52 protein-coding genes, 1 tRNA gene and 3 pseudogenes (2 of these 56 cut by a window edge) are annotated in these 56306 nt (G+C 57.0%); 24 read left to right on the forward strand and 32 right to left on the reverse strand.

Annotation, left to right across the window (positions count from 1 at the left end):
* A protein-coding gene (locus ACQ4MY_RS04910; RefSeq protein ID WP_440094068.1) for an FUSC family protein crosses the window boundary here: on the forward strand, positions 1 to 97 show its 3' end. The gene continues 944 nt to the left of window position 1, outside the view; the window shows 97 of its 1041 coding nt (coding positions 945-1041); its start codon lies off the left edge, out of view; the stop codon is at positions 95 to 97.
* An 83-nt stretch (positions 98 to 180) separates the two neighbouring features.
* Positions 181 to 2082, forward strand: a complete 1902-nt coding sequence (locus tag ACQ4MY_RS04915) for an acyltransferase family protein (protein ID WP_440094070.1) — start codon at positions 181 to 183, stop codon at positions 2080 to 2082.
* Here the strand turns inward: ACQ4MY_RS04915 and ACQ4MY_RS04920 are convergent.
* A complete protein-coding gene (locus ACQ4MY_RS04920) occupies positions 2079 to 2978 on the reverse strand; it encodes a DMT family transporter (RefSeq protein ID WP_440094071.1) in 900 nt (299 codons plus the stop codon). The two genes, ACQ4MY_RS04915 and ACQ4MY_RS04920, sit on opposite strands and share 4 nt — an antisense overlap.
* Before the next feature lie 149 nt (positions 2979 to 3127).
* Here ACQ4MY_RS04920 and ACQ4MY_RS04925 point away from each other — a divergent pair, with 149 nt between their 5' ends.
* Both ACQ4MY_RS04925 and ACQ4MY_RS04930 read left to right on the forward strand, forming a co-directional pair.
* Positions 3128 to 3565 (forward strand): Lrp/AsnC family transcriptional regulator, encoded by a 438-nt coding sequence (locus ACQ4MY_RS04925; RefSeq protein ID WP_008081511.1) that lies wholly within the window; start codon positions 3128 to 3130, stop codon positions 3563 to 3565.
* Between the two features lie 58 nt (positions 3566 to 3623).
* Positions 3624 to 3950, forward strand: a complete 327-nt coding sequence (locus ACQ4MY_RS04930; protein WP_158834006.1) for a YceK/YidQ family lipoprotein — start codon at positions 3624 to 3626, stop codon at positions 3948 to 3950.
* A gap of 71 nt (positions 3951 to 4021) precedes the next feature.
* Here the strand turns inward: ACQ4MY_RS04930 and ACQ4MY_RS04935 are convergent, their stop codons facing one another.
* A complete protein-coding gene (locus tag ACQ4MY_RS04935; protein ID WP_008081508.1) occupies positions 4022 to 4693 on the reverse strand; it encodes a Bax inhibitor-1/YccA family protein in 672 nt (223 codons plus the stop codon).
* A gap of 122 nt (positions 4694 to 4815) precedes the next feature.
* Between ACQ4MY_RS04935 and ACQ4MY_RS04940 the strand changes: the two genes are divergently transcribed.
* Positions 4816 to 4903 (forward strand) — tRNA-Ser (locus ACQ4MY_RS04940).
* Positions 4904 to 5227: 324 nt separating this feature from the next.
* Positions 5228 to 5482: a hypothetical protein gene (locus ACQ4MY_RS04945; protein WP_440094074.1), complete on the forward strand. Its 255-nt coding sequence runs from the start codon at positions 5228 to 5230 to the stop codon at positions 5480 to 5482.
* A gap of 198 nt (positions 5483 to 5680) precedes the next feature.
* Here the strand turns inward: ACQ4MY_RS04945 and ACQ4MY_RS04950 are convergent, their stop codons facing one another.
* Positions 5681 to 6142 (reverse strand): hypothetical protein, encoded by a 462-nt coding sequence (locus ACQ4MY_RS04950; RefSeq protein WP_440094076.1) that lies wholly within the window; start codon positions 6140 to 6142, stop codon positions 5681 to 5683.
* A gap of 422 nt (positions 6143 to 6564) precedes the next feature.
* On the opposite strand from ACQ4MY_RS04950, the gene ACQ4MY_RS04955 reads away from it, so the two are divergent.
* Positions 6565 to 7809 carry a hypothetical protein gene (locus tag ACQ4MY_RS04955; RefSeq protein WP_440094077.1) on the forward strand — a complete coding sequence of 415 codons (1245 nt, stop codon included), beginning with the start codon at positions 6565 to 6567 and terminating at the stop codon, positions 7807 to 7809.
* Between the two features lie 335 nt (positions 7810 to 8144).
* On the opposite strand, the gene ACQ4MY_RS04960 is transcribed toward ACQ4MY_RS04955, so the two are convergent.
* The 5 genes and pseudogenes from ACQ4MY_RS04960 to ACQ4MY_RS04980 all read right to left on the reverse strand — a co-directional run.
* Positions 8145 to 8390, reverse strand: coding sequence for a hypothetical protein (locus ACQ4MY_RS04960; protein WP_440094078.1), 246 nt, complete (start codon positions 8388 to 8390; stop codon positions 8145 to 8147).
* Positions 8387 to 8593 carry a hypothetical protein gene (locus tag ACQ4MY_RS04965; RefSeq protein ID WP_440094080.1) on the reverse strand — a complete coding sequence of 69 codons (207 nt, stop codon included), beginning with the start codon at positions 8591 to 8593 and terminating at the stop codon, positions 8387 to 8389. The genes ACQ4MY_RS04960 and ACQ4MY_RS04965 overlap by 4 nt, the downstream gene beginning before the upstream one ends.
* Before the next feature lie 382 nt (positions 8594 to 8975).
* Positions 8976 to 9239, reverse strand: coding sequence for a PAAR domain-containing protein (locus tag ACQ4MY_RS04970; protein WP_440094082.1), 264 nt, complete (start codon positions 9237 to 9239; stop codon positions 8976 to 8978).
* Between the two features lie 78 nt (positions 9240 to 9317).
* On the reverse strand, positions 9318 to 9686 hold the full coding sequence (locus tag ACQ4MY_RS04975) for a hypothetical protein (RefSeq protein WP_440094084.1): 369 nt from the start codon (positions 9684 to 9686) through the stop codon (positions 9318 to 9320).
* A pseudogene (locus ACQ4MY_RS04980) lies at positions 9687 to 10940 on the reverse strand (RHS repeat-associated core domain-containing protein); the annotation flags it as partial. It lies immediately after the preceding gene.
* Between ACQ4MY_RS04980 and ACQ4MY_RS04985 the strand changes: the two are divergent.
* Positions 10920 to 11348, forward strand: a pseudogene (locus ACQ4MY_RS04985) (DDE-type integrase/transposase/recombinase); the annotation flags it as partial. The pseudogenes ACQ4MY_RS04980 and ACQ4MY_RS04985 sit on opposite strands and share 21 nt — an antisense overlap.
* Before the next feature lie 28 nt (positions 11349 to 11376).
* Here the strand turns inward: ACQ4MY_RS04985 and ACQ4MY_RS04990 are convergent.
* A complete protein-coding gene (locus tag ACQ4MY_RS04990; protein ID WP_440094086.1) occupies positions 11377 to 13503 on the reverse strand; it encodes a TonB-dependent siderophore receptor in 2127 nt (708 codons plus the stop codon).
* Between the two features lie 287 nt (positions 13504 to 13790).
* Between ACQ4MY_RS04990 and ACQ4MY_RS04995 the strand changes: the two genes are divergently transcribed.
* Together ACQ4MY_RS04995 and ACQ4MY_RS05000 are read left to right on the forward strand one after the other, a co-directional pair.
* Positions 13791 to 14948: a response regulator gene (locus ACQ4MY_RS04995; RefSeq protein ID WP_440094088.1), complete on the forward strand. Its 1158-nt coding sequence runs from the start codon at positions 13791 to 13793 to the stop codon at positions 14946 to 14948.
* A gap of 43 nt (positions 14949 to 14991) precedes the next feature.
* On the forward strand, positions 14992 to 19371 hold the full coding sequence (locus ACQ4MY_RS05000; protein WP_440094090.1) for a response regulator: 4380 nt from the start codon (positions 14992 to 14994) through the stop codon (positions 19369 to 19371).
* Between the two features lie 168 nt (positions 19372 to 19539).
* Here ACQ4MY_RS05000 and ACQ4MY_RS05005 read toward each other — a convergent pair whose 3' ends face one another.
* Both ACQ4MY_RS05005 and ACQ4MY_RS05010 read right to left on the reverse strand, forming a co-directional pair.
* Entirely contained in the window at positions 19540 to 19905 is a 366-nt protein-coding gene (locus ACQ4MY_RS05005; protein ID WP_440094091.1) for a DUF6124 family protein, read from the reverse strand.
* 179 nt (positions 19906 to 20084) lie between these two features.
* On the reverse strand, positions 20085 to 20450 hold the full coding sequence (locus tag ACQ4MY_RS05010) for a DUF6124 family protein (protein ID WP_008080779.1): 366 nt from the start codon (positions 20448 to 20450) through the stop codon (positions 20085 to 20087).
* Positions 20451 to 21049: 599 nt separating this feature from the next.
* Between ACQ4MY_RS05010 and ACQ4MY_RS05015 the strand changes: the two genes are divergently transcribed.
* Together ACQ4MY_RS05015 and ACQ4MY_RS05020 are read left to right on the forward strand one after the other, a co-directional pair.
* On the forward strand, positions 21050 to 22042 hold the full coding sequence (locus tag ACQ4MY_RS05015) for a hypothetical protein (protein ID WP_440094093.1): 993 nt from the start codon (positions 21050 to 21052) through the stop codon (positions 22040 to 22042).
* A gap of 288 nt (positions 22043 to 22330) precedes the next feature.
* Entirely contained in the window at positions 22331 to 24730 is a 2400-nt protein-coding gene (locus tag ACQ4MY_RS05020) for a DUF4238 domain-containing protein (protein WP_440094095.1), read from the forward strand.
* Between the two features lie 110 nt (positions 24731 to 24840).
* On the opposite strand, the gene ACQ4MY_RS05025 is transcribed toward ACQ4MY_RS05020, so the two are convergent.
* Entirely contained in the window at positions 24841 to 25371 is a 531-nt protein-coding gene (locus ACQ4MY_RS05025) for a glyoxalase superfamily protein (protein WP_008080772.1), read from the reverse strand.
* A gap of 268 nt (positions 25372 to 25639) precedes the next feature.
* On the reverse strand, positions 25640 to 26101 hold the full coding sequence (locus ACQ4MY_RS05030) for an anti-virulence regulator CigR family protein (RefSeq protein ID WP_440094097.1): 462 nt from the start codon (positions 26099 to 26101) through the stop codon (positions 25640 to 25642).
* A 189-nt stretch (positions 26102 to 26290) separates the two neighbouring features.
* Between ACQ4MY_RS05030 and ACQ4MY_RS05035 the strand changes: the two genes are divergently transcribed.
* From ACQ4MY_RS05035 to ACQ4MY_RS05045, 3 genes and pseudogenes are all read left to right on the forward strand, one after another.
* The gene (locus ACQ4MY_RS05035; RefSeq protein WP_440094099.1) at positions 26291 to 26893 is read left to right on the forward strand and encodes a hypothetical protein; all 603 of its coding nucleotides are present in this window, start codon (positions 26291 to 26293) and stop codon (positions 26891 to 26893) included.
* Between the two features lie 54 nt (positions 26894 to 26947).
* Positions 26948 to 27155 (forward strand): annotated as a pseudogene (locus ACQ4MY_RS05040) (hypothetical protein); the annotation flags it as partial.
* Positions 27070 to 27870, forward strand: coding sequence for a hypothetical protein (locus ACQ4MY_RS05045; RefSeq protein ID WP_440094101.1), 801 nt, complete (start codon positions 27070 to 27072; stop codon positions 27868 to 27870). The pseudogene ACQ4MY_RS05040 and the gene ACQ4MY_RS05045, both read left to right, overlap by 86 nt.
* Before the next feature lie 118 nt (positions 27871 to 27988).
* On the opposite strand, the gene ACQ4MY_RS05050 is transcribed toward ACQ4MY_RS05045, so the two are convergent.
* From ACQ4MY_RS05050 to ACQ4MY_RS05075, 6 genes are all read right to left on the reverse strand, one after another.
* Positions 27989 to 30379, reverse strand: coding sequence for a TonB-dependent siderophore receptor (locus ACQ4MY_RS05050; protein WP_440094103.1), 2391 nt, complete (start codon positions 30377 to 30379; stop codon positions 27989 to 27991).
* 121 nt (positions 30380 to 30500) lie between these two features.
* Positions 30501 to 31481 carry a FecR domain-containing protein gene (locus ACQ4MY_RS05055; protein ID WP_440094105.1) on the reverse strand — a complete coding sequence of 327 codons (981 nt, stop codon included), beginning with the start codon at positions 31479 to 31481 and terminating at the stop codon, positions 30501 to 30503.
* On the reverse strand, positions 31468 to 31983 hold the full coding sequence (locus tag ACQ4MY_RS05060; protein WP_158829841.1) for a sigma-70 family RNA polymerase sigma factor: 516 nt from the start codon (positions 31981 to 31983) through the stop codon (positions 31468 to 31470). The genes ACQ4MY_RS05055 and ACQ4MY_RS05060 overlap by 14 nt, the downstream gene beginning before the upstream one ends.
* A gap of 268 nt (positions 31984 to 32251) precedes the next feature.
* A complete protein-coding gene (locus tag ACQ4MY_RS05065; protein WP_440094106.1) occupies positions 32252 to 33202 on the reverse strand; it encodes a LysR substrate-binding domain-containing protein in 951 nt (316 codons plus the stop codon).
* A gap of 154 nt (positions 33203 to 33356) precedes the next feature.
* Positions 33357 to 34487 carry an alkene reductase gene (locus ACQ4MY_RS05070; RefSeq protein ID WP_440094107.1) on the reverse strand — a complete coding sequence of 377 codons (1131 nt, stop codon included), beginning with the start codon at positions 34485 to 34487 and terminating at the stop codon, positions 33357 to 33359.
* Positions 34488 to 34771: 284 nt separating this feature from the next.
* Positions 34772 to 35971 (reverse strand): MFS transporter, encoded by a 1200-nt coding sequence (locus tag ACQ4MY_RS05075; RefSeq protein WP_440094109.1) that lies wholly within the window; start codon positions 35969 to 35971, stop codon positions 34772 to 34774.
* A gap of 232 nt (positions 35972 to 36203) precedes the next feature.
* Here ACQ4MY_RS05075 and ACQ4MY_RS05080 point away from each other — a divergent pair, with 232 nt between their 5' ends.
* The 6 genes from ACQ4MY_RS05080 to ACQ4MY_RS05105 all read left to right on the forward strand — a co-directional run bounded on the left by ACQ4MY_RS05080 (position 36204) and on the right by ACQ4MY_RS05105 (position 43518).
* Positions 36204 to 37136, forward strand: a complete 933-nt coding sequence (locus tag ACQ4MY_RS05080) for an AraC family transcriptional regulator N-terminal domain-containing protein (RefSeq protein ID WP_440094111.1) — start codon at positions 36204 to 36206, stop codon at positions 37134 to 37136.
* Positions 37137 to 37224: 88 nt separating this feature from the next.
* Complete coding sequence (locus ACQ4MY_RS05085) at positions 37225 to 37680, forward strand: (2Fe-2S)-binding protein (protein WP_440094113.1); 456 nt, start codon at positions 37225 to 37227, stop codon at positions 37678 to 37680.
* Positions 37680 to 39932, forward strand: coding sequence for a molybdopterin cofactor-binding domain-containing protein (locus tag ACQ4MY_RS05090; RefSeq protein WP_440094115.1), 2253 nt, complete (start codon positions 37680 to 37682; stop codon positions 39930 to 39932). Before ACQ4MY_RS05085 ends, ACQ4MY_RS05090 begins: the two co-directional genes overlap by 1 nt.
* 17 nt (positions 39933 to 39949) lie before the next feature.
* Positions 39950 to 41302: a c-type cytochrome gene (locus ACQ4MY_RS05095; RefSeq protein WP_440094116.1), complete on the forward strand. Its 1353-nt coding sequence runs from the start codon at positions 39950 to 39952 to the stop codon at positions 41300 to 41302.
* 11 nt (positions 41303 to 41313) lie between these two features.
* Entirely contained in the window at positions 41314 to 42330 is a 1017-nt protein-coding gene (locus ACQ4MY_RS05100) for an XdhC family protein (RefSeq protein ID WP_440094118.1), read from the forward strand.
* A 228-nt stretch (positions 42331 to 42558) separates the two neighbouring features.
* On the forward strand, positions 42559 to 43518 hold the full coding sequence (locus ACQ4MY_RS05105) for an EamA family transporter (protein ID WP_008080737.1): 960 nt from the start codon (positions 42559 to 42561) through the stop codon (positions 43516 to 43518).
* Between the two features lie 93 nt (positions 43519 to 43611).
* On the opposite strand, the gene ACQ4MY_RS05110 is transcribed toward ACQ4MY_RS05105, so the two are convergent.
* The 3 genes from ACQ4MY_RS05110 to galB are packed head-to-tail and all read right to left on the reverse strand — an operon-like array spanning position 43612 to position 46150.
* Positions 43612 to 44700: a 4-oxalomesaconate tautomerase gene (locus ACQ4MY_RS05110; RefSeq protein WP_440094121.1), complete on the reverse strand. Its 1089-nt coding sequence runs from the start codon at positions 44698 to 44700 to the stop codon at positions 43612 to 43614.
* Positions 44701 to 44702: 2 nt separating this feature from the next.
* Entirely contained in the window at positions 44703 to 45419 is a 717-nt protein-coding gene (locus tag ACQ4MY_RS05115) for a 4-carboxy-4-hydroxy-2-oxoadipate aldolase/oxaloacetate decarboxylase (RefSeq protein WP_440094123.1), read from the reverse strand.
* Complete coding sequence (gene galB / locus ACQ4MY_RS05120; protein WP_008080733.1) at positions 45416 to 46150, reverse strand: 4-oxalmesaconate hydratase; 735 nt, start codon at positions 46148 to 46150, stop codon at positions 45416 to 45418. The genes ACQ4MY_RS05115 and galB overlap by 4 nt, the downstream gene beginning before the upstream one ends.
* A 156-nt stretch (positions 46151 to 46306) precedes the next feature.
* On the opposite strand from galB, the gene ACQ4MY_RS05125 reads away from it, so the two are divergent.
* The gene (locus ACQ4MY_RS05125; RefSeq protein ID WP_440094125.1) at positions 46307 to 47542 is read left to right on the forward strand and encodes a LysR family transcriptional regulator; all 1236 of its coding nucleotides are present in this window, start codon (positions 46307 to 46309) and stop codon (positions 47540 to 47542) included.
* Here ACQ4MY_RS05125 and ACQ4MY_RS05130 read toward each other — a convergent pair.
* The 6 genes from ACQ4MY_RS05130 to ACQ4MY_RS05155 all read right to left on the reverse strand — a co-directional run bounded on the left by ACQ4MY_RS05130 (position 47517) and on the right by ACQ4MY_RS05155 (position 53188).
* Positions 47517 to 48764 carry an OprD family porin gene (locus ACQ4MY_RS05130; protein ID WP_440094126.1) on the reverse strand — a complete coding sequence of 416 codons (1248 nt, stop codon included), beginning with the start codon at positions 48762 to 48764 and terminating at the stop codon, positions 47517 to 47519. The genes ACQ4MY_RS05125 and ACQ4MY_RS05130 overlap by 26 nt on opposite strands.
* A gap of 123 nt (positions 48765 to 48887) precedes the next feature.
* Positions 48888 to 50150, reverse strand: a complete 1263-nt coding sequence (locus ACQ4MY_RS05135; protein WP_008080729.1) for a gallate dioxygenase — start codon at positions 50148 to 50150, stop codon at positions 48888 to 48890.
* A gap of 24 nt (positions 50151 to 50174) precedes the next feature.
* The gene (locus ACQ4MY_RS05140) at positions 50175 to 51512 is read right to left on the reverse strand and encodes an MFS transporter (protein ID WP_440094128.1); all 1338 of its coding nucleotides are present in this window, start codon (positions 51510 to 51512) and stop codon (positions 50175 to 50177) included.
* 371 nt (positions 51513 to 51883) lie between these two features.
* Positions 51884 to 52519, reverse strand: a complete 636-nt coding sequence (locus ACQ4MY_RS05145) for a DUF2625 domain-containing protein (RefSeq protein WP_440094130.1) — start codon at positions 52517 to 52519, stop codon at positions 51884 to 51886.
* A gap of 197 nt (positions 52520 to 52716) precedes the next feature.
* Positions 52717 to 52869, reverse strand: a complete 153-nt coding sequence (locus tag ACQ4MY_RS05150) for a hypothetical protein (RefSeq protein ID WP_158829799.1) — start codon at positions 52867 to 52869, stop codon at positions 52717 to 52719.
* A gap of 73 nt (positions 52870 to 52942) precedes the next feature.
* Positions 52943 to 53188: a hypothetical protein gene (locus ACQ4MY_RS05155; protein WP_440094132.1), complete on the reverse strand. Its 246-nt coding sequence runs from the start codon at positions 53186 to 53188 to the stop codon at positions 52943 to 52945.
* 233 nt (positions 53189 to 53421) lie between these two features.
* Between ACQ4MY_RS05155 and ACQ4MY_RS05160 the strand changes: the two genes are divergently transcribed.
* Positions 53422 to 53973 carry a hypothetical protein gene (locus ACQ4MY_RS05160; RefSeq protein WP_440094133.1) on the forward strand — a complete coding sequence of 184 codons (552 nt, stop codon included), beginning with the start codon at positions 53422 to 53424 and terminating at the stop codon, positions 53971 to 53973.
* Between the two features lie 141 nt (positions 53974 to 54114).
* On the opposite strand, the gene ACQ4MY_RS05165 is transcribed toward ACQ4MY_RS05160, so the two are convergent.
* Positions 54115 to 54300, reverse strand: a complete 186-nt coding sequence (locus tag ACQ4MY_RS05165) for a YceK/YidQ family lipoprotein (RefSeq protein ID WP_238552702.1) — start codon at positions 54298 to 54300, stop codon at positions 54115 to 54117.
* Positions 54301 to 54392: 92 nt separating this feature from the next.
* Positions 54393 to 54938: an NADAR family protein gene (locus ACQ4MY_RS05170; protein WP_440094135.1), complete on the reverse strand. Its 546-nt coding sequence runs from the start codon at positions 54936 to 54938 to the stop codon at positions 54393 to 54395.
* Between the two features lie 45 nt (positions 54939 to 54983).
* On the opposite strand from ACQ4MY_RS05170, the gene ACQ4MY_RS05175 reads away from it, so the two are divergent.
* Positions 54984 to 55193, forward strand: a complete 210-nt coding sequence (locus tag ACQ4MY_RS05175) for a hypothetical protein (protein ID WP_158829791.1) — start codon at positions 54984 to 54986, stop codon at positions 55191 to 55193.
* Positions 55194 to 55208: 15 nt separating this feature from the next.
* On the opposite strand, the gene ACQ4MY_RS05180 is transcribed toward ACQ4MY_RS05175, so the two are convergent.
* Both ACQ4MY_RS05180 and ACQ4MY_RS05185 read right to left on the reverse strand, forming a co-directional pair.
* A complete protein-coding gene (locus ACQ4MY_RS05180) occupies positions 55209 to 55442 on the reverse strand; it encodes a YceK/YidQ family lipoprotein (protein WP_158829789.1) in 234 nt (77 codons plus the stop codon).
* Positions 55443 to 55577: 135 nt separating this feature from the next.
* On the reverse strand, positions 55578 to 56306 hold the 3' portion of the coding sequence (locus tag ACQ4MY_RS05185) for a transcriptional regulator GcvA (protein ID WP_440094138.1). It continues 159 nt past the right edge of the window; only the last 729 of its 888 coding nucleotides appear in the window; the start codon falls outside the window, past its right edge — the gene reads right to left on this strand; it ends in the stop codon at positions 55578 to 55580.

Here is a 56306-nt window from a genome sequence, read left to right on the forward strand (position 1 = left end):
GCTGGATGGCTACCGACTGTTGACGCGACAACTGGCCGCCAACATCGGCGAAATGCGCCAACGCCTGGCGAAAACCGCCCCGCACTGGAACATCTGAGCCACTCGGCATAATTTCCATGTAACAACGCCGACATGATCACTACAATGCGCCATCGCAACGTCAGTGACATGGATGCACATATGCAGTTCAGGAAGAATATCAATGCGTTACGGGCACTGGCCGTTCTCTCGGTGGTGCTCTTTCACTTCAAGATCCAGGGTTTTGACGGCGGGTTTGCCGGCGTCGACGTGTTTTTCGTGATTTCCGGATTTCTGATGACCGGAATCATCTACACAGACCTGCAACAACAGAAATTCTCCCTCCTCGGGTTCTACGCCTCCCGAGCCCGGCGGATCATTCCGGCGCTGCTGACGTTGTGCGTGGCACTGCTGATCTTCGGTTACGTGTACCTGCCGCTGGATGATTTCCGCGAGTCGATCCGCGCGATCAAAAGCAGCCTGTTGTTCAGCTCCAATTTCCTGTTTGCCAAAGACGGCAATTATTTCGACGCGCCCTTGCACGAGAACTGGCTGCTGCACACGTGGTCGCTGTCGGTGGAGTGGCAGTTCTACATGCTCTATCCCGTGCTGATCATGGGGCTCTACAAATACCTGGGCGCAGAAAAAACCAGACGTGCGCTGCTCGTGCTGGCATTGATTTCGTTCGGGGCGTCGGTGGTGTTGTCGCAGACAAAGCCGATTTTTGCCTTTTACATGCTGCCGACGCGTGCCTGGGAAATGATCGCTGGAGGCCTGGTCTTCCTGTTTCCGCTGCGTCTCAGCCAGCGCAACGGTTCACTCTGCGAAGGCCTGGGCCTGGTCGCCATCTTCATCAGCGTGCTGTGCTTTTCCGAAGATGATCTCTGGCCGGGTTACCTGGCGCTGTTGCCCGTACTGGGGACGATGCTGGTGATCTACGGCAACACCCAGTCGCTGTTCAGTCGCAGCAGAGTCTTGCAGTTTATCGGCAGCATCTCCTACTCCGTTTACCTCTGGCACTGGCCGCTGGTGGTGCTGTTGTACCTGTGTGGTCTGTTGAGCAGTTGGCCGCATGTGCTGGGGGCGATCGCTTGTTCATTGCTGTTGGGTGCCCTGTCTTTCTACTGTGTCGAATCGAAGGTCAAGAAGGTTTCGACAGCCCCGCGAACGCTGTTCAAATTTGCCTCACTGACGGTCGGGGTCATTGCCGTGGCGGCGATGACGTCATCGCTGGTCAAGCAATATCCAGGCGCGCGATTGGCGTTTGTCGACCTCGGTCAACCGCAGTACACCAGCAAGTTGTACCCGCAGGAATGCTACCCGAACGCCTACGCGGCGGCGGACTGCAAACTGGGCACGGGTGAAGTCTCGGTGATTTTGTTCGGCGACAGTCATGCGCAATCGACTGCCGCCGCCGTACAGATAGACAACCCGCAAGCCGCCCTGTCGTGGTCCCGCGGCGGCTGCCCGCCCCTGCAGAACTTCGAGATGCGCGACAAGCCTCTGCAAAGCCAGTGCCTTGCGTTCAATCACGAAAAGCTTGAAGTGCTGAAACACTCATACCAGGGGGTGCCGGTGGTGCTGTTCAGTCGGGCGGCGCTGTATGCCGATCCAGGCAGAAACAACAGCTACCGCATTCGCTTTCCCGAGCAAGTGGCGCCCGGCGAATCGGCTTTTGTCGATGCCTATGTGGCCGAATACAGCAAAACCGTGTGCGAGATTGCGCAAAACCACCCGGTTTACATCGTCAGGCCGATCCCGGAAATGCCTTTCAGTGTTTACAAAGGCTTGAATCTCAATCAGCGTTTGTTTCAGCAGGCGTCCGACATTTCCGTCCCGCTGGTCGACTATCAAAAACGCAACAGAATCGCCAATTTCACCATTGAAGCCGCCGCCAGGCAGTGCAACGCAACAGTGATCGATCCAACGCCTTACCTGTGCCCGAACGGCAACTGCATGGGCTCGCGGGACGGCGTGCCGTTGTATTTCGACGACAACCATCTGGTCGATGCTGGCAATCAGCAACTCAAAGGCGTGTTCAAAGAACTGATCAAGTCCATTTAAGGCCGCGCGACGACACTCGCGCTCGACTTGAAGCCCCAGCCCTGTTGCATGCCCGCAGCCGCCAGCAGTATCGCCACCACGCCGAGCCATTGCAGTGGCTGCAGGTGGTGGCCGAACGCGAACCAGTCAACGAAGATCGCGGCGATCGGGTAGATGAAAGACAGCGCGCCGGTCAGCGCCGTCGGCAATTTCTGAATCGCGCCGTACAGCAGCACATACATCAGGCCGGTGTGTACGATGCCCAAAGTGATCAGGCTGGCCCAGGCGCTCGGCGCCTGCGGCAACGCGCTGACCTGCGCGAACGGTGCCAGCAGCAACACCCCGGTGCACACTTGAATCAGCGCGATCAGGTGTGGCGGCGTGCCCGTCAGGCGCTTGATGATCAGTGCCGCGATCGCATAGAGCAAGGCTGCGCCCAACGCCAGAGCAATGCCCAACAAATAGTCGCTGCCGCTCTCGCCCTGCGTGCCATGAGCGCTGACAATCGCCAGCATTCCGGCAAAAGAAATCCCTAGCCAGAACAACTTTTGCAGGGTGATTTTTTCGCCAAGCAACAGCGCCGCCAATCCGACCAACATGAACGGCTGCACGTTGTACACCGCCGTACCAATGGCAATCGAGGCCCGCGAATACGAGGCAAACAGCAGCAGCCAGTTGCCGACGATGGCTACGCCGCTGAGTATGGCGAGCAGAAAGGTAGTACGGGTCAGAATGCCCGGACGCAAAAAGCCGAATGCCGCGCAGATCAGTAACAGAGTCGCGGCGCCGAATACGCAGCGCCAGAACACCACGTCGAGTACGGGTTGCCCGGACACCAGCACGAACCAGCCGATCGTTCCGGAGATCAGCATGGCAGCGGTCATCTCCAACGAGCCGCGACGGGTGGATTTGTCCATCATTAATCTCCTGAGCATTAGGCGAAAGCATGGCAAAAGTATGCCAAGCCGAGACGGCACCGCTCCAGCGCAAAAAGCAGGCTAAACTCGCCATCTGCCTTTTTTATCGTGGGTAGTTTTGCTCATTTGCCTAATCCAGGAGTTTCCCCATGACCGACGATATTGATCAGATCCTCATCAGCGCATTGATGGAGGATTCGCGGCGCTCGCTCAAGGCGCTGGCGCACATCAGCGGGTTGTCGTCGCCCAGCGTGGCCGAGCGTCTGCGGCGCCTGGAGGAACGTGGTGTGCTCAAGGGCTACACCGTCGAGATCGACCCGAAATGCTTTGGCTACCAGTTGCAGGCAATCGTGCGCGTGCGGCCACTGCCGGGGCAATTGCAAGAGGTGGAGCGGCAGATCATGTCCATCCCCGAATTCACCGAGTGCGACAAGGTCACCGGTGAGGACTGCTTTATCGCCCGCTTGCACGTGCGCTCGATGGAGCAACTGGACACCCTCCTCGACCGCTTGAACACCTTGGCGGAAACCAATACCGCGATCGTCAAGAAGACCCCCGTCAAGCGCCGACTGCCACCGATGGCTTAAGTGCTATTTCTGCACGTTCAGCGTAGATTGAGTTTTTTCCGGCGAAGGATTGGCGGCGATGAGAATTCAGTTAATGGTGCTGGCAGCGTTGATGCTGGTGGGTTGTGGCACGGTTCAGACGGTCGTGCGCAGCGATCAGGCGGCAGCGGATGGCTTGAAGAAGCAGAAATCCTATTGCGGCGCAGTCCCTCGGATCTACAGCGGTGTCATGTACGATTTTTGCAGCCTGCATGCGCCTTTGGGCGAGGGCAAGGACGCAAACGACTACAACACGGCTGTCCCAGGATTATTGGTTGACGCGGTGGTGTCCGGAGCACTCGATACCCTGCTGCTGCCCTATACCCTGTATCGGCAAAGTACCGACGGCAGCATCGTCATCAACTAATCCCCCTGTGCTTTCCTGCAGCCGAAAAAAAACCCGCCTAAGCGGGTTTTTTGTTGCTTCACAGGCTGCGATCAGTCGTCGCGGCTCATGATGCCGAAGATCTGCAACAAGCTGATGAACAGGTTGTAGATCGATACATACAGGCTGATGGTCGCCATGATGTAGTTACGCTCGCCGCCGTGAATGATGGCGCTGGTCTGGAACAGGATGCACACCGACGAGAACAGCACGAAACCTGCGCTGATCGCCAGTTGCAGGCCGCTGATCTGGAAGAAGAAGCTTGCCAGCGTTGCACCCAGCAGGACGAAGAAACCGGCGGTGATGAAACCACCGAGGAAGCTCATGTCCTTGCGAGTGATCAGCACGTAAGCCGACAGACCACCGAACACCAGCGCCGTCATCGCGAACGCCGAACTGACAACTTCAGCGCCGCCCTGCATGCCCAGGTAACGGTTGAGGATCGGGCCGAGCAGGAAACCCATGAAACCGGTCAGCGCAAACGCGGATACCAGGCCCCACGCGGAATCACGGAGTTTGTTGGTGAGGAAGAACAGCCCGTAGAAGCCGATCAGCACCACGAAAATATTCGGGTAGCCAACACGCATCTGCTGAGCGACGAAAGCCATCACACCGCTGAATGCGAGGGTCAGCGCCAGTAGGCCGTAAGTGTTGCGCAGGACGCGGCTAACCTCTAGCTGCTCAGCCTGCACGCTGTTATTAACTGCGTAATCCTGTTCGCGCATGGCGACACTCCTGTTGGTTTGAAACGTTCAGTCGCAAAGATCATAACAGACGCTCTGTAACAAGCCATGCAGAGAGTTTGACAGTGTGTTTCATTCAGGTATTATGGCGCCCGCAACGCAACGGAGGTGTGGCCGAGTGGTTTAAGGCAACGGTCTTGAAAACCGTCGACTGTAACAGGTCCATGAGTTCGAATCCCATCGCCTCCGCCATATTTGGTACCGACAAAGCCCTGATTATTCAGGGCTTTGTCGTTTCTGACATTCAAGAATTTTGCTCCTCTCTCTATGGATCGTTTCCGCATCTTTTCGGGCATTTCCGCAACCCTATCCTTTCCACATCACTGGATGGACCTCGACACTCAGGTATGGGGCAACCTTCAACAGGCTGCTTCCGGCCAAGAGCAGCCGCCCACGCATGGCCTTTTCCAGCCCAAAACGATAATAATCGGAGGGGAGACGGCCTATTGAAAATTGCCGACATGGCTGAATCCGTCTCTTCTTCAGCATTCCATTATCGAAATCAGAGTAAGACTCATGGGCGCGCCCATCATTATCGGCAACAGCTATGACCTCTGGGTCAGCAACAGCATGAAAGATACTTTTTGCGATGTACTAACCGCTGTCGCGGCCTTGGAAGGCCATGATGTGAAGGCCATATATGAGGAGGCACCAGGTGTGGCCGGCACCTATGGTGTTCCAGGCGTGGGTATCCTTCTCGACGAGTTCTATCTCTATCTTGGCGGATTTTCCGGGGTTCGACGCCACCTCGATGTTTGCGAGTACGACTAGACGAAGTCAGAGAATCTTGCAGACTGTCGCCAGTTGCTGCAGAACGCATGGCACACCTATTGGCATGGGCCGCATACCATATGGATGGCAACCCGATACCTGTAGGCTGCTCTTTCTATGAAAGCTGGCCTCCTGGCGTAGCTGAAACAAGGTAATACCCGCCTGCTTTCAGCCAGAAGGGGAAGTTCGGTTCCTGCGTTAACCCCCAAATGAAAGCGGTCCGCAATACATCAGGGTGTTGCACATAACCATCTGGGCGACCATGAATCCCAAGGCAGTTCCCAGAAAGCCAATGCCCGCGACGATCCATGGCAAACTTGCTTTCACGCGGTATCTCAACAGCCAGGCCGACGCTGATGCACCCACCAACATGCCGGGCATTGAGAACAGATGCCCGAGCCCAAACAACCCTTCGGGGTGGTCGAGGCTGGCGATGATGTTCATGTAGATCAACAGTGTGGCCACCGCCGCGGCTGTCGTACCAGTCAGAAACAGGGCAGGCGTTCGAAAAATCGAGCCCAGTACGAACACGGCTGCGGGGACTGCAACAAGGTAACCACTGCCTGAATACAGCGGGTTCGCACCTATACTGGCGTAAAGGAGAACCGGAGTGATTAACAGGATGGAATAGGCTAGATCATCTCTGCGGCCAACTGTCATCCCAATCCTCGCTTTCAGTATCGTGCTTGGTGGAATAGCGTAGCTGACGCAAACATTCTTGCTTGGAGGCTCCGTTTTGGGCCGATTACGGCCCTCACGACAGGCAGAGATCGGCGAGTAGCGGACATTAGCAAGCCGCTGAGCCCGCACCCGCCACAGTCACTTGGGTGGTGTCAGTCCCGAGGCGTTTGAGCGCGCCTCATTATGGGGTTGGAAAATGTCTACTGGAGCGGGGGTAGTCCAGTTTACCTTTGGCAGATCTGATAGATCTGATAGATCTGATAGATCTGATAGATCTGATAGATCAAACCACTATGCTGGACTAAGCTCGGTTTCATAAGTAGTCATGGGCTAATCGGCTTGTATTTTGACGGCACCCAACTAGCATGGTGCTGAAATACCATCATCACAGCAGGGACGCTATGAAATACACCAAGCTGACCGCAGCAATCTCCATCGCAGGGGCTTGCGCCCTCTCCTCATCAACTGGAATGGCTTTTGAAATAAACCCATGTCTACGTGTGCTGGTCTACAGCTCGAATTATTTAGATCAAGCACCGATAAGAGCCTGGAATCAGTGCAAGAAAGCGGACTTAGTTGCAGGGTTTGCCAATGGCAAATACTCGAAGGGCACGGTCCATGAGCACATGACAAATTTTGCTATTGACGAATACCGCGGTGCAAATTTTGAAGGCTTCCTAAGCCGCAATAAACAGACGGACGACTCCAAACCAAGGCAACTAATTTTTGAATACATGAAAGACCCAGAGTGGAATAAGCCACCAAGCTCGTATCCTCACAAGACCCTTGCCATCATATATGGCAGTTGGTGGAATGATGACCCGTTGATGTACACCTGGGGTGAAAGCAAAGACTTCAGAGATGGACTGTGGAATCTGAGTGGCCAGTTCAAACCGGAATCTAAAAAGTACGCTGGGGGCCGTGAAGGCTGCGAAGTTGAAGGGAAGAATCACCTTGGCTGGAACTCTCACTATGGCAATCTTCAGTACCTCCACTTCATGTCTAGCCAAATGCCCGGCGATGCTAGTGATGAGGCCCAACTAGAAGAGACCACAAGGTTGGCTCTCGCCTGGATTAGGTTTGCTTATGACGTGGCAACGGGGGATACGCCCGTTGACTCCCCACTCACACCGCAAATCGAAGCAAGCCTGGGACTACCGTCAATCGCTTTAAATCAATGTGTTGAGCAAAAAAACGTAAAGATTCGGACGCTATTTGCCCGATCTGGCGTTCCTCTCGATGAACGAAATAAGCGCACCCATGATGTGGCGCTGGGCAGTATATTTCACATCTTCCAAGACTCTTTCTCCCCAGCTCACACCTGCCGGAAAGAGGAAGTTGTTGAAGGGCGTCATTATGCGGTCCTTACCCAGGCCTATAATTATCGAGTGCAGGCCAAGGATAAGCATGGTGGTGACGAGCACAGCTTCAACGATAAATATCCTGGCTGGCTTCTGACCTATGCCAGAAACGGGGATCACGTGTATTCCAATGATCCCATAGCTGTTGGAGCCTGGATGCTAAGCGCAGTAGACGCCAAGACCCCCTGGAATACTGTGGAAAAGCATCTTCGCGAGACCATTTTCAAAAAGCAGTCTGCCGGTGTTAACGACCAATCTCCTTGCATAGGGAAACGTGCCCTATGAAACTCCTATCCTTAACAAACCCATGCGCCCTGAAGCCTGCCTAGAACACTGAATTGTCCAGGAGTCCCTAGGTGCTTTCATGCCTAATTGTGAGTCCGCTGTTGGCCGATAGTTGCCGCTTTTGACCGACCGCTATCGGCCAAGGCAGACACTGGCAATTAACCGCTTTTGGCCGATTCCCGCCCGCTGTGAACGGTAGAGAACCGACAAAATTAACGAGCCAGTTATGCCTGCGAAACCAGTGCGATTCATAATGTCGACTTTAGACCAGTAAATGGATATCACTTTTACTGAGCTACCTCGGTTGTGGCAGCCAGCGCTTAGGCCTTTTATGGTCAGGCCCCTCCCTTGAGGGCTACTTTCGTAGCAAGCTTTTCAAACGCCTGACTGAAATCGCCAATCCTGTTGATCATCTCAAAAAACCACTCAAAAGACTCTTGCACGAAATCTTCATCCGAAACTCTGTCAGGATACATGACGCAAAATAAAGCTCTTACAGCAGCGTCCTCGTTATCTTCAATGTCGACATCGCGCCCTTTCGCTTCCAGAAAATCCCAGCATTTAACTCTGGCGGCATTCAACTCCTTTTCATTCCCCCCCCTTCAAACCAGTATTTGTGCGCAGCTGCAAACGCGCTTTTGACAATTGGGGACACTTCTTCGTCCTGAAGAACCAAACCTACGCCCGCGCACATAAACTTCATCATGTTCCGAGCCGCTTCGGCTTCAGCCTTACTTTTACTCAACTGCTCTGAAAAATGAACGATTTGCTCATGACTAATCATGGTGGACTCCAAGTGTTGTGAGTACGGAGCTACAGGAGCGACCCGCCTTTTTAGCGGTTCCATGCCCCTTGCCCGAGGTACCAATATTGACGGCTCCGCTTGTACCGCCCGCGGGATCCATTCCCGCGTCATAGGATCGGCTCAGGCACTCGATTTCTGCACACTTGCCATGCCATGGCTCACGTTGATCCTTCGGCACAGCCTTTAGGGCTTTCCTAACCTTGGGATGAACTAGATTAGACCGCACCAATTCAACAACGGACTGGCCCCGGCGCGGGCCGAGAAAAAACTTAACGTCGTGTCCGGGATTAGTTGACCACTACAGAGCGAACTCTGTTTCACCGTCAACGGCTTCATTCAGGGCGTACAAATCCTCTAAGCTTCAGCCGACAACCGCCCCTTTAGGACCACTCGCAATCAGTGCAGCCCCACAAGCGGTTTTCATGCCGTCCAGCGCAATTGGCGTGCCATCTACGGTATAGACCCTGCTGCCCTCGGCGATTGGAAAAATTCCTTTGCACAGAGGGCAACTTACCTTGTGACCCATCCCAGCTATAGGTTTGCCGTTTAGGTCGGTCTGGGAGAATGCTTCAAGAACTTTGCCACCGTGAGTTGTGGAGTCGCCCAGCCGGATAACATCTTTCATGGAGCAACTCTCTTAAACGGTGCATTAGTACTCAACGGCATTTAGTGACCGTGCTAATTTAAATATTTCTGTGAGCCATCAAGAACCAATATACTTGTAATACACCATCAGCTCCCCATTAACCTCGGAAACCTCGAGGTGTAGGATAGCTTCACCGGGTGCACCATCAGCAAAAAGAACGCATTCTAACCCGAGTGCTTTTTCATTAGTTTCATATACATCAATGTAAGGGCGACCTTGCTTGCTTGAATCAAAAGCTTTTTCTTCAGGTGCGATGGATATACTGGTGGCTTTATCGAAAAATTCATCGATACACTCATAAATTTCATCAGCAACCGCGCTAGATATTCCAAAATTTTGCTCAAGCGTAGAGGAGTCACGGCGATTGATGGCCTCTACAAGCGATTTGGTCTTGGCATAAGCTTGGTGATTAGTGGGTGTACTCATTTATCGACTCCGTCTCTTGGAAGGTGTTGCGGTGTTGGTACCCGCGTTGGCCTTAATTCCGGTGAAATAGCCACGAGCCTGTAGTGTCGCGCACTTCGCTGCCTTCGGACTCAGTCCCGCGGCACGGAGCGACTTGAAAGCTACGACAGTTTCACTTCCTAGCAGGCCGGCAGTTGATGCCTTATCTTGGGCTCGATTAGCATTATAGTGCGGAGTTCCCCGAGTGGTTCCGTCTGGGTTTCTTCCTTGAAGGCTTATCGCTGGCGCATCATTGTATTTATAACCTGAAATTCCATTCATCGACGCATCCTGATAGATGTGGTGGGAGTCTTGGAGCCCCCCTATTTTTCGAAGATCACCATGACGACCTGTCACCACACCTTCAGCTTCAAGTACTTTATTACATTCACATGGGCATGTTGCACTCAAACCAAGACTATCGACCCAACCCGTCGGATTTGGTGCATAAGCATAAAGATTTAGCCCTCCCATGTAACCGATCGGGTCTTTGCTAATGAAACGACCAACTCCTGGATCATAGTACCGATGCCGGTTGTAATGCAGCCCCGTCTCATGATCGTGATATTGACCCTGAAACCGTATCGGGTTCATCACATCATGCTGCCGCGCCCACTCCGAGCGCTGCTCTGTCACCTGCCCCCACGCCTTGTACTGCGCGGTCCAGGCCACATTGCCTTGTGAATCGGTCAGCTCCTGCGGCGTCCCCAGGTGATCACATTGGTACCAGGCCAACGCATCAAACGGTAATGCCGTTGCCTTGTGATTCCACACTGGATCTTCATCAAGGCTGTATTCACCGCTGTAATCCGGCAGCCCAATCAGATCAATTGGCGCATGCCGTAAAGCCTGTGCAACTGGGACAAAAGTCCCCGGTTCGAAGACGTAGTGCACTGTGCGACCCGGTTCGCCATCGCTCTGCGCCGGACTGCTTTCAAAGGCGAGGGTATCGCCATCCCAACCGTACAAGGTAAAGCCGCAGCCGAGTTCGCGTTATTTGCGCGCGTGTTCGTTTCTGTTCCAGAGGGAACCTGCTTCTGGACGCTGTTTGTAGTGCGCGCGCGAGTTTTTGTGCAGGCGGCGTCCCAGTGCGTCGTAGGCGAAATCTACGCCGAGGCGGGGGTCTTCGAAATGCACCAGTCGATCAAACAGGTCCCAACGCAGGTCGCTACGTTGGCCGTTGTGCCAGCGCTGGATCTGGTTGCCGCGCTCGTCGTAGTCGTAGTGCGTGCCGGCCGAGTGGTGAGTTGGGCGCTGTCGAACAAGCCGGATGCGGACCTGGTCATCAACGCGTTGGACATGGCCTACGAACAGCGTGGCAGGCCTCAAGGGCTTCAGTTTCACTCGGATCAGGGCTCGCAAAATGGCAGCCGCCAGTTTCGCCAACGGCTCTGGCGTTACCGCATGCGCCAACATGAGCCGTCGTGGAAACTGCTGGGATAATGCGCCGATGGAGCATGTGTTACGCAGCTTGAAAACTGAATGGATACCGAACGTGGGCTACATCACAGCTCAAGAAGCGAATCGCGACATCAGCCATTACCTGATGCATCGGTACAACTGGATTAGACCGCATCAGTTCAATAATGAGCTGGCCCCGGCTCAGGCCGAGGAAAAATTAACGTCGTGTCCGGGATTAGTTGACCACTACAGCGTTCACCAACACTCCAGGCTACAAGCTATAGGAAATACCAACCTGCACTGTCCGCGGCGCCCCCGGATAGGCGTAGACGTTACCGAATGCGCCCTCTTCATAGTCACGATCAAAGAGGTTTTTCACGTCAAGATTGAGCCGCACCTTGTCATTGATCTTGTAGAAGCTGAGCAGGTCGACAACGGTGTAGCTGCCCATCGAAAACGCCGTGTTGGCAGTTTGTCCGGCGCGCTCGTCGACGTACTTGAGCCCGGTGCCCAAGCCTAGCCCTTTGAGGGTGCCGTCCTGGAACTCATACATATTCAGCAGGCTGAAGCTGTTTTTCGGGATATTCATCAGTCGCGTGCCAGAGCGCAGTACGTTGTCTTTGGTCACTTCGGCATCGACATAGGCGTAGCCGCCAATCACGCGCCATTCGGGCGTCAGGTTGCCGGCAACGTTGACGTCGAAACCACGGCTGCGCACCTCACCGGCCGCAACGCTGAAGGTTGAATCAACAGGGTCGGTGGTCAACACGTTGCGCTTTTCGATTTGATAGACCGCCGCGTCGACACTCAACTGCTGATCCAGCGCTTCCCACTTGATCCCCATTTCGTAGGACTTGCCTTTCTCCGGCTCGAACCCACCGCCCTGGCGGCTGGCGCCGGTGTTCGGCTTGAAGGAGCGAGCGGTGTCAGCATAAACCGCCAATGTGTCGGTCAAGTCGTAGGTGACGCCGATGCGCGGTGTCACCGCGTTGTCACTCGCCTGCCAACTCTTGGCGCCGGGCACGTAGGTTTCGTAGTCATGTTCGAAGCGTTCGAAACGCGCTCCGGCCAGCACTTTCAGTTTGTCGGTCAACGCCACCTGATCCTGCACAAACGCGGCATACGTCTTGAGGTTTTCCTTGTCGTGAGTCGGCGTGCGGGTGAGTGCCGGACGCGGCTGGCCGTACACCGGGTCGAAGATGTCGATCGGATACGCACCGACGGCTCCGCTGGAGCGTTGAATGATCGACTTGTAGTCGTAATCCTCATACTCGATGCCGGTAAGCAAGGTGTGCTGCAAACCTGCGGTATCGAAATGCCCGGTCAGATTGAGCTGGGTATCCTTGTCGGTCCACTCCAGCTTGCGATAGTTGAAATTGCGCCCCAGGGTGCGACCGTCAGCGGCAATACCGTTGGCCTCGATGGCGTTGCCCTTGAGCGATCCGTCGAGCCACTGAAAACCGCCGCCCAGCGTCCAGTCGTCGTTGAGCATGTGCTCGAAACGCAGTTGCGCCATGTTGTTGTCGTTATGCAGTTTGCCTGCGTCTTTTTCGCCAAAAAAACTGTCGCGCGAGGCGGTACCTGTCTGTTTCGCGTAGCGGGTAACGCCTCGATCCAGAGGCGCGTTGTTGCGCATGAAATCGCCTTCGAAAACCAGCTTGGTCGCATCGGTTGCCTGCCAGGTGAGCACCGGCGCGATGCCGTAGCGCTCGGTTTCGACGTGATCGCGAAAGGTGTCGCCGCCCTCGCCCACTACGTTCAGCCGATAGGCCAGACGCCCTTCCTCGTCGAGCGGACCGGAAGCGTCCAGCGTGCCGCGCTTCATGCCCTGATCGTTGAGCTGGCTACCCAGGGTGACGGTGCGCTCGGGCAACGGCTGTTTGGACACCACGTTGAAGGTACCGCCAGGATCACCCCGACCGTAAAGCATGGTGGCCGGGCCGCGCAGCACTTCGAGGCGTTCAATGGTGTTGGCATCCGGCATGTTCGGATAGCCGCGGTTGATCGGAAAACCGTTGCGATAAAACTCGCCGGTGGTGAAGCCACGCACGGTAAATGTGGTCAGGCCCTGACCACCAAAATTGTTCGCCCGCCCAACGCCCCCGGCGTAATCAAGCGCGTCCTGCAAACGGGTGGCGCCCAGATCCTCGACCGCGTCTTTCGAAACCACACTGATCGATTGCGGGGTTTCGTGGATCGACGTGTCGGTGCGTGTGGCACTGGCTGAGCGAGTCGCCCGATAACCCTGCACCGGGCCGTCCGCCCTTTCGTAATTCGCAGTACCGATAACATCGGTTGCGTCCAACTCCAGCGTTGAGGGAGATCCCTCCGTTTGTTCAGCCCAAGAGGCAGGCGACAACACTTGCAGCACACAAATGGAAAGCAGGGTACGACGCATGAAGAGAGAAACCTTTACGAATAGGCCAATACAGGGAGTAAATCCGCCAAAAACTCCCGCGCATGCTATACAAACCCATTCGCAATTAACACAAATTCCCATTAACGCCTGAATGGCCATTAAGCAGGAACGCTTTTGGCCAGTAACAGACATTCGATTTAGTGCCTGTTCGAACCGACCTTACAGATCTCCACCTAGCGATTGCAGCTTTTCTAGCTACGCTTGCCAGCAAGAGATTGGTGCACTTACGCCCACTCTTTAATCGTCTGGCAAGGGAGCCAACAAACATGGATAGCACTCAGGGCGTTTATCCATCAGCGACCGTTCTGGTGGTCGACGACACCCCCGACAACCTGATGTTGATCGCTGAGTTGCTGAAGGACAAATATCGGGTCAAGGCCGCCAACAGTGGCGAGAAAGCCTTGCGCCTTCTACAGGCCGACCCCCTTCCCGACCTGATCCTGCTGGACATCATGATGCCGGGGCTGTCCGGTTATGACGTTGCCGAGCAGCTCAAACTTGATGCCCGCATTCGCCATATACCGATCATTTTCCTGACCTCCATGACCGCCACGGAGGACGAGATTCGCGGCTTGAGCCTCGGTGCTGCGGATTACATCACCAAGCCGATCATCCCCCCGGTGCTCATGGCCAGGGTCGAGACGCAGATCAAGCTCAAGGCCGTTGCCGATTTCCTGCGCAATCAGAACGATTTTCTGGAGCAGGAAGTGCAACGGCGTACCCGCGAGGTGATCGCCATCCAGGATGTCACGATCCACGCGATGGCCTCGCTGGCCGAAACCCGTGACAACGAAACCGGCAACCACATTCGCCGCACCCAGCACTACATCAAACGGCTGGCTGAACTGTTGCGCAATCACCCGCGCTTCCGGCACTTCCTTGACGACGAGACCATCAAGCTGCTCTTCAAATCGGCACCGCTGCACGATATCGGCAAGATTGGCATTCCCGATCGTATCCTGCTCAAACCGGGACGGCTGACCCCGGAAGAATTCGAGGTCATGAAGACCCACACCACATTGGGGCGCGACGCCATCCAGCACGCGGAGGATCAATTAGGCATAAACGTCGACTTCCTTCATTTGGCCAAGGAAATTGCCTACGGCCATCAGGAAAAGTGGGATGGCAGTGGCTATCCGCAAGGCGTGGCCACCGACGACATCCCGATCAGCGCGAGGTTGATGGCCGTGGCAGATGTCTACGATGCGTTGATCAGCCGCCGCGTGTACAAGCCCGGCATGCCCCATGAGCAGGCAGTGAAAATCATCCGCGAAGGCCGGGGCTCGCATTTTGATCCGGACATCTGTGACGTGTTTCTCGCCAATGCCGAGCAGTTTCGCGCAATTGCCGAGCAATTCGCCGACAGCGACCAGGACATGGCCAGGCAGTTAGCCCTGCTTGAGCAGATTGCCGACCGGCCCTGAGCCCCGCGCATCCGTTTGCACATCCCGTTGAAAGAGGCCGTTTATGAACAGACTGTTCGAGATGCTCGAGCGCCTGTCTCTGCGCAGTAAATTGATCATCGGCTTCGCTGCGCTGCTGATATTGATCCTGATATTGGGCGTGCAAAGCCTGCGCACCCAGTATTCGCTCAAAAATGAAATGCAGCAGTTGTACCAACAGGATCTGGTGGGTATCCAGCATGTGCAGGAAGTTCGGGTGCAGTTGCCGCATCTGTTGCTCGCCATGCAACGTGCAATCGCAACCAACAATGCGGACATTCGAATCAGCGCCAGAGCCCAGATGGATGTCGCCCAACAGCGACTCCACGAAGCGCTGGAGCAGGTTCGCCCGACACTGCGCCGACAGAGCAGCATCAGCAGCCTGGTGGAATTCGAAGTGTTATTGCAGCGTCTGCAAAAAGATGGCGATGAAGCACTGGAATTGGCCGGCAAAGGCTCTCTGGGGCAGGCGTTGATGTTGCTCAACAGTAAGGACTTTCTTGCGCTGGAACAGGGCGGCGACGGGCTGCTCACCCAAATCGAAAGGAACAAGGAAGCCGACATCCACGATACAGCGAAGAACCTGGCTGAGTACGCAGAGCGCAGTACTACGATCACGTACATCTTGCTGCTGGGTGGTTCGGCACTGGCCTTGCTGTTGACCTGGCTGGTCAGTTATTCCATTCGCGTGCCGCTGAATCGCGTACGTGTGGCCGTGGACGAATTGGCGTCGGGCAAGCTCGACGGCCAGATCCCGCACACCGACCTGCGCAACGAAACCGGCGATCTGGCGCGGGCCATTGCCACGCTGCAGGTGGAGGCTTGTCAGCTTGAGCGCCAACGCTGGGTGAAAGCTCACGCCTCGCTCCTGCAAGTCGATCTGCAACAGGCCGAGACGCCGCAACAATTGGCCCAGGCTTTTTTCAGCCGCATCGCGCCCCGTCTGGGCATGTGCCAGGGGGCGCTTTACGTGCTTTATGAGGGCGCGTCGCGCCTGCAATTAGTCGGCGGTTATGCGGTGGACAGTGAGCACCCGTTGCCCGCCGAGCTTGAACTCGGTGAAGGGTTGCTTGGCCAGTGCGCGCTGGATCGCCAACCCCGTCAGCTTGAGGATCTGCCCGAATCGTTCTGGCATGTGCGCGCGCAGTTGGGCGCAACTGCCGCCAGCCATCTGCTGGTGCAGCCCGTGCTGCGTGGCGAACGCCTGCTCGGGGTTATGGAAATGGCCGGTTTTCGCCAACTGGAAGAGAACCAAGCGCTGCTGCTGCAAGAAGTTCTGCCCAGGCTGGCCGGTGCCATGGCCATTATGGAACGCAGTGAGGCAGCCCAGGCGCTGCTCTTGGAAACTCGCCGCCAGGCAGACGAAATGGGCGCGCAAGCCTTGCAACTGGAACATCAGGCCAGCGAGCTGGAGGCCCAGCAGGTCGCACTGCGCGCCACCGAGGCCTGGTACCGCGGCATCATCGAGGCGGCACCGGATGGCATGCTGGTGTTGGGAGCCGACGGCCGCATCCTGATGACCAACCCGCAAATGGACACTTTGTTTGGCTACTCACCGGGCGAGCTGATTGGCGCCAGCATTGAGCGTCTGGTACCGCAGGCTGCCCGCGAGCGGCATGTCAAGTTACGCGACGGGTTCATTGCCAGCGGCGGAACCCGGCAAATGGGCGGCGATCTGGACGATCTGAGCGGCGTGCGCAAAGACGGCAGCCTGTTCTCCGTGGAAATCGGCCTTTCCCACTTGCCCCGTCTGGAGGGTCGTGGCGTCTGCGTGTGCGCCTCGGTGCGCGATGTCAGTGAGCGCAGGGCAATGGAGGCCAGGCTGCGCACTGCCAGCGATCGCCTGAACCTGGCACAGGAGTCCGGTGACATCGGTTTGTTCGACGTCGATCTGGTCAGCGGCACAAACTATTGGACTCCCCAACTCGAAACCCTGTTTGGTCTGGAGCCTGGCGGCTTCGGTGGCACGCTGGCGCACTGGCAGGCGCTGGTGCATCCCGACGATTTGGCGCGGGTCAGTAGTACGTTTGAGAGCGCCGTGCAGAGTGATAATGATCGCGTCGAATTCGACTTTCGCATCGTGCGCAAAAACGATGGGCAGGTGCGCACGTTCCGCTCGCTCAACCGTTTTTCCCGCACGGCGGACGGCAAGCCTTTGCGCGCAACCGGCATCAACATCGACGTCACGGCACTGGCAGAGGCCAGGGCCACGGCCGAAGAGGCGACTCAGGCCAAGAGCGAGTTTCTCGCCAACATGAGCCATGAGATCCGCACGCCGATGAACGCCATCATCGGCATGAGCCACTTGGCGCTGCGCACCGAACTGGATAATCGTCAGCGCAACTACATAGAAAAGGTGCACCGCTCGGCGGAGAATCTGCTGGGGATCATCAACGACATCCTCGATTTTTCCAAGATCGAGGCCGGCCGGATGAGCCTCGAACAGGTGCCTTTCCGCCTGGAAGACGTGCTCGACAGCTTCGCCGCCATGATTGGCCTGAAGACCGAGGACAAGGGTCTGGAGTTGTTGTTTCAGATCCCGCCCGACTTGCCCACAGCCCTGCTCGGCGATCCCCTGCGGCTGGGGCAAGTGCTGATCAACCTCGGCAACAACGCGGCCAAGTTCACCGAGCACGGCGACATCGTGGTCGGCGTGGAAGCAATTGGCACGCTCACGGACAGCGTGCAGCTGCATTTCTGGGTGCGCGACACCGGCATCGGCATGACTGTCGAACAGTGTTCACGCCTGTTCCAGTCGTTCAGTCAGGCGGACACTTCGATCACCCGCAAATATGGCGGCACCGGTTTGGGATTGTCTATTTCCAGGAAACTGGTGGAGCTGATGGCCGGCCGAATCTGGGTCGAGAGCGAGCCGGGAGTCGGCTCCACGTTCCACTTCCAGGTACAACTCGGCGTACAGCAAAATGTTCTGCCACCTCGTATGTTCAAGGCTGGCGAGCTGTCAGGCATGCGTGTTCTTGTCGTGGATGACAACGCCAGTGCCCGTGAAATCCTCTCGGGCATGGCGCGCAGCTTTGGCCTGGAAGTGGACGTCGCACAGAGCGGTAGTCTGGCGCTGCACATGTTGGCCGACGCCGAGCATAAGGTGCTGCCTTACGATCTGGTCTTGATGGACTGGCGCATGCCGGGCATGGATGGCATGGAAGCCGTGAGCAAAATGCAGTCCGCCAGTCTGATGCGCACCCCATCGGTCATCATGATCACCGCTTTTGGCCGCGAAGAAGCCCGCGAAGAAGCCGAACGCCAGGGCATCCAGTTACCGGTGGTTCTGACCAAACCCGTCACGCCGTCCTCATTACTCGAAGCCGTCGGTGTAGTGCTGGACAGAGACACGCAAAGCAATACTCGGGCTGGCGAACGCACCCAAGAGAATGCCAGTACCGTAGCCAGTCTAAATGGCGCCCGGCTGCTCTTGGTCGAAGACAATGAGCTGAATCAGGAACTGGCCAGCGAGCTGCTGGAAAGTGTCGGCATACGCTTGCGACTCGCCACGCACGGCCAAGAGGCGTTGGATATTCTCGGCGAGGATGGCGACTTCGATGGCGTACTGATGGATTGCCAGATGCCGGTGATGGATGGCTACACGGCCACCCGAAAAATTCGCCAGCAACCGCGCTTCAGCACTCTGCCAGTGATCGCCATGACCGCCAACGCAATGGACGGTGACCGCGAGCGCGCGCTCGAATGCGGTATGAACGACCATATCTCCAAGCCACTCAATGTCGAAACCATGTTCGCCACAATGGCAAAATGGATCAAGCCCCGAGCCGCTCAAGCATCGCTGAGCGCAGGTTTCGCCGATGGCTTGCCAGATCGTCTTGAGGGCATTGACCTGGCTGCGGGACTCGCCACCTGCATGGGGCGGCGGGATCTCTACTTACGTCTGCTCTGCAAGTTTCGCGATACTCAGACAGATTTTGCCAAGCAATTTCAGGCGGCACGGATCGATCCGGATCCTGGTGCTGCCGCACGGCTGGCGCACAGTTTGCGCGGCACCGCCGGCAACATCGGCGCCAAGGCAGTGGCGCAGGCCTGCGCTTTGCTGGAACAGGCCTGTCAGGACGGCGAACCGGCTACGGTAGTGCAAGCGCTAGCGACGCAGGTCGAGCATTGCTTGCTCCCGACCCTGGCGGCCCTGGCCGACCTCAAGGCAGACAAATCGGCCGGTACAGGTGATGACCTGCAGAACGACTCGGCAATCAACGAGCAACTGAACAGGCTCGTGGGGCTTCTGGATGAAGGTGACACGGCGGCTTTGGACGCGCTTGCGGGACTGCGCAACATGCCACTCACTCGGGCGTTGGCAGAGCGACTGGCACAGGTCGCGGTGCAGGTAGAACTGTTCGACTTTGATCGCGCCTTGAAGCTTCTGGAGGATAAATGAGATGAGTCACCCTCTCCTGCTCGGTACATTGACAGTACTCTGCATCACACCCAAAAAAGGGAGACGGATTTATTTCAGACAATAAACCCGTCCCCCTTTTGCGCGTTTTTTTCGTGGCTGGGGACCTTGCTCCCTGGCCACTTATTCCGAATCAACCAGGCACAAAACCTAGGCCGGCTGCTTCAACTCGACGTTATCCAACGCCTTGTTCACCGCCAACTCCCCCAACATCACCACCTGCGCAATCCCCAACAACGTATTGCGGTTCGGCCCTTCCAGCATCCCGGCAAAATCACCCAGCATCACCGTCGCCGAGGCCAAAGACTCACAGGCATTGACCAACAAGGTTTCAGTGTCGGATTGCGGGTTAACCATGAACAAAGTGCTGGGGCTGTAAGGCGTCGCCATGATCTTCTCAGGCGCAAGATAATGATCAAGCGCCCGCTCTGCCGCCGCATTAAGCTTCTTCGAATCGAATGATTCATACGGCGACGCCGGATCTGTCACCGGCGGACTGTTAGTGGTTTCGGACATCAACTGAAACTCCACAAGCGCCCATCAAGGCACTCCAAAAGAAATATGAATCCCCACCCTGTAGGAGCTGCCGCAGGCTGCGATCCCTTGATCTGCTCTTCAACAATCAAAATCAAAAGATCGCAGCCTACGGCAGCTCCTACACAGAGTTCGCGGCCTAGCCGTCAATGACGCAGCGCTTAGTTCGGCAAGCGGCGACCATCCAGGACTCGATTCACCATCAACTCACTCAGCATGATCACCTGATGCAGCATCAGCATGGTTCGGCGTTGGGAGTTGTCGACGACATCGCTCATGTCACGTGCCATGTCACTGGCGGCGGCCAACGACTCGCAGGCTTCGAGGAGTAGGGTTTCTTCGTCCACGGCGGGATCAATGAGAAAGATCTTGCTGGTTTTGCGGGATGGGATTGAGAGCTTCAGTGAACCGGGGTTGAGATAGAAATTGATGGCCCGGTCGGTCGCCTCTCGTATCTTTTGAGGCTCAAGCGTTGGGTCGTACGGGATCGGATCGGCGTCCGGTGGGTTTGGGGTAACTTTGAACATAGATGAAGCTCCTAACACTATTAGTGGAGGCTTCACCCTTTCGCTACCAAACGAAGGGTGGTGGCCATGCAGAGGTTGGTAGACCGGGTGTTAGGCTCCGGCGCGCCCTAGGACGCCCTATACATGGCCACCATAATCGAGCGAGAAACCTCGACGACAGTGGGCTGTACAACTAACACCGGGCTACCAAACCCGATCACTGTTTTTCAGTGACGGGGAAACGATATAGCCCGCTGCATAGTCGTGTATGCCGGCGGATTCTGGCGTACGCGTAGGCAACGGCGCAAGGCGTTGTAGCCTTTGTGGCGTAACGGGTTGTGTAATTTAAACGCGCTTGCCGAGATATGTTTATTCGAGGGAAATGCCTGATTTTTTCCTGGTTTTCTCGTACAAACCATTACTAATTTAGACCAAAGCCACCCTTATTGAAGGGCTGCTTTCGGCCAATAGGAGACATCCAACTCAGAGACGGATTCCGACAAAGCCATTCGGATGGAGAGCTACGAAATCTGGGGCAATTCATTTCAATGAAGTGAGCTGTTCACCAGCCTCGCTCAAATGAGTACTATCAGGAAAATATTCATTTGGGATCTGCGGTTATGGCAGGACAAAAAATTAGCGACGCCAGAAGCATACAAAAAATCAGAAAAAACTCCCCCTTCGACCTGTCAGTGATTACAGCGGAATACCCGCAATTTTCACAACTTCTTGCTGTGGCTGTGGGGCAGCTAGATGAACTGCCAGATTTTTCCGATGACGAAAAAATTGCTGTGATGTCCGACTTCGGTGGTGAGCATCCGGGCGCACACTTTCACACCTATTCGTTTCTGATCTTAGCTTATAACAAAATCGGCCCGTTTATGGAGCAGCTTGACAAACTAAGACAAAAACATGGCTTATTAAACCCCTATAGCGAGTTTGCATTCAAAGACTTGGGTTATGGACCAAGGAGCCGAGCTCTACCCGAGTTTCTTCACCTCGTGGATAAATTTATCCACGCCGCAATTATTACAATTGCTATCGACAAGCAGATCGATACAGTTTTTGGTGTTTCAAAAAAGCAAGCACATCAGCTTATAGAGGACCAACTTTTTTCTATGGGTCTAGGTAAATGGAGAGGCGCGGCAGGAGAGAAAGTTCTCCGTGTTTGTCATTCAATTGCCTTGTTTACCGCTCTCACCACGAGAAAAAATCAACGCCTGCTTTGGTATTGTGACAACGATGCTATCAACGAAAACGCTCGGGACAGAGATTTCGCGGATACGCAGCAAATATTTCTCCGGACGCTTGGTATGTATTCTAAACATAAATTTGATCTCGTTGGATTCGGTAAGTCATTCGATGGAAAGTCTCACTTGGATGACCTGCTGAGCATTCCTGATTTTGCTGCTGGCGTCGTTCAGGATCTCCTCAAGTCCCACAAAACCGGCGATGACAATATTTCTGGGGGAGCGGAGAAGGTAGAACTACTGAAATGGATGGCAACAAAAAGTAATTTTTTATCCAAAATAACGATTCAAATTAGCAAACTTACTAGCGGTGAACTCGGTAGCGGAATTGTCGATTTTTCTCCGGCTAAGCAGAGTGACTAAAAGATAAATCAAGTATTTCGGAGGTCAGCGCAGTCTGATGTGTCGCGCAGGATGGCAGTTCGATTCGTACCTGCTATTCACGAGGGGCAGTTAATGGCAGCTCAAGGCAGCTTGCGAACTGAAAAAATCCCGACTGTCTTTCCAGTAAAGCATGAAATCGACTATTGCTTAAGCGTGAACAATTTGACTATTATTACGCACCATCAGCAATAATTTAATTTTAGATTCTTAAATTTTAAATATCCCAACTGAGCAAATTAAACCAATTTATACTTGACGGTGACTTTAATGAACAAAACGAGGGACAATCATTATGTCGCACAATGGTATCAGAAGGGTTTTTTGCATGCACGAGATAATCAGCTCTGCTTTCTAAAGCGCCGTGACATTGACCTGAAAAATGGTGAGGCCAAGACGGTTTACTCTAAGAAGTGGCATACATCCGCTCAAGAATTCTATAAAGTAGATCTCTATTCGACTTTTTTCGGTGCCGATGTTAATGACGATATTGAGCAAAAACTATTTGGCCCCATTGATGATAATGGCTCTAAAGCCGTTCGAGCATTCCTGACTGACGATCAATCTCAATGGCATCATAATTTTCAGAATTTATTCATCTATCTTGATGCGCAAAAACTACGAACTCCGAAAGGTTTGGACTGGATTAGAAGTAAATATCCAGAACTAAGCCAGTCACAGCTAATGATGGAAATGCAATCGTTACGCTCAATACACTGCACTTTATGGGCGGAAGGCGTAAGGGAGCTAGTTTCTGCTGAAGATTCGGATGTTAAATTCATCGTTTCGGACCATCCCGTCACGATCTACAACCATAGATGTCCTCCTGAATCGAAATTATGCGAATATCCCAACGACCCGGATATTTCTTTAAAGGGCTCACAAACAATATTTCCGCTGGATAAGAATCGCTGCTTAATTCTGACGAATTTTGAATATGCCAAAGATCCTGACAACGTCAATGCGCTTGCGCAACGAACCAATGCCACCCGCGCTCGTCAAAGCATGGTCAACACCATTGAGTTTATTAAATCTCGCAGGCTGACAGCAGGTGAGGTCGCCCAGATTAATCACGTAATCAAGAGTAGAGCCCAATTCACTGTAGCTGCTGGAGCAGAGGAATGGCTTCACCCTGAAAACGAATTGACTTGTAATTGGGCTGATATAAGGCAGGTTCTCTTGCCTCCAGCTGACAAACTGTACAAATTTGGCGGGGAAATGTATGCCAAATTTGAAAATGGCTTCGTTCATTATCAGGATGCGTTTGGTCGAACAACACCACAAAACAAGTTTCTGAGTAAGAATATCGAGGAAACTCAGATTGGACGTAATGATCTTTGTGGCTGCGGTAGCGGACAAAAGTATAAAAATTGCTGTCGAAACGTTCCCAATGATCTGCGAGCCACTTGGGAAGTCGCAAGTATTCGAGAGAGAAATCTTGCATTTTGCAACTGCATTCGCGATGTCCTTGGTTTCAATAGTGGTAAAACATGGCTGGACGTCCGACGCGAGCTATCCGATAGCCAGATATCCAGTATTTACGATTTTTACTCTACCTTATGGCCACGTGAAACCGATATTTATTCGTTGCTACCAAAATCTGATGGAAAATTTCGAGGTCTTTATACAGGGCCATTAGATGTTAGAGTTATTAGTGCACATGCGCTACCTATGGCATCTATGTTTGACGAACTTCTAATAGAGTCACCAATAACCAATTCCAATAATATCAAACCGGAATTTAGCCCTACTAAATCGCCCCAAAAATACAGGTACCAGGCATTAAAGGAGTTTCTGTTCATGCTTGAGTTGGAGCCACTCATAGGGCTCGGCTTGGTAAATCTGATCCCTAATCCAGTAGAGTTTGACCTCGATCTGATGAGAGCTATGATGGAAATGGCTGTCGAGCGATCTCAAGATCGCACTAAAGATATTCTCTGCGAGCAAGACCAGCTTTTACATTACACTTTAGCGATCGAGGACTTTTTAAATTCGATAGCAATGATGCCTAGAGACGCAAAAATTAAAGCACTAGTTGATCAGTTTGGGTTAACTAAAAATGATGCAGCAGAAACCGTGTCCGAACTGGAACACCATGCAGAAGCCTCTCCACTAATGATGTTACAGCAGATGAATTCTGGTGAAGGTGGTCAGTTCATCCAATTCAGGATGGGGCCTAATTATGAAATGGCGCTGTTTGTGGCACAGGTGACTGGTTCGGTATTGATTACGGACAGTGGTTCGAGATGGCGAGAGCTTGTTACATCACAGCATCGAAATCAGGGAATCATCAACTACCCATGGAGCCAAGTTTTAGATAAATTGAGCTCGATCCCTATTGATTACCAATTCCTGAAAACATTCCAAAAATCTCAGCATCAATTTTCTGCAGCTAGAAACTTTATGAAATCTGTAGATCTTATGGTTTTGAATAATGATCGAAATGCCGCTAAACTGGCAATATTGGCCGATCAAGCTAAAAATATTGTTGATCACCTTGGGCAAGCGAGTGAACAAATAAAGACTAGCTCCTTGGAGATATTATGTCCTGATGGTGGACTTTATGATGCTTATGTCCAACGATTATTGGCTCGATCTAGCTGTACGAAATACGATTATCAAGTCAGATCAATTTATGGTATTGCTCTTACAGGCCGCAATGCTTTGTAAGATAATTTATTGGTGTTGTGCAAGTTACTGCTAATGGCCGATTACTGCCCCCCACTAAGAGCAACAATCGAACCAAAGCGAACCAGGTCTCCCCAGCCCGCAAACCATGATCAGCTTTGGCAGAATCGAATTCGATTGCCGAATGGGTCATAAACCTCCAGAACCTGACCCCAGCCCTGTTGAACAATATCCGGACGTCCGTAGCCGTATCGTTTGCTCTGTAATTCGTCCCGGAGCAGTTCGATGTTTTGCATCGGGACGAATATCGTCGATCCCGGGCTCGCATCGCCATGATGTTCGGAAAGATGGAGTTGCAGACCGTTGCGGCTGATGCCCAGGTACAGCGGTAGATCCGCTTCGAACCGGTGCTCGAATTCGACGCTGAAACCAAGAAAATCAAGGTAGAACTCGCGCGCCTTGGTTTCGTCGAACATCCGCAATATCGGGATGGCTTTGTCGAATGTCATGGCGGGCTGGGTAACTTCCTGGGGAAGCATCGCTGATGCAGTGTTCCAGTCCTTGTAGCCCAACTGGTGCGCCACTGTTTCCAGAGCCGCGGAGTGACTCACTGTTTGATTGCGCGACTCTAGCGAAGCACGCAATTTCTTGGCCATCTGCTTGGCTTGTTCGATTGAAAACATCGTTCCTCCTGTCGTCGAGGCATTTTGGTGCTCGCGTTGCCAAACCTCGACTCTCAAGAGATGCGACAGGATCTGGGAAGAGAAGCAATGCTTTCACCTTTCCTTTCGGAAGCGAGCGGCGGGCAGCATCAGCCCGCGCTGATGGTACATGGAAAGTCCGCGCCACACAGTGCAGATAAGTAAAAACGTGGCGCGGATGTTTCGCGATAAAAGTTTTTCCGAGCTGAAGCGAGACCCGCGCGATGAGATGGATTGAACCTGAGTTTTACTAATCAAATGCGTCGTTGAGAACTTCATAAATGATGCCCGTGGCGATCGCAACCAGAATCAAGTCAGTACCCGCCTGTTGCCACTCGTAGCCATCATAATGGGGTAGCTTGCCAGCCAACCTTCCATCCAGCTTCTTGGCGATGCCCGGTGGCAGCGGCTTTCCTCTCGCCAGGTTTTTCTGTATGCCGGGTGGAAGCGAAGAGCCCGGATTCCAGTAGCTCCGGTAGCCGTCAATCACACCCAAGACGCCAGATCGATCAACAATGGGCGCGCGGTCCAGGTTGCCCGAGCCAGACCCTTTACCTTTATTTCCCTGATTCCCGTGCGCCTGACTATTCTGTGGCGCACCCTTTCCGTTGCCTTTGCCATTTCCATTGCCCGGATCTGACATTGCAGGCACCGAGCCCACCGCCAAAGCGAGGCACGTAAAAGACGTTACGAGAAAGCGAATTACCGTCATTACAGCCTCCATGGAATGAAATGCTTCTTGGAATGTAGACGATATTGCAGCTATCAGTTGGCTCTCAGAACGCCCGGGCGGCGCCCTCCCCCTGCTGTCGCTTACCGCCCCAACGATTTTTTTCACCTTTCCCGCAATGCTCCTTCTTTCCTGCGGTCTCTACCCTGACTTTGCAAAAGGACAGGCTCCATGTCGATTCGCTCTACGCTCTGCCTGCTGACTCTGCCGTTGTTCGCAGGCTGCCAGTATTTCCCCCACACCGATTACTTCACCGCACCTGAAAACCAGCCCGACCCTGCCTGGATACGTATCGTCAATTTCACTCAGCATGCCGATCTGTACCAGTACGAAAACGGTAAGCGTTCGGGCGGCGTCATTCGCAGTGGGCCGCTTCCGTTCATCCACACGCAGGATGAAGGTATGCCCAAAGCAGGGCAAAACCTCACGTCGGACTATTACGAAACCCGGGTCCGCCCCGGAATCGAAACGCACGTGGGTATGTTCTGGGAGGGCGCGCGCACGCAAACCTGCTCCGTCACGACGAAGTTCACGCCCCAGGCCGGGCGCTTTTACCAGTTCAGGCTGACATCAGGTTCCGCAGGCACCTGTACGTTGTACCCGTCACTGATCGAGCGCGACAAGGACGGCGACGGGTGGCATCTCACGCCAAACTCGCAGGTGACGTACAAGGGCGAAGGGCCGACGGCCAAAACCCATTACAACAATAGCCGCTTCGAGGATCCCGATTACCATCCACCTGCGGATCTCTATCCGGGCACAGATGTTTTATAAAGAGGCTGGCGAGCACAGGTTCAGCGCTGTAACACGACTTGTAGGAATCGTTCATTGAGTGTCAGAAATGACTGGAAAACGCTCGACGAACGAGCATCAGAAGATGCTGATTACACGGGCGGCGTTTGTCGCACAAACAGAGTTCCTGTGGCAGGACACTGCCGTCAAGGACGCCGATGCTTGGCAGCGTCTTTGGTTCGAACTGGAGATCAGACTTCGCTCGCGAGCTTTCGAGAAATTCAAACGACGAGCCTTGGCAGATTCTCCAGCAGCGTTTCGAACGCAGCGCGATCTGTATAATTCCCCGCCGCGAAGATTCGCAAAAAAATATTCGTCATTTATATGTACCTTCCAGCAGCAAAGGACGCTTGATGAGAACCCCGCTACTCGCCCTTACCCTCGCAGCTCTATTAAGCGCATGCACCATCCCCTATGAAACCCCGGAAGCCCGCGCCAATATCGAGCACGATCTGAAGCTCAACGCAGATGAAATCGTCACTATCACCGAGACCAACTGGTGCTTGTCTGCCTATGGCGATTTGCAAGTGTGCAAACCCAAGCAAGGCCTGGGTGTGCTGACCAAGAGCAAGCTAGTACTGGCCTTGTACAAGGGCGGCATGTACCAGCAGGCTGAAGTCATCAACGCCAGCGATGTGCAGTGTGCCCACCTGCGAAGTGGCAGAGCCGCAGCCGATATTTTCTACCTGTTCAGTGATCGGTGGTTCGCCATGCTGGCGCCGATTACCCCAGGAGGTGCCTTGGCCCTCGACAAGAAGGCCCAGTTTCTGAACGTACTGGTACCACCAAACACTGAGAGCTTCACGGCTGAGCAAGGAAGTTTTATCAGGGAAACCGATCGCAAGAATTACTCGGCTGTGGCGGTTCCAGGTACCCAAGCCTATGTAGGAACCAGCCAAAGTATTCGCGAGAGCTTTAATCCGTGTACGCAGGGGAAGAACCGCTCAGCCGCACCTTAAGTCCTGATCTGAGTGGCCAGCGGCTTCCAGCAATGAGCGGCGGGTTTTGGCCAGGTTGACGGTGCCCGCCGTAAAGCGGGCACCGCTTCCTACAGGGGAAAAAGGCCTACACGCCTGCTTACCACTTGTAACTCACTTTGGCGGTAATCTCGCGACCCGGGTTGTAGAAGTTCGCGGTGCCGGAACCGACCACGTGCTGCTCATCCAGCAGGTTGCTGAGGTTGACCGCTAGGTCGGTGCCCTTGGCGATCTTGTAGTTGAACGCGGCGTCGAACAGCGTGGTGCCATCGCTTTTGTCGGAGTTGGCGGCATCGAAGTAGTAAGAGCCGACGTAGCGCGCACCCAGGCCAACGCTGACATCCGTGGCAGGCACGTCGTAATAACTCCAGAGCGAAGCGGAATGCTTGGGTGCCGTGGCGAATTCATTACCCTTCAGGGAACTACCGTCGTACAACGAACCGCGCTGTACCTCGGACTCCATGTAGGAGTAACCACCGATCAAGCTGAGGTTCTGCGTCACCTGCGCCTTGGCCTCCAGGTCGAGGCCACGCGCACGCGATTCGCCTACCGTCTGTTGCTCAATGATGCCGCTCGGCAGCACCACGGCGATGGTGACGTTTTCCTGGGTCAGGTCATAAACGGCTGCGGAGAACAGGGCGTCCATCCCCATCGGCGCATACTTCACGCCTATCTCGTACTGCCTGCCGGTCTGCGGCGTGACGCCAACCTGCGGCGGCGAAACGGATTCGACCATGCTCACATAGGTGGACACTTCATCGTTGACGATATAGGTCAGCGCACCTCGGTAGGAGGTTTCGGAGAAGGTGTCTTTCTCAGTGGGTTCCAGGCCTTTGCTGGTCAGGTCCATCGAGTCGTTGCGCACACCGCCGGTGACGATGAAACGCTCGAAGAACGACAGGTTCTGCTGGAGGAATACGGCCTTGGTGGTCGCGTCTCGCTTGTTGACGGCATACGGCGCGATTGAGCGTGAAACCCCAGTGAACACGGGGTTTGCAATGTCAATCGAGGTCGTCGGGGCGTAGACCGAGCTTTCCCTGGTGGTCGAATCGAGGTACTCCACGCCCACCAGGCTGCTGCTGTCGATGTTCTCGAAGCGGGCATCGTATTGCAGCATCAGATTGCCGTTGAACTGGTCGGCTTCGGTGTCCGTGCCAAACTGATAGCGGTCAACCGTGGTACCGACGCGTGCGGCGCTGTCGCTCAGATAGACGTAGCCAAAATCATCGGTCAACTTGCTGTAGCGCAGATTGCTGCGCAGTACGAAGCCGTTGTCGAAGTCATGGGTGACGTTGCCGCTGAGGCTGGTGCGCTCGACATCGTGAAAGTTGTAGCTGGGCTCGCCATAAAACTTCTTGCGGTCGTATTCCTTGTCCAGCGGATAGCCACCACTGTTGGGCGAACTTTCGGTTTTCAGGTAGTCCAGAATCATCGTCGCCGACGTGTAATCCGTCGGTGCCCAGGTGAGGCCACCCATAAACAACTGGTTGTCGTCCTGCGAGTGATCGTATTCGCGGTCGCTGTTCTGGCCTTTGGCAGTAAAGCGCCCAGCGAGGGTTTTCTCGTCGTTCAGCGCATCCCCGACATCGATGCCTGTCTCGACATGGTCAAACGAACCGTAGGTCACATAGCCTTGGCCAAACTGCTCGAAGCGCGGCTGTTTGGTCACGAAATTCACCGAACCGCCCGGGTCCGCGGGGCCAAACAGCGTGGAGTTGGCGCCACGCAGAATCTCGATGCGCTCGTATGCGAATGGATCCTCGCGTACGCCGCGCATCGAACTCAGGGTCAAGCCGTCACGGTAGGTTGTGGCCTGAAAGCCGCGGATCTGGAAATAGTCGTTGCGGTCATCCGTACCATAGAAGTCAGTGATCACGCCGGGCGTGTATTGCAGCGCCTCTTCCGTGGTGCTGACGCTGCGCTGTTCCATTTCCCTGTTGGTAACAACCGACACCGATGCCGGGGTATTGAGAATGCTGGTTGCTACCTTGCCGCCAACCCAGAGCTCCTTGGCGACCACCGAGTTGGCGTCGTCGTCGGCACTGACCCTGACCTTGGCATTGATGATGAGGGGTGCGAGGCGATAGTCCTCGACGTCCGTTGCGTCGAGTTCCAGCGGGCCGGCGGTCTTGGCTTGTGGGACCAACAGGTAGGCATTCGGGCCTTGCTGTTCGATCTGCAATTCGCTGCCCTGCAGCAACGATGACAGCGCGGCCGACGTTTCAAGCGTGCCATTCACGCCAGCAGTGGTGCGGTTCGCCACACGCGAGGCGTCGTAGGAAAGACTGATGCCGGCCTCGCGCGCAAAACGGTCAAGCGCCGGCGCCAGTGGGCCGGCCGCGATATTCCACTGCTTGACTGGATTGCTGTGGTCAGCGCTCGACGTTTGCGCCAACGACGGCAATGCATAGCTGCTGACGATCAAACCCAACATCGCGCCCTGCAAGGCACGATTTAAGGGATGGCGCTGTGAAACCGGGGACGAACTCATTTTCTCGCTCCAAGAAAGGACATCGGCAGACTGGCCTGTATTCCGGCCTTCCTTAGAAGTCGAACGAGAATGCGAAACCACCTCATTATTTTTCAGGCGGCGCAAAAAAGTTGTGATGGACTCAGGTGGCAGCGGTCACGGTCACCCAATAACGGGTCCGATAATCAATGTGCAAATGCAGTGATTGCGCGATCAATGCCAGGACTTGATCGTTGTCGGCGAGCTGAAAGGTGCCGGAAACGCGGAGATCAGCGACCTCGTCGGCGCAGCGCAATACGCCGGGACGATAACGCGACAACTCCACAATGAAATCATTGAGGCGCATATTGCGCGCACTGATTACCCCGTCGCCCCAGCTCCATGGATCAAGGCCGTTGTCCCGGACCATGCGGGCGCCACTTGATGTGAACAGCAGCTGATTGCCTGCCTGGACGCTGCGGCCCGCAGGCGTTTGGCTGGAGCCGGGGAAAACCGTGACTGACCCTTCCTGAGCCGCGACCAGCGTGCCATCGTCACGTTCGCGAGCCAGAAAGCGCGAACTCTGAGCGCGCATGATCCCGTCACGGGTTTGTACCCAGAAGGGACGCGTGTGCGCCGAGTGTTCATCCGCGCCGACGTTCACGATGATTTCACCACGTCGCAGGATGATCAGCCGTCGCTGAGCATCGAAATCACTGTCGACAGCACTGTCGCTATTGAGCTGGATAAGGCTGCCGTCATCGAGCTGGACGCGTCGCTGCTCGCCGGTGCTACTGCGTTGTTGCGCAAGCATGGCGGGGACGGGTGTGTAGTCGCGGCCGAGCCAGGCTGCAGCGCCAACAGTCGCCAATAGGCCCAGCAGCTTCAGGCTTTCCCGCCGGCGCATTCCTTTATCGCTGCCATTGAGGGTTTGTCGGGCCAGTTGAACCGGCACGCCTGCGAATTCGTCCCCAAGCGTTTCCACACGCTGCCACGCCAACACATGCTCCGGGCGCTGCTGCAGCCAGTGCTCAAAAGCACGCTGTGTGGGTTCATCGGCCTGATTGAAGCGAAGGCGCACCAGCCATTGGATCGCCTGCTCGACAATGGCCGGATCCAGCGCCTGCGACTCACGACTCGACATAACGCAAGCGATAGCAGTGTTGCAGGGCCGTGGCCAGGTCGCGTTCCACCGTCGCGCGGGAAACACCCAGCTTTTCGGCGATTTGCGCGCACGTCAGACCGTCGAGTCGGGCAAATAAAAACGCCTGGCGAACTCTCGGTTTGAGCAGACCGAGCATGCGGTCTATGCGCTCGAGCGCATCCAGAATCAGCAGCCGGCTTTCTTCCGAGGGAACCTCGTGTTGAGGCAGCAGCGTGACGCTTTCCAGGTAGGCACGTTCGAGTTCGCGACGACGATACTGATCAATCATCAGCCCGCGGGCGATGCTGCTCAAATAGGCGCGTGGCTCGCGCAAGGGGCTGGACTGACGCGATTTGAGCAGACGTACAAAGGTGTCCTGCGCCAGATCTGCAGCGTTATCGCGACATCCAATGCGTCGGATCAGCCAGCCGTGCAACCACGAATGGTGGGTGCGATAGAGCAGCCCCAGATCTGCAGTATCTAGCGTTTCGTCGCTGCCCATCGGAATCCCGGAAAGTACATAATTGATAATTAATCGCATTCTACTCACGCGATAGGCCTTAGGCAAATACGTGGAGCCCAGCGTGCGCATTCGGGCGAATGGCGTCATTGCGTGGGGTTTGGAGTGAAAGAATGCATCCGGCGTTTGGAAGATTTGAACGCTAGCCATCGAGCACTTTTGAATTTCAAAGTGCTTTCATTCCGGCGGCCAAATGGTGTTGGTCAGTGCGAGGATGGCATGCCGCAATCGGTCAGAATTTTGAAAACGCCTAAACATCACCCTCGCCCCGAGAATCCCCCAAATCATCCCAATAAGGCGGAGTGCCGATCGCTTTAATGAAGTAGTCCCATACCGCGCGTACCTTCTGCGAACGCAGACGATTCTCCGGCGAAAGCAGATGGATCTGACTGGGCGTTTGCTTCACCGATCCTTCCCAATCCGGTAAAAGCCGAATGAGCTGCCGGCTGACGAAACGCTCGCGGCTAAACAGCCAGGAGGGAAAAAACACGATCCCCCTGCCCGCCAGCGCGGCTTCCACCAAGACCTGACCATTGTTGCTTCGAAGCGGGCCGTGGACGTCGATGAGCTCGGCCGCGTCGCTGCCAGGCTTTCTGAAGTACCAGCGCTGCGCCCCGCCGGTCCCCTTGTAGACCAGGCAGGCATGATTGCGCAGATCCTGCGGCGACGCGGGTTGGCCATGCTTCGCTATATAGTCTGCACTGGCACACAAGACGTATTGCTGATCGCAGATTTTGCGGCCGATCAATCCAGAGTCGCCCAATCGTCCGACCCGAAAAATGATGTCGGCGCCCTCCTGAATCGGGTCGATAAAAGCATCGGTGACCGTCAGCTCGACCGTCAGCTCGGGATACTGGTCATACAGTCCGTTCAACAGTTTGACGATGTGCAGGCTGCCGAACGCAACCGGCGCGTTAATCCGCACAAGTCCACGAACCTCGCCCCCCTTGCCGGTGATTTCCTCATCGGCGGCATCGAGCAGTTCGAGCACTTCACGGATCTGCAGGTAATAGCGCTCCCCCGCGTCCGTCAGTTTGACCGCACGGGTATTTCGATACAGCAGCTGCTGACCGACCTCGCGCTCCAGCGCCGCGATGAATCGCGAAACGGAGGACGCCGGCACGCGGAAGTGCCGAGCTGTCGCCGAAAAGCTTCCAGTCACGGCGACCATGGCGAAGTACCGGTGCGCTTTGAGGTGCATAAGGAATTCCGATCATCGAGAACAGTTGATTTGCACTACAGCAGAACTTCGTCTGCTTGTCCCGCCGCGAGATTTTTTCAGGGCTGTTTGCAGCAGACATGAAAAAGCAGCCGCCCCGAATAACGGTGGCGGCTGCCAATACTTCAGCGGCTACTTAGCCTTTGTAAGGCGGGTAATCTACATAACCCTCGGCCCCGCCGCCGTAGAAGGTTTCACGCCTGGCTTCGGTCAGCGGCCAGTTGTTTTGCAGCCGCGCCACCAGATCAGGGTTGCTGATGTAAGCGGTGCCGAACGCGGCGAGGTCGATGATGCCGTCCTTGATCAGATCCTCCGCACGCTGGCGCGACATGCCGCCCGCCAGAATCAGCGCCGTGTCCGGCAGTTTCGATTGGATGGTCGACAGCAAATCAAGGAATGTTGCCTTCGGCCCGCCGCCACCGCCCTCGGTACCCGGCGCAGGAAACCCGGACTGATCCATCACATGCACGTAAGCCAACTGCCGCGCGCCAATCTCTGTTGCCAGTGCGGTATAGGTTTCATCGATCTGCTCATACAGCGGCATATCGAACAACTGGCCATACGGCGAAATACGAATACCGACCCGGCCCGCGCCAATCCGCGCAACCACGGCATCGATCACTTCCAGCGTAAAGCGCAGACGATTTTCCAACTGATCCGCCGAGTACTGATCGGTTCGGTCATTGACCAGCGGGTTCATGAACTGCTCGAACAAATAACCATTGGCGCCGTGAATTTCCACGCCATCGAAACCCGCCTTGATCGCGTTTTCCGCAGCCTGCGCAAACTCGCCGACGATCCGCGAAACCTCGGCCGTTTCCAGTTGGCGTGGCGCCGGCGGCTCTACCAGCGCCGGCTTGCCGTCAGCGTCGTAACCGAACGCTGTCGCGCCGACTGCTCGCTTCGACGTGGCGCTCACCGGCAATTTTCCACCGTCCTGAATCGACGGGTGCGAGACGCGACCGACGTGCCAGATCTGCGCAAACATCTTGCCACCCACCGCATGCACCGAGTCGGTAGTGAGGCGCCAGCCAGCGATCTGCTCGGCAGTGAAGATACCTGGGTTGAACAGATAACCCTGACCCTCACGGGAAATCGGCGTGCCCTCACTGACGATCAAGCCTGCAGTGGCACGTTGTGCGTAATACAACGCCACGCGTTCATCGGCGGCGTCATGCGGTGCACGCGAACGGGTCAGCGGCGCCATGACGATACGGTTTTTGAGCGTGGTGTCGCCCAGGCGCATTTCATTGAAGAGTGTCGACATTGGAGTATCCGAAGTAGATCGAGAGTGATGACGATCAGCGGAGCGGCAGGTTGACGATGCGGACTGTCTCGAACTCGCGCCGAAGGCCTGATGAGTTGCAGCGATGAACCGATGCTAACTTCGGCGGATGGCGGCAACAATCCGGCGGAATCGCAAATGACTATTGCTTTTTCAGCAACGGCTTTGCATCGCAGGCGCCATTTTGTATGGCGCCATTCGAACAGAGCTTGCGTTCAGCGATGAGCATTAGCCATGGCCACAGGACTCGCCGATGCACGGACTCGTCAGGCTGCCGCGTTCGACCCGGCAAGATGAACTTCATCGGCACTGCGACCCGCCAGCCACGCAAGCACGGACGCTGCCACCAACACGACCGCACTGAGCTCGAATGTGGCTTTGTACCCGCTCAGATCAAACGCCAGGCCGCCGACGATGGCCCCTGCGGCGATCGCCAGTTGCACAATGGCCACCAGCAAGCCGCCACCGGCTTCGGCATCATCAGGAAGGGTCTGGGCCAGCCATGTCCACCAGCCAACGGGAGCCGCAGTGGCGACCAGCCCCCACAGACCGAGCAGCAATGCGGTCAACAGCGGCGAGGCACCGAAGTTCACCAGGGCCAGTGCGATGACCGCCATGATCAAAGGGATAATGGTCAGCGTGCGGTAGAGGCCATTGCCGATGAATCTTTCGATCAGAAAGGTGCCGATAAAACCTGCAAGTCCCAGCCCCAGCAGCATGAACGACAGTGTTGAGACACTGACCCCTGTCACGCCCTCCAGAAATGGCCGCAGGTACGTGAACAACATGAACTGCCCCATGAAAAATACGCTGACGGCGACCATCCCCAGCGCAACCGGCAGCCGTTTCATCAGGCGCAGCACGTTGCCGCTGCCCGCCCGAGGTTTCTCGGCCTTGAAAGACGGAAGACTGATCATCAGCCACACGGCCGCCAGCGCCGCGACCGGAACCACACAGAAAAATGCACCGCGCCAGCCGATCAACGAACCAAGAAAGCTGCCCGCCGGGGCTGCGATGACCGTCGCCAGAGCGTTACCACTGTTGACGATCGCCAGCGCTCGGGACACTTGCCCCGGCGGTACCAGACGCATGGCAGTCGCCGCCGACAATGACCAGAACCCGCCGATGGCTATCCCGATCAAGGCTCGTCCAATCATGAAGGAAGGGTAACCCGGCGCGAGCGCGACGACCGTGCCTGAAACGATCATCAGCAAGGTCAGAGACAGCAATAACCTCTTGCGCTCGACGCGCGCGGCGACCGAGGCAATCAACAGGCTGGTGATCAAGGCGAAGCCACCGGACACCGAAATCCCCTGCCCGGCCTGGCCTTCGGTGATGTGCAGGTCGGCTGCAATGGGCGTCAGCAGGCTGACGGGCATGAATTCTGAAGCGACCAGGGCGAATGCGGCCAACGACATGGCCAGCACGGCGCTCCAGCCGCGTTTTTCTGTAGAAGCAATTGTCATGAGAACTACCTGTGTTGCGCGAAAAGCGTAGAGGGGTGATGCGCAGGGGTTGGAACGATTGGATGCCTGCAAGGGCATGCCCCTGTAACAGTTCGACACATTCTCCCGGTCGATCCGCTGCCGCTCTAGCGCATTCCTCTTGAATGCTTGCCTGATCCTCTGAGGATGCAGGGGGATGGATAGGAAACGTCTGCCCGGCGGATTAGAGTTCGCTCAACAGGAGCGACCGACCATGATTCATATCTCCCCGCGCCATGAATCAACGCTGGCGTTGAACATCGACCCGCGCGTGAACGCACCGGGTGACTTCGCCACCGCCATACCCGGCCTGTCGCTGTTTCGCCGCGACCAGCCGGCGCCCCCCGCCGTGTGCATGATCGAACCGAGCCTGATTCTGGTGGGCCGTGGCGAAAAACGCCTGTGGGTCGGTGGTGAGGGCTACCGCTATGACCCTTCGCGGTTTCTGGTCACTTCGCTGGATCTGCCCGCCAACTCCGAAGTGATGCTCGCCAGCCCCACACAGCCCTGTGTCGGCCTCGTGCTGAAACTGGATGTCAGCATGCTCGCCGAGGTCATCACCAAAAGTGGCTTGCCTGCCAAGCGCCAGCAATCAACGGGGACGGGCGCCGGGATCGGCAGCCTGTCGTCCGCCCTGGAAGGCGCGCTCGATCGCCTGCTGGCATTGCTCGATGAGCCGGAGGCGATCCCGGTGCTGGCGCCGCTGATTCTGCGCGAAATCCACTACCGACTGCTCAACACCGATCAAGGCGCGCGGTTGCGGCAGATCACTGCCGTCGACGGTCAGGGGTACCGCATCGCCAAAGCCATCGACTGGCTGAAGGTCAACTACACCGCTGCCCTGCGTATCGACGATCTGGCCGCGCGGGTGCAGATGAGCGCGCCTACTTTTCACCTGCACTTTCGCCAACTGACTGGCATGAGTCCGCTGCAGTACCAGAAGTGGATGCGTCTGAACGAGGCCCGTCGGCTGATGCTGATGGAGCGCCTGGACGTTTCGCGGGCGGCATTTGCCGTCGGGTATGAAAGTCCTTCGCAGTTCAGCCGCGAATACGGCCGTCTGTTCGGCACCGCGCCAAGTCGTGACATGGCGCTGCTGCGTGGGCAACCACTTGAGGCAGAAGCGCTCGGCACCGCAACGATTTGAACGAACAACCAGCTTCACCGGTGATGCGCCTCGCCGCGTGTCACCGCTAATAACAAAGCACCTCAACCGATGATCAAGCGGGTGAACCATGGAACTACGAATCAACCAGAAGACCTATCAGGTCGATGCCGACGCCGATACGCCCCTGCTGTGGGTGATCCGCGATGATCTGGGCATGACCGGCACCAAGTACGGCTGCGGTCTGGCGCAATGCGGCGCCTGCTCGGTGCTGGTGGACGGCAATGTGGTGCGCTCGTGCGTCACCCCGGTGGCTGGTGTGGTCGGCCGGGAAGTCACCACCATTGAAGCCATCGAAACCGATGAAGTGGGCAAACGGGTGGTCTCGACCTGGGTCGATCTGCAGGTCGCCCAATGCGGTTACTGCCAGTCCGGGCAGGTGATGGCCGCCACCGCGCTGCTCAAACAAAACCCCAAGCCGAGTGATGCGCAGATCGAGGCGGCGATGGTCAATCTGTGCCGGTGTGGCACGTACAACGCCATCCACGCTGCGGTGCATGAGCTTGCCGGCAAGGGAGAAGCGTGATGAACGTTCGTATCGACCCTTCACAGCAAGCCTCGGCGCTTGATCTGCACGAACCGATCAATGTATCGCGCAGACGTTTCCTGACCGGCACCGCCGTCGGCGCACTGGTCCTCGGCTTTGGCCTGCCGCTCGGCTCGACACGCGCGCAAGCAGCGGCTGCAGTGGCCAGTGCCGAGCGCGGCACGCAGGTCCCGGCGTTTCTGGAAATCCGCCCGGACAATCGCGTGCGCCTGCTCTGCCCGTTCATGGAAGGCGGACAAGGCACGTTCACCGCGATGGCGCAGATCGTCGGTGAAGAACTGGATGCCGACCCGGCGACCTTCCTCGTCGAAGCCGCCCCACCCGGCGAGGCTTATGTGGTGATGGACAACGGCATGCGCATCACCGGCGGCAGCATGTCGGTGCGCATGAGTTACCCGGTCATGCGCCGCCTCGGCGCCCTCGCCCGCACTATGTTGTTGCAGGCGGGCGCGCAGCAACTCGGGGTGCCGGTGAGTGAGTTGAGCACCGAGCCCGGCAAGGTTGTGCATGCCAAGTCGGGCCGCTCGCTGGCCTACGGTGAGCTGGCCGAGCGCGCGATGGATCTGCCGGTTCCCGATCCGGCCTCCGTGACGCTACGGGATCCGAGCACGTTCCGCTGGATCGGCAAACCGGTGAAGCGCGTCGATGCCTACGATAAATCCACGGGCAAGGCGCTCTACAGCATCGATCTGAAAGTCGACGACATGCTCCATGCCGCCGTGCAACATGCCCCGCGCCTGGGGATGACGGTGGGCAAGCTGCGCAACGAAGACCAGGTCAAGGCAATGAAAGGCGTGCATTCCGTGCATCGTCTGCCGGGCGCCGTGGCGGTGGTCGCCGAGCGCTGGTGGCACGCCAAGCGTGCAGTCGAGGCGATTCAGGTCGATTGGCAAGAGCCAACGGCCGACAGCAACGTGCGGCCGATGCCCGCCGACTTTTCCAGCGATGGCTGGTTCAAGCGCCTCGCAGAAGATAAAGGCCCGGCCAAAGATGATGAAAACCAAGGCGACGTGGCGTCGATCCTCAAGGAAACCAAGACCCGCATCGACGCCACTTACCACAACCAATACCTGAACCACGGACAGTTGGAGCCACCTTCGGCACTGGCCCGATTCAATCCGGACGGCTCGCTGGAGATCTGGCTGCCGAATCAGGCGCCGGACATGTTCCGTGCCGACATCGCCAAACGCACGGGCCTCGATCTTTCACGCATCACCTTGCATTCGCCGCTGCTGGGCGGGTTCTTCGGTCGGCATTTTCTCTACGACTCGGCCAGTCCCTATCCGCAGGCGATTGCGCTGTCCAAGGCCGTTGGCCGACCGGTCAAACTGATCTGGAGTCGCGAGGAAGAGTTCCTGCGTGACGTGCTCCGCCCGGTTGCAGCAGTGAATTTCCGCGCTGCGCTGGACAACGACGGCTGGCCGCTGGCAATCGAAGCGGTCAGTGCCACCGAAGGGCCGACCGAGGCCCTCGCCGGCAAGCAAGGGGAGAAACTCGACCCTACGGCGCTTGAAGGCTTGTCGGGCAAGTCCTACGCGATCCCCAACAAACGTATCGCGCAGATCTACGTCAAAGGCCCGGCGATGCTCGGTTACTGGCGTTCGGTGGGCAACTCGCTGAACGACTTCTTCTATGAATCGTTTCTTGATGAACTCGCTGACAAGGGCGGCAAAGACCCGTTCGACTTGCGTCTGCATTTGCTGCGCGACAACAAACGCCTGACCACGCTGCTGCAAGCGGTGGGTGAACTATCGGGTGGCTGGAAGCGCGGACCGTTTACCGCTGAGGATGGCAGCCGACGGGCGCGCGGCGTGGCCATGGCATCGCCGTTTGGTACAGAGACGGCGGTGATCGCCGAGGTGTCCATCGAGAACGGCCAGGTCAAGGTACACGACATCTGGCAGGCGATTGATCCCGGCAGCATCGTCAACCCGGCGATTGTCGAGGCTCAGGTGAACGGCGCCGTGGCGCTGGGACTGTCGCAGACGCTGGTGGAAGAAGCCGTGTGGATTGATGGCAAACCCCGGGCGCGCAACTACGACCTGTATCCGATCCTGCCGCCTGCGCGGATGGCGCGGGTGCACGTGCGTGTGGTGGAGAGTGGAGAAAAAATGGGTGGCATCGGCGAACCACCGTTGCCTGCGGTCGCGCCCGCCGTCGCTAACGCGGTGGCAAGGCTAACCGGTCAGCGGGTGCGCAGCCTGCCCATGAGCCGACACACTTTCACCTGATCAGCGCCGGAGCGTTCATGAATAACAGCCGATTCGCAAGAACCGCTGGCTGGCTGGCAGTGCCGTGCCTAGTCGCGGCAGGCCTGCTGGCCTGGTATGTCACTCGCGAGCCCGCCTCGCCTCTCGAAAACCATCAGACGGCGGTGGCCGACATCGATCCGGCACTGGTCGCACGGGGCGAATACGTCGCCAGGCTCAGTGATTGTGTGGCCTGCCACAGTGTGCCGGGCGGTGCGCCATTTGCCGGTGGCCTGGAAATGGCCACGCCGCTGGGCGCGATCCATGCGACCAATATCACCCCGGACACGCAAACCGGTATCGGTCACTACAGCCTCGCGGACTTCGACCGCGCCGTGCGCCATGGCGTGGCACCCGGCAGTCGCCGTCTGTACCCGGCGATGCCCTACCCGTCCTATGCCAAGCTCAGCGATGACGACGTGCGGGCGCTGTATGCGTTCTTCATGAAAGGCGTGGCGCCGGTGAAACAGGCGAACATCCCGAGTGCCATTCCCTTTCCGCTGAACCTGCGCTGGCCGATCGCACTGTGGAACGGCGTGTTTGTCGATGCCCAACCGTATGCCGCCAAACCGTCGCAGGATGAAACGTGGAACCGCGGCGCTTACCTCGTTCAGGGCGCCGGGCATTGCGGCAGTTGCCATACCCCGCGCGGCCTGGCGTTCAACGAGAAGGCACTGGATGAATCCGCTGCACCGTTCCTCGCCGGCGCCTTGCTCGATGGCTGGTACGCGCCGAGCCTGCGTGATGATCACAACACCGGCCTGGGCCGCTGGAGCGAGGCGCAGATCGTGCAGTTCCTCAAGACCGGTCGCAATAAACATGCGGTGGTCTACGGTTCGATGACCGAAGCGTTCAACAACTCCACGCAGTTCATGAGCGATGACGATCTGACGGCCATTGCCCGTTATCTGAAGTCGCTGCCCGGGGATCGCGAGCGGGATGGCGCACCTTGGCAGTATCAGGCGGTATCGGCAGCGGAACGTCTGGACGCGTCCGGTGCTCATACCTACGTGACGCGCTGTGCTTCCTGCCATGGTCTGGACGGCAAGGGCCAAGCGCAATGGATGCCGCCGCTGGCCGGCGCGACTTCTGCACTGGCCAAGGAAAGCGCCTCGGCGATCAACATCACCCTCAATGGTTCGCAGCGTGTTGTCGCTGCCGGGGTGCCGGACGCCTATCGCATGCCGGCCTTCCGTGAGCAGTTGTCGGATCAGCAGATCGCCGAACTGCTGACCTTCATGCGCAGCACCTGGGGCAATCAGGGTGGTGCTGTGGATGCGCAGACGGTTGCCAAGCTGCGTGAACACACCGATCCGGCCAGCAGCAGCCCGATCATCCTGCACATGCGTTAGAGGAGAGTGTGATGGAAAGCATCGACTTGCTGGTCCTGCGCACGGCGCGGGACTGGCTCGCCGCTGGCGAGCGTGTACTGCTCGCCACCGTGGCGCGCACTTGGGGTTCTTCACCGCGTCCGACAGGGTCGATGATGGCCTTGCGTAACGACGGTCGCGTGGTCGGCAGCGTGTCCGGCGGCTGCATCGAGGACGATCTGATTCATCGCTACACCACCGCTCATGGGGGCAACGGCTTGAGCGACAGCGCACCGGATGTGGTGCGTTACGGCGTCAGTGCTGATGAGGCGCATCGCTTCGGCTTGCCCTGTGGCGGTACGCTTGAACTGGTCCTCGAGTTCAACCCCTGCTGGCAATCGCTGGATCAACTGTTGGCCCATCTGGATGCCGGACAACTGGTGCGGCGCAGCCTTGCCGTGGCGTCCGGTCAAATCACCCTGCAACCCACGGTGACGCCGGAGCAGTTCAGTTTCGACGGCCGGCGGATGCTCAACACGCTGGGACCGGGTTACAGGATGCTGATGATCGGTGCCGGCGCGCTGGCCGAGTACCTGGCCACCATGGCGTTGTTCAACGGTTTCAAGGTCGCGGTGTGCGATCCCCGTCCGGAATACATCGAGACGTGGGCGGTGGACGGCGTCGAGCGCATCGTCGGCATGCCCGATGACGTGGTCCGCGACTTCGCGGTCGATCTCAGAACCTGCATCGTCGCCTTGAGTCATGACCCCAAACTCGACGATCTGGCACTGCTCGAAGCCCTCCATGGGCCGGCGTTTTACATCGGCGCCATCGGCTCGCGGCGCAACAGCCAACTGCGCCGCGAACGCCTGATCGAGCACTTTGGCCAGACCCAGGCCTCACTCGCGCGACTGCACGGACCGATCGGCATTTACATCGGCAGCAAGACACCGGCGGAAATCGCCGTCAGTGTGATGGCCGAAATTCTGGCAGCGAAGAATGGGGCGAGCTTGCCGAGTGAGCTTAGCGTTGCCCAGGCCAAACACTCCGCTGAGTCTGCGGTCTCCTGATCGCAGATCTGTCTTTGACAGACGAAGCGCTGCAAACCTCAAGTCATACGATCTCTACCACTTTCATCGGCACCCGCAAAACAACCTAAACCCCTAAATAACGCGAACCACTTCAGAAACCCGCTTGCCGCTCCTAAACAAATGCGGTAAAAATCGACGAGGTTGTACGACAACATAATAAAAACCCACCCGCCAAACCCAGTGGCTTGGCACCGTTTGAGAGCTGCCATGTCCCGTCCTGTCTCTGCGCCAACCCTACCGCCGCCCTTCCCCCGCCATCTCGCCGTGATCATTCTGTTGTGCATGGGCTGTGCGTTCGCCGGTAATCATGTGGCGGCGCGGGTCGCTTTTGATGATGGCGCGGGCGTGTTGCTGGCGATTTTGCTGCGTTCTGGCGGGACCTTGCTGGTGCTCGCCATCCTGGTGCTGTGGCAGAGACAAAGCCTGCGGTTGCCGGCAGGTGCGTGGCGCTGGCAATTGCTCTTGGGTCTGCTGATTACCGCGCAAAGCCTGTGCCTGTACTCTGCCGTCGCGCGGGTCCCGGTGGCGGTGGCGTTGCTGGTGGCCAACGTGTTTCCGATCCTGTTGGCCTTGCTGACCTGGGCCACGGGCGGCCCAAGACCCACCGCACGCACCGCTGCACTGATGGCTTTGATTCTGCTGGGCCTGGTGTTTGTGCTGGATGTTCCGGGGCGTCTGTCGAACGCAACCCAGGTCGGGGCGCACTGGTGGTTGGGCATTGCGCTCGCGTTTTGCGCCGCCAGCGTGTTCGCGTGCGCGCTGTGGATCACCGATCACAAGTTGTCTCAGGTACGGGGCTCGGCGCGCAGCCTCTTGACCATTTTCATCGTCTTCAGCAGCGTCAATCTGGCGGGATTGACCGGCGCCTTGCCAGGTGGACTGAACCTGCCCGCGACCGCAACCGGATGGCTGGCCCTCGCCACTTTGGTGGTGCTGTACGGCACCGGTTTTATCGTACTGTTCATTTCCGTGCCGCGGCTGGACATGCCACGCAATGCGCCGGTGATGAACATCGAGCCACTGGCGACGTTGTTGATGGGCTGGATGGTGCTGGATCAAATGCTCAGTGCGGGGCAGATTCTGGGCGGAGTGATTGTGGTCACCGGCATCGTATTGCTGACGTATCGCAAAACAGCTATCAAGGCGCAGGCCAAAGCTGTGGCGTGAGAATTGCTCAACAGGATGTACAACAAAGCGCCGCTTGATTCGGGGCTTTGTCATTTCTGAGGGTTGCCTGCTACGCCGCATTCGAAGCCCAGTTCAACGAACGCTTGCAGCACGCCAGACAGCCGAAGGAATGCAGACCACGCCGTCGAACAATAACCGCGCCGTGCGCATCAGTCCGCAACCGGCAAGGTGCCCCTCCTTCAAGTGCAACGCCACTGTGAACTCACCCGTCGGGTGTTCGATCGACAGCCGTCTCGCATCGCCCTCCCCGGTAACCGCCATGGCCGCCGCCACACTGTCTTCGAGCAGGCAAGCTGCTGCCACGCTGACGGCGCCGAACACACCAATACTGGTGTGGCAGCGATGAGGAATGAAGCTGCGTGTGCTGATTGCGCCACCGGCCTGCGGCGGTGCAATCAGGCACATTTTCGGTACGTTGCGCAGGCGCACATCCCCCAGGTTCATGCGCGCCCCCGCTTGCAGGCGGATCGACTCCAGACGCTGTTTTAAAAGGGCATCGGCGTCGAGTTGCGCGGGGCTTTCATCACCGCTTCGGCCTACGTCTTGCGCGCGGATCAGCACCACCGGCATGCCGTTATCGATGCAGGTCACTTCAACGCCGTCGATGACGTCTCGCGCGTTGCCGGTCGGCAGTAAGGCGCCGCAACTGGAGCCGGCGACCTCTTCGAATTCGACGATCAACGCTGCCGCCTGGCCCGGAACCCCGTCGATTCTGGCGTCACCGTGATAGCGAACCTCGCCATCGGGCGTCGGCACATGGGCGATGGCGATCTGTCCGGTGTTTGCCATGTAGATTCGCACCGGCGTTACGTCCGTCGTGACTGCAACCAATCCGCGTTCAATGGCAAACGGGCCGACACCCGCGAGGATGTTCCCGCAGTTCTGTCCATAATCGACGCGCGCCTCCTCCACCAGCACTTGGGCAAACAGGTAGTCGACATCCGCGCCCTCACGGCTCGACGCTCCGATAATCGCCACCTTGCTGGTCAGCGAATCGCCGCCACCGATGCCGTCGATCTGCCGCGCATCCGGCGAGCCCATCACCGCCAGCAACACGCGGTCGCGCAGCGCTGGCTCTTGCGGTAGATCACTGGCAAGAAAATAGGCACCTTTCGACGTGCCGCCGCGCATCAGCAGGCAGGGAATGCGAGTCTGCGCCATGCTCAGTCCCCCAATTCTTCAAGGCTGTCGACATACCGCAAACCCTTTTCAGCCAGACGTGCGCGCATGTTGTAGATGTCGAGCCCCAACTCGCCATTGGCCAGACGCACAGCCTTCTGCTCTTCCAGATCGGCCCGCGCACGACTGGCTTCGACGACATGCGGCACTTCGCTGCGACGCACCACGACCACACCGTCATCATCGGCGACGACCACATCGCCCGGATGCACCAGTTGACCGCCACACACCAGTGGCAGGTTGACCGAGCCAAGGGTTTCTTTGATCGTGCCTTGGGCACTGATCGCGCGGGACCAGACCGGGAAGCCCATTTCACGCAAGGTGTGGGTATCGCGAACCCCGGCGTCGATCACCAACGCACGCACGCCGTGTGCCTTCAACGAGGTCGCCAGCAGGTCGCCGAAGTAGCCGTCGGTGCACGGTGAACTCGGTGCGACCACCAGAATGTCGCCAGGGCGGCATTGCTCCATGGCCACATGAAACATCCAGTTGTCGCCCGGTGCGACCAGCACGGTCACCACTGAACCACTGATCGCCGTGCCCTGCTGAATCGGCCTGATCGAAGCAGCGAACAGCCCCTTGCGCCCCTGCGCTTCATGAATGGTCGCCACCCCAAAACTTCTCAGTTCATCGACCAGCGCCGCTTCGGCTCGCGGGATATGGCGCACGACAATGCCGGTCTTGCCGATATGTTCGCTCATGCCAGATTCTCCGTGACGCGCGGGAAGATGCTCTGGTAGCCCTCGCCATAAACAATGTTGCGGGTCGAGGTGATTCCGACATTTCGTTTGGCCTGCACACCGCGCTGCAGGGCGACGCGGGTGTAGTACTCCCACAGGTGTTCCTGACCGGCCATGCACTGGATGGCCGCGTACTTCTTGTCCCAGACCTCGGTGATGTCGAGCAGCACATCGGGACGCCATTCGCACTGTTCGGGCTGATGCGGTTCGAAGCTGTACACCGGCGGCGCACCAATGATTTTTTCACCGGGTTTATAGCCTTCAGCCTGAGCGATGATGCGCGCCTCCTGCGTCAGATTCATCGCCAGCGGATGGTCGTAGTTGTAGGGATCCTTGAGGGAATGGCTGAGGACGAATTCCGGTTGCACCCGGCGAAACACATCGGCCAGGCGGAACAGGGTTTCCTTGTCGGCGCGCATCGGGTAATCGCCGATATCGAAGAACTCGACACTGGCGCCGAGAATATCGGCGGCAGCCTGAGCCTCTTCGCGGCGCGCGGTTTTGACTGTGTCTTCGCTCATCTCGCCTTTGCGCCACAGCTTGGCGGACTCACCGCGTTCGCCGAACGACAGGCAGACGATGTGGACGTTGTAACCTTGCTGCGCGTGCAAGGCGATGGCACCACCGGCACGCCAGACGAAATCGGCAGAGTGGGCGCTGACAACCAGCGCGTTTTTGGATGATGGGGTCATTGCGGATTCTCCTCCTGCGGTTGCCAAAAGCATCGCATCGCGGCCTGCCGGTGGAGTAATGCGTTCGAGTGTTTGAGGTATGCGTTTTTTTTATTGCCACTCGAACAGCGCAGTTGCATAGTCGCCTGATCCGCCAGCCTGCAGAGTCCTTGCCCCATGGAAACCCCTGAACTGCCCAGTCTGATGCACGTACGCGCCTTCGTCCGGGTGGCGGATCACGGCAGCGTTTCCAAGGCTTCGGTGGCGTTGTACCGGGCGCAATCGGTAGTCACCCGGTCCATCTCCGAACTTGAACAACACCTTGCGGTGACGCTGTTCGAACGTCATGCCAATGGTATGCGTTTGACCGATTTCGGCGTGCGCCTGTTGCCCCGCGCGCGACGGGTTCTGGCCGAGCTTGAGGCGGTGCCGAAGTTGCTCGGCCATGGCGACAAGGCAGCGGTCGAGCCGCTTTATCTGTTCCAGGCGCGACGCCTGCAAGTGTTCGTCAAACTCTGCGAAACCCAACACATGCAGACCGTGGCCAGCCTGCTGGGGTTGAGTCAGCCGGCCGTCAGTTCAACCCTGAAAGTGCTGGAAAACGGCTGCGGTCATTCACTGTTCGAGCGCACCCCGCGCGGCTTGCAACCGACGCGTGCGAGTCATGAGATTCTTTTTGCGATCCGCCGTGCGCTGAACGAATTACGCCATATTGAAACCGACATCACCGCCATTCGCGGCGCCCTGCACGGCGTGGTCCACGTCGGCGCCCTGCCCCTTGGCCGCACGCGAATCCTGCCGGAAGCCATCGTGCAACTGGTCGAAGCACATCCGGGCATTCAAGTGATCACCAACGAGAGTCCGTTCGACCTGTTGGCGAGCGACTTGCGCGCCGGTGATGTCGATTTCATTTTTGGTGCGTTGCGCTCATCGGCCTACGCCAGTGACCTGGTGGGTGAGGCACTGCTGAGCGAAGAAATGGTGGTGCTCGCGCGACGTGATCATCCGCTCTGCGCCACAAGTGACTTGCAGGCGCATCTCGGCCAAGCGCGCTGGGTTTTGCCACGCGCGGGCTCGCCGGCGCGACAGATGCTCGAGGATTGCTTTGGCGGATTCGGGATGGCGGCGCCTCGACCGGTGGTGGAAAGCGCCGACATGGCGATCATTCGCGGGCTGCTGTTGCGCTCGGACATGCTCGCGGCCGTCTCGGCGCATCAATTGGAGCAGGAAATCGCTTCGGGCGAGCTGTGCATCCTGCCGCTGGAATTGAAACAGACCGCCCGGGCCATCGGCCTGACCTATCGCAACGGCTGCCTGCACTCACCGGTGGCTCAGGCACTGATGGACATGATCCGCCGGGTGATCCGCGTGCAGGCCGATGGCGCGATTACAACAGGCTCAACGGGTAGCTGATGATCAAGCGATTCTCGTCGAACTCGTTGCTGCTGTAATCGCGACGAATGCTTGAGTTGCGCCAGCGCACGTTGAGATTCTTGAATGTGCCGCTTTGCAGCGTATAGCCCAACTCGGATTCTCGTCCCCACTCCTTGCCATCTGTGATCGCACCGCTGTGCACGTTGTCGCCGCGGATGTAGCGGTTCATCAGCGTCAACCCGGGCACGCCGAGGACGACGAAGTTATAGTCGTGACGCAGTTGCCAGGATTTCTCCCGGGCGTTGTCGTAGCTGTTGTTGTAACTGTCGTTGGCCAGTGTGCCGCCACTGGTGCCATTGACCCTCATCCACGCATCGTCCCCGCTGAGTTTCTGCAGACCGAGGTAAAAGGTGTTGCCACCGTGGCGCGCCGACAGCAGCGCCGAAAAGGTACGGTTGTCCAGATCCCCGGCACGAGCACTGCCATCTTCACGCCCCCAGAAGTAGCCGAGGTTGGCGCCCAGCGTCCAGCCGCCAAGTGGCTGACTGTGCACCAATTGCAGATATTGCTGCTGGTAGATGTCCTTGAGCTGAGCATTCCACGCACCAATCATCGTGCGTTTGTCGTTGAACGCGTATTCGCCGCCGACAAAATTGAAGCGATCAGAGGTGAACGCGGTTTTGCCCTGCATGAACATGTCTTCCATGCTCGAATCGTTGCGCGGGCTGTTCTGCCGGAACTGCCCGCCATACAGCGTCAGACCGTCGATGTCTTGCGACGTCAGCTGGCCGCCACGAAAGGTTTGAGGCAATGAGCGTCCGTCGTCGGAACGCAGGATCGGCAGCACCGGCATCCATTCGCCAACCTTGATTTCGGTTTTGCCGACTTTCATTTTTCCTGCAACGGCCAGGCGGCCGAACTCATTGGCTGGTCGTCCATCGCTGTCCAGTGGCAGCAACTGGGTGCCCCCAGTGCCTTGGCCGCCATCGAGTTTGAGCGAATACAGACCCAGCACATCCACTCCAAATCCCACCGTGCCCTGGGTAAAGCCGGATCGGGCGTCGAGAATGAAGTTTTGCGTCCACTCTTCGGCTTTGCCCTGCGCATAGGCGGGGTTGGTGAAATTGCGATTGATGTAGAAGTTACGCAGATTGAGATTGGCACTGGCGTCATCCATAAAGCCTGCGGCACTTGCCTCGACAGGCAGCGCACAAACAGCGGACAGCGTGAAGACTACGCGGGTATTGGCGGTGATTTTCATTGTTATTGTTATCCGTTTTTTTGGCTGAAACAGTCCGCTGCGCCCGCAGGAAAGAGGCGCAGTGAAGTCATTCAGGGGTGTTGCGAAAGCGGCCCGGAACGAGCCGCTGGTGAAGCTGAAGTGTTAGCGCGGCGTTTTACCGGCGACCGAATAAAGCACCTGCTGGTTACGGGTTTTCATGAACTCCTCCAGGCTTTGTCCACGCATCGCCGCGTAGATCTGCAGATTGGGCACGCCGAGCACGGCGGCGAGTTTTTCCAGCACAAAGAAAATCGCCCCGTAGTGGATCAAGCCGCGCCAGTCACGACGACGCAGCAATTCCTGCTCTTCATCGCTGAGTCCGGCCTCATCGAACAAGGCTTGCGGCTGATCAAGGAAACGCTGACGCCAGTCTGGCTCGATCATGCGGTGCAGGAACTTGTTCAACCGATAGCCTTTGGCGCTGCGTTCCAGCGTGAACGGATACGTTCCTTCAAGCTTTTCGATCCCGGCCAACTGGTGATGCATGTGCTGCAGGTGCCGCGCGGTCACGTCGGCGGGAACCGGGCGATCCTGGTTTTCCAGCAACAGCGTGGCAATGCCGGTCATCGACGGCAGGTAGTAATCCTGATGCAGGTTTTTAACCGTGGCCGACAGCGCGCCACGCATGATCAGCCAGGTGATCACCTCCGAGCCTTCCATGCCTCCCAACGTGGCGTATTCAGCGTGGGTCATCTCAGTGAGGCGTTGCGGATCATTGACCAGCAGATCAATGAACTGCTCGTCCCACTCCGGATTATTGAAACCGCAGCGCTCGCCGTGTACTTGATGGGACACGCCTCCGGTCGCGACGATAGCCACCTTCAGATCCTCGGGATAGCTTTCGATCGCCCGACGCAGTGCCTGGCCCAACTTGTAGCAACGCCGCGCACTCGGCACCGGGAATTGCAAAACGCCGACCTGCAGCGGCACGATTTCCACCGGCCAATCCGGCTCGCACGGCAACAGCGCCGACATCGGCGAAAAAAAGCCATGGTCGAGCGGTTTGTCACGGAAGAAACTCATGTCGAATTCATCCGCCACCAGGCTTTCGCCGATGTGTCGTGACAGCGCCGCGTGGCCGCCGATGCCCGGCAGTTCACGCGGATTGCCGCCCTCGTCTGCCACTTCGTAACGCTCATCGACCCCGAGAGAAAACGCACCGTAGTGATCAAAGAAAAACGACGTAACGTGGTCATTGAAGATGTAAAACAGTACATCCGGCTGCTGCTCCTTCAGCCACACTTTGATCGGCTCGAAGCCGCGAAAAATCGGTGCCCAGGCGGCCTCATGCTGTTTGTCGTGATCGACCGCGAAGCCGATGGTCGGGGTGTGGGATACAGCGAGGCCACCAATGATGCGTGCCATAACGAGTTCCTTTGTCGAAAAAGATTAATGCGCCAGCAAGGCCCGATTGACTCGGCGCCGTGCATGACCGTTGGCCAGGATCGCCAGTGCGGCGATAAAGGCCGGCACACTCAACAGCGCGAACAGCAGCGGCAAACCCAGCCCGAGGCTGAGCACCGCACCACCGATGAGTGAACCAAAGATAGCCCCGAAGCGACCGATACCCAGCATCCAGCTGACGCCGGTGGCACGACAGTCTGTCGGGTAGTAGCCCGGCGCGAATGCATTGAGGCCGGTTTGCGCTCCGCTCATGCAGAAACCTGCGGCTACCACACCGAACGCCAGCAGGCTGGATTCGAGGCTGAACGCACCCAGCAGCAGGATGAAAGCGCCGCCCAACGCATAAGACGTAGCAATCACCGTATTCGGATTACGTCGATCCATCGCCCAGCCAACCACAATGGCGCCGACGGTGCCGCCAATCTGGAACAGGCCGGTGATGGTCGCGGCGCGTTCAATGGACAGACCGCCTTCGCGCAGCAGGGTCGGCATCCAGCCCATGGTCAGGTAGATCACCAGCAAACCCATGAAGTACGTCGCCCACAGCGCGAGCGTGCCAAAGCGATATTGCTCGGTGAACAACAACCGCAGCGGGGCTTTCTGTTGCGCCTGCGGTTCGGCGATGACGAATGTCGTCGCCGCGCTGAACGTACCGCCCAGCTTGTTCAATACCTTGGCGATCTGGCTGGCGGGCGCATTGCGCGCAGCCAGAAAACGCGCCGACTCCGGCAACAGCAACCACATCAGCGGCAGCAGCAACATCGGCAGCATCCCGCCAGCGAGCAACACCGACTGCCAGCCGTGATGGGGAATCAGCCACGCCGCGAGAAACCCGCCTAATCCCGAGCCCATGTTGAAACCGGTGAACATGATCGTGATGAACAACGACCGATTACGCTGCGGCAAATATTCGGCAAGCAACGTGGTGGTGTTGGGCAATGCCGCCCCCAATGCCACGCCGGTAAGCAAGCGCAGGGCTGCCAGTTCGTAAGGATTGCGAGCGAAAGCGCAGAGCAGGCTCAACACGCTGAAGCCAGTCACTGCCGTCAGCAGTACCTTTTTACGGCCGAGCCGATCGGCGTAAGGGCCGGCGGTCAGGGCGCCGATCGCCAGTCCAACCATACCGGCGCTCATCACCGGGCCGAACGCCGCTTTCGACAGGCCCCATTCCTGGATCAGCGAAGGTGCGATAAAGCCCATCACTGCCACGTCGAAGCCATCGAAAAGCACAATGAAAAAGCACAGCCCCATGATCAGCCACTGATAGCGGCCAACCGGCCGGTTGTCGATCCACGCCTTGATGTCGACCGTTTCGTTACGCATGCTTGCACCTTCTTATTGTTGTGAAGTGCCCGACAGACTGAGGCATTGAGGCAGTCAGTAGACAGGCAACGACTGTCGAGCGTTGGCGTGACTCTAAGGCCGCACGTGCCTGCCCCGCCTCTGGGAAATCCTTAAGCAGGTATCGGTTTTTTTTATGAGGTGTTTTTTGAAGGGGGGATTGGCAGACAGGGGCGGGAGTAGACAGTGGGCTTGCGAGCCGCCCAACAAAAACGGCCCATGACAAAAAGCTTCATGGGCCGATAGAGAATCAGGCGTTCGGAACTCGACGAAACTGTCGATGCGATCAGGCTGATAGTCGGAAAGAACACCAACCATGCCGTTTCAGGAAAGGTCTTTGCACCAGGCTGATTTCAACCCTCTTTCGCTGCGACATTCATTTCAAACTGCTCAATGACATCGACCCTCGTACGACGGCTCTTTTCGATAGAGCCTTCCTGCGTCCACAGAAACGGGAAAAAGGAAAAACATTGATCGGCGCTCAGTGCCTGCAAGTCATCCTGCCAGCCCGTCCAACGCAAACCGTCGTAGAAGTCGGCAATGCGCTCGCTCAAGGCCCAGCCAAGAAAGTCGCTGTAACCGATCTCCAATGGTTCCCACTGCAAAGTGTCGGGAGCCCAGTAATACATCGCGCCCACGTCATCACCCAGCCCGCCACCATTGATGGCAAAGAACCCGCCAACGGCATCATCGGCGACCAGCAAATACCCTTGCCCACGGCCATCGTTCCAGTCTGCGAGATTGCGCGATAATTGCCGATGCCCGGAACCCAGTACGCGCAACCATCCATGGTCGATCAATAAACCGCCCGTCTCGTAAGCAATGGCGCCCAACGTTGATCTCGTCGTGACCTGCAGCGCGAACAATACTCTTGCGTTATCGGCGGACGGCGGCAGCAATTGATGATTGCGGGTGGCTTCGGCCAACATGTCTTTCACGAGCGGTAAGGCGCTGTCGTGGTTGTCTATCAAGTCTTCCAGGCTTTTCATCTGCCAATCCATGGAAAAAAGGAAACGATTGTAGCGCCGTGACCCTTTACACTGAGTGGATACGTCACGATGAGGCGAGACGCAGTGCGGTGCTGCTTTGTTTTTTATTGATGTGTACCGCTACGCAACAGACAGCGGGGAATGTCGCATCGACCGAGTACAAACGATAAAGCCCAGCCAGTGGCTGGGCTTTATCATCACTGCTGGCGGACTTCGCGAATGGTTGCGCCGGGATATTTCTCGAGGATTTTGCGCTCAGCGTCTCTCTGATCGGTGCCGTTCTGCAGCACATTACTCATGCCGTTGCCGCTCTTGGTTTTCAGGCTGAAGACAAACGTTTTCACTGCCATTGTGCGATTCCTTCGCTATTGGAGGTAGAACTGTAGCATCGCTGATGTTCGCCAGCTTGCGGCCCAAGAGACTTCACGACTTCTCTATGCGCCCTTGCGCCAACTTGGTGTACGCAAAGTAACCACCGGCAATCTCGATTACCGCCATCACCCCGAACATTGCGCCGAACATGAAAGAAGAAGCGATAAAGGCGATGGCAACAATGGCGATAAAAACCTTGATGATCTGATGCGTCTTTTCCTCGAAGGTAAACTTTCCACTCAGAAACAGACCGGCTGCCAGGCCGATCAAAACACCGACAATGATTCGCGCGAACATGACTCAACTCCCTTTGCTGATAAAGTCCGCAGCTTAACGTAAAACGCCTTTTCACCGCACCGGGTGGCGTCGTCGACTGCGATCAACACTGTCTGGATCGCGCAAAGCCCGACGTCGAAGCGTAAACACCAGGTTCGACCGGTCTTGCAGATCAATGGCAATTACGGCAGCATCCGCGCTCGATTTTTTCCATGGACAGGACAACACGTGATAACGGATCGCCTCACCGATTAATGCTGATCAAGCCTCTACTCGTTGCCGTCCTGGCAGCAGCCCTGTGCATACTGCTAAAGAGCTTTGTCCTGCCCTATGCGATTATGTTGCTGACACCTGAAAGCTGGAGCGGCGCGTGGATGTTCTGGATCAGTCTATTGCTCTCTGGCTTCGTTGCCGGGCTGATGGTGGTACGCGTACTGCCCACTCAGCGTTATTACGTGGCGCTGATATTAGTTCCGGTATTTTGCGCGATGACGTTCGCTACGTATGCGTTTAACCGTTGCAATACCGGGCAACTGGCAGCGATGAATCAACTGTCGGCACAAACCTGGACAACCCTGGGAAATCCCGATGAGCAACTTCCCAAGACAACAGTCGACCTGACCGAAGCGCCGGGCGTCACTCAGGATGACGAGGGTTACAGCTACAGCTGCGTGGCTCCCGGTGAAACCCGGGACTACTTTAGGACGGTATTCGGCATCTACGGCGCCTGCCTGCTGGGATTGTTGTCAGCTTTGCTGCTGACTAACCGTCGCGGCAGAGCGCCAATGCCACGGCAAAGCCTGTAGGAGCTGCGGCACGCTGCGATCTTTTGATCTTCTCAGGCGAGATCAAAAGATCGCAGCCTCGTTTCACTCGACAGCTCCTACACGCAGACCTGTCTTCGTTTCCAAAGATCTGCCTCGGCTGGCTGGCTCACAGGCAGCGACCTACATCAAACACGCCGGCACCGAAAGCGTGTCGGCCACCAGGGTAAAGGGCAAGTCGATAATAATCAGCGGCCCTACCAAGGGCATCATGTCTTCGAACTCGGCTTTCGTGCCGTTGAAGCAGGTAATGGGACTGAGGGCATTGGCAGCTATCCATGCGCAGCCACTCAATTGCGAGATGGCCACAATCAACAAGAACTTCCTTAGCACGTAACTTCCTTATTACTTCCAGTGTGTTGGCTGTAGACGCTACTGCAAGCGGCAAGTCACCTGACCGATCAGTTCTCGTCACGCACTTGCATAAGTGCAAACCCGAGCAAGTTCAGCCCCTTCCACCGATTAGGATCATTGGCCTGTTCATCGTCTTTGGTCAGACCGATGCCCCAAATGCTGTCAACCGGGCTGGCCTCGACAATAATCCGTGAACCCGTGTCCTTGAGAAACGCATTCAACTCAGGGTTTTGCGCAAACTTCGCACGGTTGGCCCGCACGACAATCGCATAACGCTGTTGCAGCCAATCTTGCTCGTTGAACCCGCGCACTTTGCGGCCCAGAGCTTTGGCGGCATTGGGCGTCGGCGCCTGCAGTACTTGCGCGCGAATGTCCTCGTCACCAAACAGCGCAGCTTTCTCAGCCATCATGAAATGCTCGGCGGTCAGGTAGCGTTGCCCGTCGACGGCGAATTCGGCTTCGTACCATTGGCTGAAACACGAAGCGCTGACGCCTTTTTTACTGCGTTGGTGGCCCCAGAAAAAAACAAACTCCAGGGGGTCTCCCGCATTGAACCGGCTGCAAAGATCGTCCAGATATTTAGAGTCGTGCAATGATGCCTCCTCGGCGACTAGTGTTGATGTAAGAAGGATTCACGAATGACGAAGAAACAGCCCGTCAGTAAAGAGGCCGCCACGGCGGCTGACATAGAGCGCTCCATCCAGGCCTTGAACAAAATGGCCGAACGTCTTTGGGGCGACGGTCGTGAGGCCGAAGCCAAAGCACTGCTCGACGCCCTTGATGCATTGAACCGGGCGCTCGACAGAATCCGCATTGGCGAAAGTCGCAGGGTTGTCACGCTGCATTAAGCCCGTGCGATGCGTTCAGAGATTGCAACTGTACTGATACTCGAACGGATAAAACAGCGTATCGACTACCAAGGAAAACGGCGCGTCGATTAGCACGAAGGGAATCACTGTGCCGTTGGAAATTTCAACTAGCCACCAATCAAAGCGAACGCCGATGTAGGGGCATCGATGGATGTAATCCATGCGCGTGGCGGTCGCGGCGCAACCGCTCAAAGTGATCAGGGCCAACAGAATGGCTGTTCGAAACACGTAATGTCCTTATTACTTCTGAACCGCAGAGTTGCATAGACGCTGGTGCCATCTGCGAGTCACCCGTGCAATCAACCTACCGCACTGAAGGTTTGGAACTGCTTGTTCACCCGCTTATACAGAAGCCCCGCTGTTTCACCGCTGCGCCAACAGCCAAGTCCTGAAAGCCACGATCTTTTTCGTCTCTGCGGTTTCACGGGGTGTTACCAGATAGAAGCCCAGATCGTCTTGCAAGCGCAGATCAAACGGCGCCACCAGACGACCCGCGCGCAGGTCATCATCCACATAGGTCGAACGCCCGATACACACGCCCTGCCCGTCAATCGCAGCCTGCACCGCCATCATCGCCAGGTCGAAAGTCAACCGAGGTCCAGCGGCCAATTGTGCGGGCTGACCAGCTGCGCCGAGCCAGGTACTCCAGTCATCAGCGGTCACGCCACTGACTTGCAGCAGGGTGTGATGGGCCAGATCCGCCGGCACGCTCAAGGCTTTTGCGCCGTTGAGCAATGCCGGGCTGCACACCGGAAAAATCTCGTCAGACATCAGAAAATCGGCGCGCAAGCCCTTCCAGTCGCCCCGCCCATAACGAATTGCCGCATCAATGCCGCCCTTGCGAAAATCCACCAGGTCAGTGGAGGCGCTGACACGCACATCGATATCGGCAAACGCCTGCTGGAACGACGGCAGTCGCGGCAGCAACCACTTCGATGCCACCGACACCAACGTATTGATGGTCAGCACGCTGTTGTTAGACGACGCCAACAATTGCTCCGTCGAATAGCGCAGTTCATGAAACGCGGCGCGAACGCCGGGCAAATAAGCCTGCCCGTGCTCACTGAGCGTCAGCCCCTCCTTGAGCCGCAG

The sequence above is a fragment of the Pseudomonas sp. SM4 genome (assembly GCF_051913165.1).
In the GTDB taxonomy this organism is placed as follows: Bacteria; Pseudomonadota; Gammaproteobacteria; order Pseudomonadales; family Pseudomonadaceae; genus Aquipseudomonas.

Excerpts from the sequence above, each read along its gene's own strand:
- ACQ4MY_RS04945 (WP_440094074.1), top strand. The coding sequence starts at position 5,228 with ATGGGCGCGCCCATCATTATCGGCAACAGCTATGACCTCTGGGTCAGC.
- ACQ4MY_RS05135 (WP_008080729.1), bottom strand. The coding sequence starts at position 50,150 with ATGGCACGCATCATTGGTGGCCTCGCTGTATCCCACACCCCGACCATC.
- ACQ4MY_RS04975 (WP_440094084.1), bottom strand. The coding sequence starts at position 9,686 with ATGAGTACACCCACTAATCACCAAGCTTATGCCAAGACCAAATCGCTT.
- ACQ4MY_RS05160 (WP_440094133.1), top strand. The coding sequence starts at position 53,422 with ATGCTGATCAAGCCTCTACTCGTTGCCGTCCTGGCAGCAGCCCTGTGC.
- ACQ4MY_RS04990 (WP_440094086.1), bottom strand. The coding sequence starts at position 13,503 with ATGCGTCGTACCCTGCTTTCCATTTGTGTGCTGCAAGTGTTGTCGCCT.
- ACQ4MY_RS05155 (WP_440094132.1), bottom strand. The coding sequence starts at position 53,188 with ATGTTCGCGCGAATCATTGTCGGTGTTTTGATCGGCCTGGCAGCCGGT.
- ACQ4MY_RS05150 (WP_158829799.1), bottom strand. The coding sequence starts at position 52,869 with ATGGCAGTGAAAACGTTTGTCTTCAGCCTGAAAACCAAGAGCGGCAAC.
- ACQ4MY_RS05145 (WP_440094130.1), bottom strand. The coding sequence starts at position 52,519 with ATGAAAAGCCTGGAAGACTTGATAGACAACCACGACAGCGCCTTACCG.
- ACQ4MY_RS04950 (WP_440094076.1), bottom strand. The coding sequence starts at position 6,142 with ATGACAGTTGGCCGCAGAGATGATCTAGCCTATTCCATCCTGTTAATC.
- ACQ4MY_RS04935 (WP_008081508.1), bottom strand. The coding sequence starts at position 4,693 with ATGCGCGAACAGGATTACGCAGTTAATAACAGCGTGCAGGCTGAGCAG.
- ACQ4MY_RS05060 (WP_158829841.1), bottom strand. The coding sequence starts at position 31,983 with ATGGGCAGCGACGAAACGCTAGATACTGCAGATCTGGGGCTGCTCTAT.
- ACQ4MY_RS05035 (WP_440094099.1), top strand. The coding sequence starts at position 26,291 with ATGTCGATTCGCTCTACGCTCTGCCTGCTGACTCTGCCGTTGTTCGCA.
- ACQ4MY_RS05080 (WP_440094111.1), top strand. The coding sequence starts at position 36,204 with ATGATTCATATCTCCCCGCGCCATGAATCAACGCTGGCGTTGAACATC.
- ACQ4MY_RS04930 (WP_158834006.1), top strand. The coding sequence starts at position 3,624 with ATGAGAATTCAGTTAATGGTGCTGGCAGCGTTGATGCTGGTGGGTTGT.
- ACQ4MY_RS05065 (WP_440094106.1), bottom strand. The coding sequence starts at position 33,202 with ATGCACCTCAAAGCGCACCGGTACTTCGCCATGGTCGCCGTGACTGGA.
- ACQ4MY_RS05115 (WP_440094123.1), bottom strand. The coding sequence starts at position 45,419 with ATGAGCGAACATATCGGCAAGACCGGCATTGTCGTGCGCCATATCCCG.
- ACQ4MY_RS05025 (WP_008080772.1), bottom strand. The coding sequence starts at position 25,371 with ATGTTTTCAATCGAACAAGCCAAGCAGATGGCCAAGAAATTGCGTGCT.
- ACQ4MY_RS05105 (WP_008080737.1), top strand. The coding sequence starts at position 42,559 with ATGTCCCGTCCTGTCTCTGCGCCAACCCTACCGCCGCCCTTCCCCCGC.
- ACQ4MY_RS05010 (WP_008080779.1), bottom strand. The coding sequence starts at position 20,450 with ATGTTCAAAGTTACCCCAAACCCACCGGACGCCGATCCGATCCCGTAC.
- ACQ4MY_RS05020 (WP_440094095.1), top strand. The coding sequence starts at position 22,331 with ATGAACAAAACGAGGGACAATCATTATGTCGCACAATGGTATCAGAAG.
- ACQ4MY_RS04915 (WP_440094070.1), top strand. The coding sequence starts at position 181 with ATGCAGTTCAGGAAGAATATCAATGCGTTACGGGCACTGGCCGTTCTC.
- ACQ4MY_RS05140 (WP_440094128.1), bottom strand. The coding sequence starts at position 51,512 with ATGCGTAACGAAACGGTCGACATCAAGGCGTGGATCGACAACCGGCCG.
- ACQ4MY_RS05005 (WP_440094091.1), bottom strand. The coding sequence starts at position 19,905 with ATGTCCGAAACCACTAACAGTCCGCCGGTGACAGATCCGGCGTCGCCG.
- ACQ4MY_RS05100 (WP_440094118.1), top strand. The coding sequence starts at position 41,314 with ATGGAAAGCATCGACTTGCTGGTCCTGCGCACGGCGCGGGACTGGCTC.
- ACQ4MY_RS05030 (WP_440094097.1), bottom strand. The coding sequence starts at position 26,101 with ATGACGGTAATTCGCTTTCTCGTAACGTCTTTTACGTGCCTCGCTTTG.
- ACQ4MY_RS05050 (WP_440094103.1), bottom strand. The coding sequence starts at position 30,379 with ATGAGTTCGTCCCCGGTTTCACAGCGCCATCCCTTAAATCGTGCCTTG.
- ACQ4MY_RS05055 (WP_440094105.1), bottom strand. The coding sequence starts at position 31,481 with ATGTCGAGTCGTGAGTCGCAGGCGCTGGATCCGGCCATTGTCGAGCAG.
- ACQ4MY_RS04925 (WP_008081511.1), top strand. The coding sequence starts at position 3,128 with ATGACCGACGATATTGATCAGATCCTCATCAGCGCATTGATGGAGGAT.
- ACQ4MY_RS04970 (WP_440094082.1), bottom strand. The coding sequence starts at position 9,239 with ATGAAAGATGTTATCCGGCTGGGCGACTCCACAACTCACGGTGGCAAA.
- ACQ4MY_RS04965 (WP_440094080.1), bottom strand. The coding sequence starts at position 8,593 with ATGATTAGTCATGAGCAAATCGTTCATTTTTCAGAGCAGTTGAGTAAA.
- ACQ4MY_RS05175 (WP_158829791.1), top strand. The coding sequence starts at position 54,984 with ATGACGAAGAAACAGCCCGTCAGTAAAGAGGCCGCCACGGCGGCTGAC.
- ACQ4MY_RS05110 (WP_440094121.1), bottom strand. The coding sequence starts at position 44,700 with ATGGCGCAGACTCGCATTCCCTGCCTGCTGATGCGCGGCGGCACGTCG.
- ACQ4MY_RS05000 (WP_440094090.1), top strand. The coding sequence starts at position 14,992 with ATGAACAGACTGTTCGAGATGCTCGAGCGCCTGTCTCTGCGCAGTAAA.
- ACQ4MY_RS04920 (WP_440094071.1), bottom strand. The coding sequence starts at position 2,978 with ATGGACAAATCCACCCGTCGCGGCTCGTTGGAGATGACCGCTGCCATG.
- ACQ4MY_RS04955 (WP_440094077.1), top strand. The coding sequence starts at position 6,565 with ATGAAATACACCAAGCTGACCGCAGCAATCTCCATCGCAGGGGCTTGC.
- ACQ4MY_RS05015 (WP_440094093.1), top strand. The coding sequence starts at position 21,050 with ATGGCAGGACAAAAAATTAGCGACGCCAGAAGCATACAAAAAATCAGA.
- ACQ4MY_RS05125 (WP_440094125.1), top strand. The coding sequence starts at position 46,307 with ATGGAAACCCCTGAACTGCCCAGTCTGATGCACGTACGCGCCTTCGTC.
- ACQ4MY_RS04995 (WP_440094088.1), top strand. The coding sequence starts at position 13,791 with ATGGATAGCACTCAGGGCGTTTATCCATCAGCGACCGTTCTGGTGGTC.
- galB (WP_008080733.1), bottom strand. The coding sequence starts at position 46,150 with ATGACCCCATCATCCAAAAACGCGCTGGTTGTCAGCGCCCACTCTGCC.
- ACQ4MY_RS05130 (WP_440094126.1), bottom strand. The coding sequence starts at position 48,764 with ATGAAAATCACCGCCAATACCCGCGTAGTCTTCACGCTGTCCGCTGTT.
- ACQ4MY_RS05070 (WP_440094107.1), bottom strand. The coding sequence starts at position 34,487 with ATGTCGACACTCTTCAATGAAATGCGCCTGGGCGACACCACGCTCAAA.
- ACQ4MY_RS05095 (WP_440094116.1), top strand. The coding sequence starts at position 39,950 with ATGAATAACAGCCGATTCGCAAGAACCGCTGGCTGGCTGGCAGTGCCG.
- ACQ4MY_RS05075 (WP_440094109.1), bottom strand. The coding sequence starts at position 35,971 with ATGACAATTGCTTCTACAGAAAAACGCGGCTGGAGCGCCGTGCTGGCC.
- ACQ4MY_RS05085 (WP_440094113.1), top strand. The coding sequence starts at position 37,225 with ATGGAACTACGAATCAACCAGAAGACCTATCAGGTCGATGCCGACGCC.
- ACQ4MY_RS05045 (WP_440094101.1), top strand. The coding sequence starts at position 27,070 with ATGCTTGGCAGCGTCTTTGGTTCGAACTGGAGATCAGACTTCGCTCGC.
- ACQ4MY_RS05090 (WP_440094115.1), top strand. The coding sequence starts at position 37,680 with ATGAACGTTCGTATCGACCCTTCACAGCAAGCCTCGGCGCTTGATCTG.